45 protein-coding genes, 1 tRNA gene and 2 pseudogenes are annotated in these 57671 nt (G+C 74.5%); 22 read left to right on the forward strand and 26 right to left on the reverse strand.

Going from position 1 to position 57671, the window contains the following annotated elements; all coding sequences use genetic code 11:
• Positions 1–931, reverse strand: a pseudogene (cdgB, locus tag ACFVFR_RS25860) (diguanylate cyclase CdgB); the annotation flags it as partial.
• Positions 932–1282: 351 nt separating this feature from the next.
• Between cdgB and ACFVFR_RS25865 the strand changes: the two are divergent.
• Entirely contained in the window at positions 1283–1918 is a 636-nt protein-coding gene (locus tag ACFVFR_RS25865) for a flavin reductase family protein (RefSeq protein WP_383705826.1), read from the forward strand.
• A gap of 1715 nt (positions 1919–3633) precedes the next feature.
• On the opposite strand, the gene arfB is transcribed toward ACFVFR_RS25865, so the two are convergent.
• The gene (gene arfB / locus ACFVFR_RS25870; RefSeq protein ID WP_383705828.1) at positions 3634–4062 is read right to left on the reverse strand and encodes an alternative ribosome rescue aminoacyl-tRNA hydrolase ArfB; all 429 of its coding nucleotides are present in this window, start codon (positions 4060–4062) and stop codon (positions 3634–3636) included.
• Positions 4063–4391: 329 nt separating this feature from the next.
• Between arfB and ACFVFR_RS25875 the strand changes: the two genes are divergently transcribed.
• Entirely contained in the window at positions 4392–4967 is a 576-nt protein-coding gene (locus ACFVFR_RS25875; protein ID WP_383705830.1) for a TerD family protein, read from the forward strand.
• Positions 4968–5177: 210 nt separating this feature from the next.
• Positions 5178–6410, forward strand: coding sequence for a GNAT family N-acetyltransferase (locus tag ACFVFR_RS25880; RefSeq protein ID WP_383705832.1), 1233 nt, complete (start codon positions 5178–5180; stop codon positions 6408–6410).
• A 178-nt stretch (positions 6411–6588) separates the two neighbouring features.
• On the opposite strand, the gene ACFVFR_RS25885 is transcribed toward ACFVFR_RS25880, so the two are convergent.
• The gene (locus ACFVFR_RS25885; protein ID WP_383705834.1) at positions 6589–7473 is read right to left on the reverse strand and encodes an NAD(P)-dependent oxidoreductase; all 885 of its coding nucleotides are present in this window, start codon (positions 7471–7473) and stop codon (positions 6589–6591) included.
• A gap of 84 nt (positions 7474–7557) precedes the next feature.
• On the opposite strand from ACFVFR_RS25885, the gene ACFVFR_RS25890 reads away from it, so the two are divergent.
• The 5 genes from ACFVFR_RS25890 (at position 7558) to ACFVFR_RS25910 (ending at position 12053) form a co-directional block, all read left to right on the forward strand.
• Positions 7558–7965 (forward strand): MerR family transcriptional regulator, encoded by a 408-nt coding sequence (locus tag ACFVFR_RS25890; protein ID WP_383705836.1) that lies wholly within the window; start codon positions 7558–7560, stop codon positions 7963–7965.
• Positions 7966–8353: 388 nt separating this feature from the next.
• Positions 8354–8791 (forward strand): hypothetical protein, encoded by a 438-nt coding sequence (locus ACFVFR_RS25895; protein ID WP_383705838.1) that lies wholly within the window; start codon positions 8354–8356, stop codon positions 8789–8791.
• 432 nt (positions 8792–9223) lie between these two features.
• Positions 9224–10321: an S-(hydroxymethyl)mycothiol dehydrogenase gene (locus tag ACFVFR_RS25900; RefSeq protein ID WP_383705840.1), complete on the forward strand. Its 1098-nt coding sequence runs from the start codon at positions 9224–9226 to the stop codon at positions 10319–10321.
• A complete protein-coding gene (locus tag ACFVFR_RS25905) occupies positions 10318–10992 on the forward strand; it encodes an MBL fold metallo-hydrolase (protein WP_383705842.1) in 675 nt (224 codons plus the stop codon). The genes ACFVFR_RS25900 and ACFVFR_RS25905 overlap by 4 nt, the downstream gene beginning before the upstream one ends.
• A gap of 638 nt (positions 10993–11630) precedes the next feature.
• Positions 11631–12053 carry a hypothetical protein gene (locus tag ACFVFR_RS25910; protein ID WP_383705844.1) on the forward strand — a complete coding sequence of 141 codons (423 nt, stop codon included), beginning with the start codon at positions 11631–11633 and terminating at the stop codon, positions 12051–12053.
• Between the two features lie 607 nt (positions 12054–12660).
• Here the strand turns inward: ACFVFR_RS25910 and ACFVFR_RS25915 are convergent.
• A complete protein-coding gene (locus ACFVFR_RS25915; RefSeq protein ID WP_383705846.1) occupies positions 12661–13041 on the reverse strand; it encodes an ArsR/SmtB family transcription factor in 381 nt (126 codons plus the stop codon).
• A 198-nt stretch (positions 13042–13239) separates the two neighbouring features.
• A complete protein-coding gene (locus ACFVFR_RS25920; RefSeq protein ID WP_383705848.1) occupies positions 13240–14223 on the reverse strand; it encodes a peptidoglycan-binding protein in 984 nt (327 codons plus the stop codon).
• Between the two features lie 608 nt (positions 14224–14831).
• Between ACFVFR_RS25920 and ACFVFR_RS25925 the strand changes: the two genes are divergently transcribed.
• The gene (locus ACFVFR_RS25925) at positions 14832–15659 is read left to right on the forward strand and encodes a helix-turn-helix domain-containing protein (protein ID WP_383705850.1); all 828 of its coding nucleotides are present in this window, start codon (positions 14832–14834) and stop codon (positions 15657–15659) included.
• Between the two features lie 167 nt (positions 15660–15826).
• Entirely contained in the window at positions 15827–16885 is a 1059-nt protein-coding gene (locus ACFVFR_RS25930) for a methyltransferase (RefSeq protein ID WP_383705852.1), read from the forward strand.
• A gap of 482 nt (positions 16886–17367) precedes the next feature.
• Here ACFVFR_RS25930 and ACFVFR_RS25935 read toward each other — a convergent pair whose 3' ends face one another.
• Positions 17368–18873: an MFS transporter gene (locus ACFVFR_RS25935; protein ID WP_383705854.1), complete on the reverse strand. Its 1506-nt coding sequence runs from the start codon at positions 18871–18873 to the stop codon at positions 17368–17370.
• An 897-nt stretch (positions 18874–19770) separates the two neighbouring features.
• Between ACFVFR_RS25935 and ACFVFR_RS25940 the strand changes: the two genes are divergently transcribed.
• A complete protein-coding gene (locus ACFVFR_RS25940) occupies positions 19771–20268 on the forward strand; it encodes a hypothetical protein (protein WP_383705856.1) in 498 nt (165 codons plus the stop codon).
• A gap of 208 nt (positions 20269–20476) precedes the next feature.
• Here the strand turns inward: ACFVFR_RS25940 and ACFVFR_RS25945 are convergent, their stop codons facing one another.
• Positions 20477–21217 (reverse strand): pentapeptide repeat-containing protein, encoded by a 741-nt coding sequence (locus ACFVFR_RS25945; RefSeq protein ID WP_383705858.1) that lies wholly within the window; start codon positions 21215–21217, stop codon positions 20477–20479.
• 305 nt (positions 21218–21522) lie between these two features.
• On the opposite strand from ACFVFR_RS25945, the gene ACFVFR_RS25950 reads away from it, so the two are divergent.
• Positions 21523–22509: a zinc-binding dehydrogenase gene (locus ACFVFR_RS25950; protein ID WP_383705860.1), complete on the forward strand. Its 987-nt coding sequence runs from the start codon at positions 21523–21525 to the stop codon at positions 22507–22509.
• Positions 22510–22758: 249 nt separating this feature from the next.
• Here ACFVFR_RS25950 and ACFVFR_RS25955 read toward each other — a convergent pair.
• From ACFVFR_RS25955 to ACFVFR_RS25970, 4 genes and pseudogenes are all read right to left on the reverse strand, one after another.
• Positions 22759–23415, reverse strand: a pseudogene (locus tag ACFVFR_RS25955) (M24 family metallopeptidase); the annotation flags it as partial.
• A gap of 366 nt (positions 23416–23781) precedes the next feature.
• A complete protein-coding gene (locus ACFVFR_RS25960) occupies positions 23782–24540 on the reverse strand; it encodes an IclR family transcriptional regulator (RefSeq protein ID WP_383705862.1) in 759 nt (252 codons plus the stop codon).
• A gap of 642 nt (positions 24541–25182) precedes the next feature.
• Complete coding sequence (locus ACFVFR_RS25965; RefSeq protein WP_383705864.1) at positions 25183–26241, reverse strand: response regulator transcription factor; 1059 nt, start codon at positions 26239–26241, stop codon at positions 25183–25185.
• 196 nt (positions 26242–26437) lie between these two features.
• On the reverse strand, positions 26438–27529 hold the full coding sequence (locus tag ACFVFR_RS25970) for a hypothetical protein (protein WP_383705866.1): 1092 nt from the start codon (positions 27527–27529) through the stop codon (positions 26438–26440).
• Positions 27530–29207: 1678 nt separating this feature from the next.
• Between ACFVFR_RS25970 and crcB (ACFVFR_RS25975) the strand changes: the two genes are divergently transcribed.
• Positions 29208–29597, forward strand: a complete 390-nt coding sequence (crcB, locus tag ACFVFR_RS25975) for a fluoride efflux transporter CrcB (protein WP_383705941.1) — start codon at positions 29208–29210, stop codon at positions 29595–29597.
• A complete protein-coding gene (gene crcB / locus ACFVFR_RS25980) occupies positions 29594–29968 on the forward strand; it encodes a fluoride efflux transporter CrcB (protein ID WP_383705868.1) in 375 nt (124 codons plus the stop codon). Before crcB (ACFVFR_RS25975) ends, crcB (ACFVFR_RS25980) begins: the two co-directional genes overlap by 4 nt.
• 311 nt (positions 29969–30279) lie before the next feature.
• Here the strand turns inward: crcB (ACFVFR_RS25980) and ACFVFR_RS25985 are convergent, their stop codons facing one another.
• The gene (locus ACFVFR_RS25985; RefSeq protein ID WP_383705870.1) at positions 30280–31392 is read right to left on the reverse strand and encodes a TIGR03620 family F420-dependent LLM class oxidoreductase; all 1113 of its coding nucleotides are present in this window, start codon (positions 31390–31392) and stop codon (positions 30280–30282) included.
• A 79-nt stretch (positions 31393–31471) separates the two neighbouring features.
• Here ACFVFR_RS25985 and ACFVFR_RS25990 point away from each other — a divergent pair, with 79 nt between their 5' ends.
• Positions 31472–32107: a TetR/AcrR family transcriptional regulator gene (locus ACFVFR_RS25990; protein ID WP_383705872.1), complete on the forward strand. Its 636-nt coding sequence runs from the start codon at positions 31472–31474 to the stop codon at positions 32105–32107.
• Between the two features lie 278 nt (positions 32108–32385).
• On the opposite strand, the gene ACFVFR_RS25995 is transcribed toward ACFVFR_RS25990, so the two are convergent.
• The 3 genes from ACFVFR_RS25995 to ACFVFR_RS26005 all read right to left on the reverse strand — a co-directional run bounded on the left by ACFVFR_RS25995 (position 32386) and on the right by ACFVFR_RS26005 (position 35862).
• Entirely contained in the window at positions 32386–33294 is a 909-nt protein-coding gene (locus ACFVFR_RS25995) for a hypothetical protein (protein WP_383705874.1), read from the reverse strand.
• 697 nt (positions 33295–33991) lie between these two features.
• Positions 33992–34399 (reverse strand): RidA family protein, encoded by a 408-nt coding sequence (locus tag ACFVFR_RS26000; RefSeq protein WP_383705876.1) that lies wholly within the window; start codon positions 34397–34399, stop codon positions 33992–33994.
• 554 nt (positions 34400–34953) lie between these two features.
• Positions 34954–35862, reverse strand: a complete 909-nt coding sequence (locus tag ACFVFR_RS26005; protein WP_383705943.1) for a LysR family transcriptional regulator — start codon at positions 35860–35862, stop codon at positions 34954–34956.
• A gap of 141 nt (positions 35863–36003) precedes the next feature.
• On the opposite strand from ACFVFR_RS26005, the gene ACFVFR_RS26010 reads away from it, so the two are divergent.
• Positions 36004–37065 carry a YncE family protein gene (locus ACFVFR_RS26010; RefSeq protein ID WP_383705878.1) on the forward strand — a complete coding sequence of 354 codons (1062 nt, stop codon included), beginning with the start codon at positions 36004–36006 and terminating at the stop codon, positions 37063–37065.
• Between the two features lie 127 nt (positions 37066–37192).
• Here the strand turns inward: ACFVFR_RS26010 and ACFVFR_RS26015 are convergent, their stop codons facing one another.
• Positions 37193–37675, reverse strand: a complete 483-nt coding sequence (locus ACFVFR_RS26015; protein ID WP_383705880.1) for a hypothetical protein — start codon at positions 37673–37675, stop codon at positions 37193–37195.
• 209 nt (positions 37676–37884) lie between these two features.
• On the opposite strand from ACFVFR_RS26015, the gene ACFVFR_RS26020 reads away from it, so the two are divergent.
• Positions 37885–40299: an LPXTG cell wall anchor domain-containing protein gene (locus ACFVFR_RS26020; protein WP_383705882.1), complete on the forward strand. Its 2415-nt coding sequence runs from the start codon at positions 37885–37887 to the stop codon at positions 40297–40299.
• Between the two features lie 254 nt (positions 40300–40553).
• Here ACFVFR_RS26020 and ACFVFR_RS26025 read toward each other — a convergent pair.
• Positions 40554–40626: transfer RNA gene (locus tag ACFVFR_RS26025), tRNA-Thr, on the reverse strand.
• Between the two features lie 524 nt (positions 40627–41150).
• Here ACFVFR_RS26025 and ACFVFR_RS26030 point away from each other — a divergent pair.
• From ACFVFR_RS26030 to ACFVFR_RS26040, 3 genes are all read left to right on the forward strand, one after another.
• Positions 41151–42287 carry an ABC transporter ATP-binding protein gene (locus ACFVFR_RS26030; protein WP_383705884.1) on the forward strand — a complete coding sequence of 379 codons (1137 nt, stop codon included), beginning with the start codon at positions 41151–41153 and terminating at the stop codon, positions 42285–42287.
• A 433-nt stretch (positions 42288–42720) separates the two neighbouring features.
• Positions 42721–43137 carry a hypothetical protein gene (locus ACFVFR_RS26035; protein ID WP_383705886.1) on the forward strand — a complete coding sequence of 139 codons (417 nt, stop codon included), beginning with the start codon at positions 42721–42723 and terminating at the stop codon, positions 43135–43137.
• A gap of 101 nt (positions 43138–43238) precedes the next feature.
• On the forward strand, positions 43239–44087 hold the full coding sequence (locus tag ACFVFR_RS26040; RefSeq protein WP_383705888.1) for an NDP-sugar synthase: 849 nt from the start codon (positions 43239–43241) through the stop codon (positions 44085–44087).
• A 482-nt stretch (positions 44088–44569) separates the two neighbouring features.
• On the opposite strand, the gene ACFVFR_RS26045 is transcribed toward ACFVFR_RS26040, so the two are convergent.
• The 7 genes from ACFVFR_RS26045 to ACFVFR_RS26075 all read right to left on the reverse strand — a co-directional run bounded on the left by ACFVFR_RS26045 (position 44570) and on the right by ACFVFR_RS26075 (position 52559).
• The gene (locus tag ACFVFR_RS26045; protein WP_383705890.1) at positions 44570–46432 is read right to left on the reverse strand and encodes a DoxX family membrane protein; all 1863 of its coding nucleotides are present in this window, start codon (positions 46430–46432) and stop codon (positions 44570–44572) included.
• Positions 46433–46765: 333 nt separating this feature from the next.
• Positions 46766–47719 (reverse strand): 23S rRNA (guanosine(2251)-2'-O)-methyltransferase RlmB, encoded by a 954-nt coding sequence (rlmB, locus tag ACFVFR_RS26050; RefSeq protein WP_383705892.1) that lies wholly within the window; start codon positions 47717–47719, stop codon positions 46766–46768.
• 141 nt (positions 47720–47860) lie between these two features.
• Positions 47861–49255 (reverse strand): cysteine--tRNA ligase, encoded by a 1395-nt coding sequence (cysS, locus tag ACFVFR_RS26055; RefSeq protein ID WP_383705894.1) that lies wholly within the window; start codon positions 49253–49255, stop codon positions 47861–47863.
• 148 nt (positions 49256–49403) lie between these two features.
• The gene (locus ACFVFR_RS26060; RefSeq protein ID WP_383705896.1) at positions 49404–49808 is read right to left on the reverse strand and encodes a PPOX class F420-dependent oxidoreductase; all 405 of its coding nucleotides are present in this window, start codon (positions 49806–49808) and stop codon (positions 49404–49406) included.
• 267 nt (positions 49809–50075) lie between these two features.
• Positions 50076–50573 (reverse strand): 2-C-methyl-D-erythritol 2,4-cyclodiphosphate synthase, encoded by a 498-nt coding sequence (ispF, locus tag ACFVFR_RS26065; RefSeq protein ID WP_383705898.1) that lies wholly within the window; start codon positions 50571–50573, stop codon positions 50076–50078.
• Positions 50563–51342, reverse strand: coding sequence for a 2-C-methyl-D-erythritol 4-phosphate cytidylyltransferase (ispD, locus tag ACFVFR_RS26070; protein WP_383705900.1), 780 nt, complete (start codon positions 51340–51342; stop codon positions 50563–50565). Before ispD ends, ispF begins: the two co-directional genes overlap by 11 nt.
• A 734-nt stretch (positions 51343–52076) precedes the next feature.
• Positions 52077–52559: a CarD family transcriptional regulator gene (locus tag ACFVFR_RS26075; RefSeq protein WP_003953493.1), complete on the reverse strand. Its 483-nt coding sequence runs from the start codon at positions 52557–52559 to the stop codon at positions 52077–52079.
• Between the two features lie 748 nt (positions 52560–53307).
• On the opposite strand from ACFVFR_RS26075, the gene ACFVFR_RS26080 reads away from it, so the two are divergent.
• Positions 53308–54057: a DUF461 domain-containing protein gene (locus tag ACFVFR_RS26080; RefSeq protein ID WP_383705902.1), complete on the forward strand. Its 750-nt coding sequence runs from the start codon at positions 53308–53310 to the stop codon at positions 54055–54057.
• Positions 54058–54322: 265 nt separating this feature from the next.
• Here the strand turns inward: ACFVFR_RS26080 and ACFVFR_RS26085 are convergent, their stop codons facing one another.
• Together ACFVFR_RS26085 and ACFVFR_RS26090 are read right to left on the reverse strand one after the other, a co-directional pair.
• Positions 54323–55003 (reverse strand): response regulator transcription factor, encoded by a 681-nt coding sequence (locus tag ACFVFR_RS26085; RefSeq protein ID WP_142217884.1) that lies wholly within the window; start codon positions 55001–55003, stop codon positions 54323–54325.
• Between the two features lie 44 nt (positions 55004–55047).
• Complete coding sequence (locus ACFVFR_RS26090) at positions 55048–56346, reverse strand: sensor histidine kinase (RefSeq protein ID WP_383705905.1); 1299 nt, start codon at positions 56344–56346, stop codon at positions 55048–55050.
• A 276-nt stretch (positions 56347–56622) separates the two neighbouring features.
• Between ACFVFR_RS26090 and phoU the strand changes: the two genes are divergently transcribed.
• Complete coding sequence (gene phoU, locus ACFVFR_RS26095; protein ID WP_383705907.1) at positions 56623–57300, forward strand: phosphate signaling complex protein PhoU; 678 nt, start codon at positions 56623–56625, stop codon at positions 57298–57300.
• The last annotated feature ends 371 nt before the right edge of the window (positions 57301–57671 follow it).

The following is a 57671-nucleotide window of genomic DNA, read 5'->3' on the forward strand; positions in this document are numbered from 1 at the left end:
TGGGTACAGGTCTCGTGTGATCTGAGATGTGTATTAGAGACAGCATGTACGTCCCGTCGCGCCGGGCCAGCCGCAGCTCGGCCCGGCCGCCCTCGGCCGAGGTGCGCAGCAGGGTGCCGATGTCCTCGGGGTGGACGAGGTCGGAGAAGGAGTAGCGGCGCAGGGCGGTGGCCGAGCGGCCGAGCAGCCGACACAGCGCGTCGTTGGTGCGCAGCAGCCGCCCGTGCTGGTCGCCGCCCATCTCCGCGATGGCCATGCCGCTGGGCGCGTACTCGAACGCCTGCCGGAAGCTCTCCTCGCTGGCCCGCAGCGCCTGCTGGTCGCGCTCCAGACGCACCAGCGCGCGCTGCATGTTGGCGCGCAGTCGCGCGTTGCCGATGGCGATGGCCGAGTGGAACGCGTACATCTGGAGGGCCTCGCGGCCCCAGGCGCCGGGGCGGCGGCCGTTGCGCGGCTTGTCCACGGAGATGACGCCGAGCAGTTCGCCGTTCGGCGAGCCGGCCGCGCGCATCGGCGCGAACAGCCGGTCCATCGGGTGCCACTCGTCGGGGAACCTGGGCGCCGGCCCGGCGACGTGCCACTGCGGCACGTCGTCGTCGTCGAGCACCCAGCCCTCGGTGTACGGGATGAATCTCAGGTCGCCCCAGCGGTCGCCCATCGACAGGCGCCGCTCCCACGACGTCCGCGAGCCGACCCGGCCCGCCATGAGCGCCTCGGCTCCGGGGCTGCCGCTGACGGCGGCTACCACCAGGTCACCGTCCGGGCGGACCAGGTTGACGGCTGACAGTTCGTATCCCAGGCCCTGGATCACCCCGTCGGCGACGGTTTGCAGGGTCTCCGCCAGGCTGCGCCCGGTGTTCAGTTCTGCGACCACCTGATGCAGCTGCCGCAGGGTCGCAAGGCGGATGTACGGCTCCGACTCGGTCTCCATCGATCGCTCTCCCCCGAGACCTCGACAGCAACTCCAGAATTTCTCGTCGTCTCTCACTGCCACGGCCACTGAATCACAGCGAGCTGTCCACCCGGTACACAGGGTCAACAATTACTGCCCGTTGTGACTCATGTCACAACACATGTACGAGGTGGGATATCGCCGTTCTCCGGGCTCAGACGGGGCGCGCGATATTTGCGGAAAGCAAATCCGGAATGCGATTACGTTTACCGGCGACGGCCGTATCGAATATCGGTGCGGATTTAGCGCGCGCTCGGTCCAGGGACCTAGGGCCCACCTCGGCCGGGAGCCCGATGCGGGCGGTCGGGGCGGGGGGTTAGCGTCGGGGACGTGCTGCGAACCTCGCCCTCCTCCGCCCCGTCCGACCCGGACACCACGCCGGCCACCCCGGACGCCACCCGTGCTCCGGGCGCCCCGACCACCGCCGCCGCGGAGCCGGAACGCGGCGTCGCGCATGCTGGAGGGGTGAGTGAGGACGAGTTCCGGGCCGCGCTGGCGCGACTGGCGGCCGGTGTGGTGTTGGTGACGGCGCACGACGCGGAGGACGGGCCGCGCGGTGAGGACGTGGGCATGACGGCCACGGCCTTCCTGTCCGTCTCGCTCGACCCGCCGCTGGTGATGGTCAGCGTCCGCTCCGGTTCGCGGATGGACGACGTGCTGGAGCGGCAGCCGCTGTGGGCGGTGTCGCTGCTCGCCGAGGGCCAGCGGCAGATCGCGGGCCGGTTCGCGATGAAGGGCCGGCTCAGCGACCGGCTGCTGTTCCAGGACGTCGACCACACGCGCGGTGAGGCGTCCGGGGCGCCGCTGGTCGGCGGGTCGCTGGCGACCCTGGAGTGCCGGACGGAGCAGCGCGTCGCGGCCGGCGACCACACGCTGGTGGTGGCCCGCGTCCTGACGGCCGCCACCCCGGGGACCGAGGGCGGCCCACTCACGTACTTCCGTGGCCGGTACCGCCACCTGAGCTGAGCGCGCCCACCGGCGGGCACCCCGGACCGGACGCCCCGGACGGGCACCCGCGTCCCCTTCCCCTCGCGCGTCCCCTTCCACCTCAGCCCTCCCCCGCCCCTCCTCCCTCCCCTCTTCCCCCACTCCCCACCCCTTTCGGTAGCGCGCCGCGATCCGGACCGGTCAGGAGATCCGGGCCACGTTCTCGGCCATGCGGCATCCCTTCCGACACGAGCTGATAACCCATCAGATACCGTTGTTGGCAACGCCGTTGCGCGCCGTTCGCGGGACGCGCACGGTCGCGGGGAGGGGTGGGGATGCGAAGACCGAGACGCTCACGGGCCGCGCGACACACGGCCGTCCGGTCCGGCCCGACGGGCCGACGGCCCCCGCGCGCGGGCCGCACCGGGGCCTTCGCCCTGACCCGGCGCCGCCCGCCCGGACCCGCTGCGCGCCGGGGTGGCGACCGCGCCGCGACAGCCGTGGATCACCAGCCCGCATAACGGGGCGCGGCGCGCGATGTCCTGCTCGATTTGGCACCGGAAGGGGTGTCGTATAGCAGGCTCTCGCTGTCGCGTACCGGAGTGCGTGATATGCGCGGCGCATGTGCCGGGGTGGCGAAGGTAAGGGGTCGAGCGGGTCGCTCCGGGAGTACGTACGGCTGTTCGCATACGAGAAGCGGCGGCGCGCGGAATGGTGTGGCGATATCGCCGCGCCGGCGACCGCCGGCGCTTTGTGATCGGCCCGCGCAATCCCGGGGAAATACCGCCCCGGACACGGCGCGATTTCCCCGGGATTCGACAGCCCGCCCCTCCCACGCGACCCCCGCCGCCCCGATCGGGCGACGATCTGTTTCCGCGCCGGGGTACGACGCCGGGGCGCTGGCGGGTCGGTGGGTGACGCCCGTGCGCCCCGCCGTTCCCCGACCCCGCCACCCGGATGCCACCGGGGCTGGATACCGACGGGCCGCACGGCGATGGGGCAGGAGGCCGGAGGCCGGAGGGGCCGCACGGCGGGGGCCGGAGGCCGGGGGGGCCGGAGGCCGGGGGGCGCACGCCGGGGGGCCGGAGGCCGGTGGGAGCGGCATGCCGGGGGGCTCGCAGGGCGGGGGGACCGCACGGCGGGGGCCGGAGGCCGGTGGGAGCGGCATGCCGGTGGGCCCGCACGGCGGGGGGGACCGCAGGGCGGGCCGGAGGCCGGTGGGAGCGGCGCGCGACTACGGGGGCGCGAGCCCTGCTCGCGCGGTGACGGCGGCGGGCGCGGAGGCTGGTGAGGTGGGAGCGTGCGCGGCGGACGAGAGGGGCGAGGTGCGCGCACCGCCGCACGGCGGCTGGTGCGCCTGGAGGGTGGGGGGAACGCGGGACGGGAGCCGGCGGGGCCGGTGTGGGGCGGGCCGTGGGCGCGGGTCGGGACGCCTGGCGTGGGCGCCGGCGTGAGGTGGGCCCCTTGGCGGCGGGGGACAGCCGGCGTGGGCCCCTTGGCGGCGTGGGGCGCGACTTCTGGATGCGGGCGGAACCGCTGGCGGGGGCATCGACGTACGCGGAACCCCTGACGCGCGGGGCGGAACCCCTGGCATAAGGCGAAACCTCTGACGGGGCGGCCGGCGCGGAACCGCTGACGCGCGTAGCGGGGCCTCGGGCGGGGCGGCTGGCGCGGAGCCGCTGACGCGGGGGGGGGGCGCGGCTTGTGGCGTAAGGCGGGGCGGCCGACGTGGGCGGGCTCTCGGGGGAGGGGGACTACTGCCAGTCGCGGCCCGTACGGCCGCGCTTCGTGTCGCCGCGCTGCTTCTTCTCACGGAGCCGGCGCTCGTTGATGCCGCGCGGGATGCGGGTGGGGCGGCGGGGTTTGGGGGGCGGGGCGCTGGCCTCGGCCAGCAGGGAGGCCAGGCGGACCGCCGCGGTCTCGCGGTTGCGCCACTGGGAGCGGTGCTCCGAGGCGCGTACGGACACCACGCCGTTGACCAGGCGTCCGGCCAGCCGCTGGAGCGCGCGCTCCTGCCACACGGGAGGCAGCGCCTTCGTCGCGGCCAGGTCGAAGCGCAACTCCACCTGACTGTCGCTGGTGTTCACGTGCTGCCCGCCGGGCCCGGACGAGCGCGAGAAACGCCAGACCAACTCGGCCTCCGGCAGGCAGACCGCACCACGGATGACATAGGGCCCGGACATGCCCCCATGCTCCCTCGTTGACACGCTCCCGTCACCCGCATTTCCGCGCGCCCGCGCCGCCGCCCCCGCCCCGCGCCCCGCCGGCGACGCGAACCGGCCACCCGCCCGGCGTCCGACACCCGGGCCCCGCACCGGTCCCCCGGCCAAGGCGCGGGGCGACGCCCCCCACCCAGACAACCGGAACGATTCACTCCGTACCGCCAGCGTTTGGCAAAGAAAGTAAAGGGGGTTGGAACCCAGTGGTCCCCCGCTGGCGTTGTGAGGGGTGACGGTAGCTTCGTGGTCGTCACGAAGCCCGACATCGATCCGTATCAGGAAAGGGACACCCCATGGCTGTAAGCCTGTCCAAGGGCGGCAACGTCTCCCTCACCAAGGAGGCACCGGGCCTGACCGCCGTCACGGTCGGCCTCGGCTGGGACGTCCGCACCACCACCGGCCAGGACTTCGACCTGGACGCCAGCGCCATCGCCGTCAACCCGACCGGCAAGGTCTACTCGGACCAGCACTTCGTCTTCTTCAACAACAAGGCGACGCCGGACCAGTCGATCGTGCACACCGGTGACAACCTCACCGGCCAGGGCGAGGGCGACGACGAGCAGATCAACGTCAACCTGGCGGGCCTGCCCGCCGACGTCGAGAAGATCGTCTTCCCGGTCTCGATCTACGACGCCGAGAGCCGCAGCCAGAACTTCGGCCAGGTGCGCAACGCGTACATCCGCATCCTCAACCAGGCCGGTGGCGCCGAGATCGCCCGCTACGACCTGAGCGAGGACGCCGCCACCGAGACCGCGATGGTCTTCGGCGAGCTGTACCGCAACGGCGCCGAGTGGAAGTTCCGCGCCGTTGGCCAGGGCTACGCGTCCGGCCTCACCGGCATCGCGCAGGACTTCGGCGTCAGCGTCTGACGAACGATCGACCGGCGACGCGGCGACCACCACGGTCTCCCGGCGCCGGCCTGACGCACTCGGCGACCGCGCCGGCCCGGTAGTCCCGGGACAGCGAGCGGCCCCCTTCGACCGACGGGTCGAGGGGGGCCGCCGCGCTCTGTCCCGTCCCGGGCTCCCCACCTGCGAAAACCCGTGGCCGAACGAGCTTGGGGAAGCGATAGTTCCGGAATGAGCACGCACAGCGCCGCACGCGCACCCCGCGACCTACCGGACGGCCTCGTATTGCGCGAGGCCGGCCCCGCCGACCTGGAGCAGATCGGGGCGTTGCTGGCCGCGCGCGGGGACGCGGCCGACGCCGTCGACCACCGGCTGGTCGTGTCCGACCCCGATCTCGGCTGGCCCGCGTGCGCGGTGGTGGTGGACGGCGACCGGGTCGTGTCCACAGCGACGCTGCTGGACGAGGAGATCCGCGTCGGCGACGTACGACTGCCGGCCGGGCAGGTGGAACTGGTCGCCACCGACCGGGCGTACGAGGGGCGCGGGCTGGTGCGGGCGCTGATGGGCTGGGCTCACGAACGCTCCGCCGCCCGTGGACACGTCGTCCAGATCATGATCGGCATCCCGTACTTCTACCGGCTGTTCGGCTACGAGTACGCCGTCGACATCCCGCCCGCGCTGCCCGTGCGCACCCCGCCACCGGGCGCGGGCGAACCCGCGATCCGTCCCGCGCGCGCCACGGACCTGCCCGCGCTGGCGGCCCTCCAGGACGCGGCGCAGGGCGGGTTCGACGTGGCCGTCCCGCATCCGAGGGCGCGCTGGCGCTGGCTGCTGGAGCACGAGGCGAGCGGCCTGTGGGTGGTGGAGCGCGAGGGCGCCGTGGTGGCCGGCGGGCGCGTCACGCCGCCGGGCGACTCGGTGTTGCTGGCGGAGGCCGCCGCCGTGGACGAGGCCGCGGCGCGCGACCTGCTGCGGGGCACGGCCCTTGGGCACCCCGGGGCGCGCACGCGCGTGGTGCACCGGGCGGGCACCGTCACCGCCGACGCCTGGCGGGACCTCGTGGACCCCGCGCCGGCCGCGTCGGCCGAGCAGTACTACGTACGCGTCCCGGACCCGGCCGCGCTGCTCGACCGGCTGCGGCCGGTGCTGTGGCGGCGGCTGGCGGCGGCCGGGATCGACCGGGGCGGGCGCGACATCGTGTTGTCCACCTTCGGCGCCCACTACCGCCTTCCGGTCCTCGCCGACGGTCTGGGCGAGGTCGTCAGGGGCGGGCCGCGGCAGTCGCCCGGCCCGGGCGGCGCCGCCGTGGCCCCCGACCAGCTCCCGGCCCTGCTGTTCGGCCAGCGCGGCATGGCGGGCCTGACCACGATCCGCCCGGACGTGTACGCGGCGGACGGCGAACTGTTCCACGCGCTGTTCCCGCCACTGACGGCGGACGTGCTGAGCTACTACCTGCCGTACTGAGCCACGACGCGACCGGCGTGCGGCGTACGCGCCGACCGTGCCCCCGGCCCGCGCCACGCACCCCCGACCGCGTCACGCACCCCCGACCGCGCCACCCCACCCGCCCCACGAGCCCGCGCCGGGTCGTCGGGCCCGGGCCGGGTCCCGCCCTCCCCTGCCGGGGCGGGACCCGGGCCGCTCACGCCCGCTCGGGCCGGGTGAACTCCTCGATGAGGACGGGGTACTGCTCCTTGCCGTGGCCGGCGGCGATCGAGCGGTCGGCCATCGCCTTGATCAGCTTGGGCAGTTCGGCGTTGACGCCCACCGCCTCGCTCTCCTCGACCAGGTGGGCCATGGCCCGGACGTCGGTCTCCAGGGCGGAGAGCTCGGCCGGGTACGCGTCGTTGTCGATCTGCTCGGCGTAGCCGGGCAGCCAGTCGGCGACGCCGGCGGCGATCTTCCGGGCGAAGGGCGCGTACGTCGCGGCGTCCACGCCGGCCGTCCGCAGCAGGGCGGTGCCCTGGAGCCAGGCGTTGAGGACGCTCCACATCATCGTCAGGCCGGCCACGTCGTACAGCGACGCCAGCCCGTGGTCCGTGCCCAGGTGGGTGACGGTGCCCAGGGCCGCGAGGGCGTCCCGGTGGGCCGCGAAGTCCTCCTCGGGGCCGCTGTGCAGGATCTCCGCCTCCTCGGTGCCGATGCCCGGCGGGAGGGACATGATGGCGCCGTCCAGGTAGCGGGCGCCGTGCTGGGCGGCCCACTCGGCGCTCTCGCGGGCCTGGGCCGAGTCGCCCGAGGTGAGGTTGACCAGTGTGCGGCCGGCCAGGTCCACGCCGTCGGCGCCCAGCAGGTCGTGTACGGCCCGGTAGTCGCTGACGCACAGCACGGTCAGCGGGCTGGCGGCGACCGCGTCGGCCACCGTCGGCGCCAGGTGGGCGCCGTCGGCCACCAGGTGGTCGGCCTTGGACGCGGTGCGGTTCCACACGGTGGTGCGGTGGCCGGCCTTCAGGAACGCGCCGGCGAGCGCCTGGCCCATCAGGCCCAGGCCGATGACGGTCACGGAGGTCTGTGTTTCGTTGCTCATGGCAGCATCGTCAACGTTGATACCGGTGTGAAGGTCAAGCCGTCTCCGACCGGGGGCGGGCACGGACGAGCACGAGGGGGACCGATGCGGATCGGGGAACTGAGCCGGCGGACGGGCGTGGGCGCCCACCAGCTGCGCTACTACGAGGCGCAGGGCCTGCTGGAGGCGGAGCGCGGCGCGAACGGCTACCGCGTCTACGACGAACAGGCCGTGTTGCGGGTCCGGCAGATCCGGCATCTGCTCGGCGCGGGGCTGTCCTCCGAGGACATCGCCTACGTGTTGCCCTGCGCGGTCGGGGAGGCCCCCGAACTGCCCGGCTGCCCGGAGCTGCTGACCGCGATGCGCTCGCGGCTGCGCCGGCTGGACGACCAGATGAGCCGCCTCGCCCGCTCCCGCGACGCGCTGGCCCACTACATCGACGCGGCCGAACGCACCGGCGACGACCGCTACCCACCGATCGACGGCGGCGACCTGGAGCGGCTGTCCGCCTGAGCGAGCCCGGAATCCCGATCGCGTACGTCAGGGCCCCGACCGGTTCGTCCGGCCGGGGCCCTGCCATGCCGGGGGCCGTGCCGTGCCGTGCCGGGGGCCGTGCCGCGGCGGGGAAGAGTCGGGGTGGGGAATCGCCCGGGGCGTATCCGGTCAACCACGCTCAGCACGCGGCGAGTCGGGCACGCAGGGCGACCGGCCGCGCACGCGGACACCACGCGGCCCCCTGGTGGCGGGCGCGCGCCAGTGCGAGAGTGGCCGACGCTGGCGGTCACCCGCGTGACCGGAGCCTGGGCGACCGCCCTGACGCACGCTGCTTTTCCACGGTTTTGACCGTACGTGTCACGCATGGTCCCCATAGCTGTCCCCACCCGAGAAGGGAACACGGCAGGTGAGTCAGGAACGCGAGTGGAACCAGGGCGTGGCGGCCCTGTTGCGGCACACCGCGTGGCAGCATCCGAAGCGGTACGTGGGACCGCACGGCGACTCGTGTTACGTGGCCAGTGAGACCTCGGACAGCCTCCTGGCCAACCTCATGTACAGCATGGAGGACGGCGCGCTCGACCAGGCGGCGTCGGTGACCGAGCACGCGCGGGCGACGCTGGACGGCGCGGCCTCCGAGGACCAGCTCCGCCGCGCGCTCGGCGAACTCGTCCGCTCCTCCGAGAAGGCCCTGCGGATCGCCACCTGCCGTGGGGAACGGCTGACCGCCGACACGCCGGACGACCCACCAGGACCAGCCGACCTGACCGACCTGACCGATCCGTCCGACCCGGCCGGCCTGGCCGACCCGGCCGACGACGAGGCCGCCCCGCCCACGGCTTCCTGACGCCCCGCCACCCCGCGCCCCGCGCAACCCCGCCGGGGCGCACCCGCCCGCCCCGCGCCACCGCGGCGCCGCCGCCCAGCCCCGCCGCGCCACCGCGCCCACCTCCACCGTGGCGCCGTGCCGTGCGCCCACCCGCACCGCGTCCGCGCGCCACCCCACCACCCGCCGACCGTCGCCGGCCGGGCACGCTCGCCCCCCCCCAGGGGGCGGCTCCCACTCCCCTCAAAGGCCGGCCCCGCCCGCCCCTCGGGGGCCACGCGTGTGCCGGCCTCCGGGCCCACGTGGGGCCCGCTCGTGGGGGGAGGTCGGCTGGTCAGCGGTGGTGGGTGGGTCGCGTCGGTTGGACGGTGGGGGCGTGGCGTACCAGAGTGGAGGCGCGCGGAGCGCGGAGGTGAACCCGCGGGGCGCGAACCGTAGAGAGAGGTAGCTCGCATGGCGCAGCAGGTGCGGGGCGTGGTGGCCCCGGGCAAGGGTCAGCCGGTCCGGGTGGAGACGATCGTGGTGCCCGATCCGGGGCCGGGCGAGGCGGTCGTCCGGGTACAGGCGTGCGGCGTGTGCCACACCGACCTGCACTACCGGGAGGGCGGCATCAACGACGACTTCCCGTTCCTGCTCGGACACGAGGCGGCCGGTGTCGTGGAGTCGGTCGGCGCGGGGGTGAGCGAGGTGGCGCCCGGCGACTTCGTGATCCTCAACTGGCGCGCGGTGTGCGGCCAGTGTCGGGCGTGCAAACGAGGCCGCCCCTGGTACTGCTTCGCGACCCACAACGCCACCCAGAAGATGACGATCGCCGAGGGCCCGCTGGCCGGCCGGGAGCTGACGCCGGCGCTGGGCATCGGGGCGTTCGCGGAGAAGACGCTGGTGGCCGCCGGCCAGTGCACCAAGGTGGACCCGGCCGCGTCGCCGGCCGCCGCCGGGCTGCTCGGCTGTGGCGTGATGGCCGGCCTCGGCGCCGCCATCAACACCGGCAACGTGGGCCGGGGCGACTCCGTCGCGGTCATCGGCTGCGGCGGCGTGGGCATCGCCGCGATCGCCGGCGCCCAACTCGCCGGAGCCGCGAAGATCATCGCGGTGGACCTGGACGACCGGAAGCTGGAGCAGGCGCGCGGGCTCGGCGCCACGCACACGGTCAACGGGCGCACCGCCGACGTCGTCGAGACCGTGCGCGAGCTCACCGACGGCAACGGCGCCGACGTCGTCATCGAGGCGGTCGGCCGCCCGGAGACGTACGAGCAGGCGTTCTACGCCCGCGACCTGGCCGGCACCGTCGTCCTGGTCGGCGTGCCGACCCCGGAGATGAAGCTGGAGCTGCCGCTGCTGGACGTCTTCGGGCGTGGCGGGGCGCTCAAGTCGTCCTGGTACGGCGACTGCCTGCCCTCGCGCGACTTCCCCATGCTCATCGACCTCTACCGGCAGGGACGGCTGGACCTCGACGCGTTCGTCAGCGAGACGATCACGCTGGACGACATCGAGGAGGCGTTCGCCAAGATGCACCGCGGCGAGGTGCTGCGTTCGGTGGTGGCCCTGTGAGCGGCGACGCGCGGATCGACCACCTGGTCACCTCGGGCACGTTCTCGCTGGACGGGGGCGTGTGGGAGGTGGACAACAACGTCTGGCTGGTCGGCGACGACAGCGAGGTGTACGTCATCGACGCCGCGCACGACGCGCGGGCCATCCTGGCCGCCGTCGGTGACCGCCGGCTGCTCGGCATCCTGTGCACGCACGGCCACGACGACCACATCGACGCCGCCCCCGAGGTCGCCGACGCCACCGGCGCGCCGATCCTGCTGCACCCGGACGACGAGCCGCTGTGGCGGATGAAGCACCCCGACCGGGCGCCGGACGGCCGACTGGCGGAGGGCGACGTCCTCACCGTCGCCGGCACCGAACTGCGCGTCCTGCACACGCCCGGCCACTCGCCCGGCGCGGTCTGCCTGTACGCCCCGACGCTGACGGCCGGCGCGCCGGACGAGGGCGGCGTGCCGGGCGTGGGGACGCTCTTCTCGGGCGACACGCTGTTCCAGGGCGGCCCCGGCGCCACCGGGCGCTCGTTCTCCTCGTTCCCGACAATCGTCGACTCGATCCGCGACCGCCTGCTGACGCTGCCGCCCGAGACGGCCGTCCGCACCGGCCACGGCGACTCCACCACGATCGGCGCCGAGGCGCCGCACCTGGCGGAGTGGATCGCCCGTGGTCACTAGGCGCTGACCGCGCGGGCCAGCGGGTTCGGCAGCGACCCGGACCGCGACGGCGCGACGCCGGCCGCCCGGCCGGGGCGTACGGACGGGGGCCGTACGGTCCGGCCCGCGCGGCCGGGGCGGTGCCGAGGGTCGGGGCGGAGCCGGGGGGCCAGGGGGCGCCGGGGGCTGGACGTACGGGTGGCCGGCGGCCGGCGACTTCGGCGTACGGCCGCGTGGTCGCGCCGGTCGGACGGCTACGGCGGGCGGGTGCGTGGTCGCGGGTGGGCGCTTCGGCGCACGGACGGAGGGTCGCGGACGGGCGGGCTCCGCCTTCGGTAGTCGAGCGTTCTCGACGTACGGGCGGGTGGTCGCGGGTCGGTACGGGTGCGGCGTGCGGGTTCGTTGGAGGTGGGGGTGGCGGCCGGGGCGGGTGGGGTCTGATGGAATCGAGCCCCGGTGTGGTCGGGCCTGGTGCGCGGGGGTGGGCCGAGCACGAGGCGGACCTGTCGTTCTCGGTCGCACCCGATCCAGGGAAGAAAAATGAGAAAAAATCCGGACATACCCGAACCCTTCGCCCGGAGTGCCGCGTCCTCGCTTGTGTAGTCCCGACTCTCGCGTCCGGCCCCGGCCGGCCGCGACGACGCAAGGAGATGAGTGACATGGCAGCAAGGACGCGCCGCGCTCGCGTAACGGCGGCGACGCTGGCCCTCGGCGTGGCGGCGAGCGGCCTGGCGCTGGGGCTGAGCACCGCTTCGGCGCAGGCGACGGAGAAGACCCAGGCCGCGGCCCCGGCCAAGCCGCACGTGACGGTCGACACGCGCAGTTCGAAGCCGCTCAACATCCGGATGTACCCGAGCGAGGACGCCACGGACGTGGGCAACCTCAGCAACGGCACCGTGGTCGGCCTGGACTGTAGAGTCCGCGCCCAGCAGATCCAGGACAGCACCTACTGGTACAAGATCCGTGGCAAGGAGCAGTGGATCACAGCCGAGTTCACCAAGAACCTGACCGGCTCCCTGCCGCTCTGCAAGGACTTCTACCGCGCGCGGCAGGCCACCAGTTCGGTCAACGGCGTGGGCTAGTCACCCCGCCCAGCACAGCACTCCCGGGCCAGCACCCCTGGCCACCGCGCCCCGCCGGCCGCCGCTCCACCAGCGCGCCGACGGGGCGCTCGGCCAAGCGGCCCGTCCGGGGCGGTCCGGGCCCGCCGGATGCCGCGCGTCCCGCCGCGCGCCGGCGCCGGAAGCGGACCTGGGCCGCGTAGCGACAGGTGGGTGGTCGGGGCCACGGAGCCCTCGGCCGGCACGGCGGGAAGCGCGTGCCCGCCCATCATCCGTACGGGGATACCTGGGGCGTCAGTCGGGTCGAAGCGCGGCGGCCGGCCGCCGCGGGAGCCACGTTCCCGTCGGTCGCGCGCCTGGTCCCTCTCGTCCGGGGTGGCGCGGCCGATCACCGGCGGCACGGATCAGCGCGGTTCCCACAGAAGGCGCACACCGCGTCGGCGCACACGCGGTCGGCACGGACACGCGGCCGACCCGCCCCGACGCGGGGCACGTGGCACCTTCGTCAACACGGTTCGGACCGCGGCGAGTCCCCGCTCCGCCCTGCCGTCACCACGATCGCCAGGGGCTTTCGGCCCTGCCCGACGGCGAGACGCGGCTTGGCGGTGCGGCCGCTTCGCGGCAGGCGCTAGAAGCGGTCCGACTCCCAGGCGGCGACGAGGTCGAGGAGGCCGGGGAAGCGGGTGTTGAGGTCGGCGACGCGGACGTGGCTGCGTCGCTCCAGGCCGTACTGGCGCTGCCGGATGACGCCCGCCTCGCGCAGCGCCTTGTAGTGGTGGGTCAGCGACGACTTCGGCCGGTCGATGCCCAGCCAGGAGCAGGAGTGGTCGAACCGCTCCGACTCCAGGAGCAGCTTGCGCACGATGAACAGGCGCAAGGGGTCGCTCAGGGCGCCCAGCACGGTCTCCAGGCGCAGTTCCGCCACGGTGGGCTCGGGCAGCCGTTCGGGCAGGTCAGCGGGTTCGGGCAGCGACCTGATGGCCGGCACGACGCGCTCACTCGACGGCATGGGCCGCCTCCCCTCGCTCGACTCCCTTAGTACGACTGTGATCGTACTGCATGTCGGGTTCGAGCGGCTCGCGTCGGCGTCCACGGCCGCTCCGTACGGCCGCCGAGGCCGGCGCGGGGTCGGACCGCCCCCGTACGCGCGGCGGGTCGGGGGCGTGGAGGCGGCCGACCCGGCGCGCCGGGGGTGGGGCCGGTGGCGTCAGCCGGCGAGGGCCGTCCAGGTCTTGGGGCCCGCCTCGCCGTCCACGACCAGCCGGTTGGCGCTCTGGTAGGCGCGGACCGCGTCGCGGGTGACCTTGCCGAAGCCGGCGTCGACGGCCAGGCCCGCGCCGTGCTTGTTGAGCAGGGTCTGCAGGCCCCGCACGTGCGCGCCGGAGGCACCCTGGCGCAGCGTGTACACCAGGTGCGGCCACGTCTTCGGCCCGACCTGGCCGTCCGCCACCAGCTTGCGGGCCTTCTGGAGCTTCTTGACGGCGGCGGCCGAGACCGAGCCGTACCGCCCGTCGGCGTTGAGCTGGTGGCCGCGCTGGGTCATCAGGTGCTGGACGGCCCTGACGCCGGCACCGCCCGCGCCCGGGTCGAGGGTGGGCCAGCCGCCGCCCAGGTCCACGCCACGGGCGGCGAGGTAGCTGACGGGGTTGGTGATGGCGCCCAGGCCGCCCGCGTGGATCTCGAAGTGCAGGTGCGGGCCGGTGACGTTGCCGGTGGCGCCCATGTCGGCGATCCGCTGACCGACGGAGACCTTGGCGTTCAGGCCGACACGGAACCCGCTGAGGTGCCCGTAGTACGTGTAGCGCCCGCCGCCGTGCGCGATGACCAGGCCGTTCCCGCTGCGCCCGCCCAGCACGCCCGAGCCGCGCCGGATCACGGTGCCGGCCGCGGCGGCGTAGACGGCCGTGCCCGTGGAGTTGGTGACGTCCTGTCCGGCGTGCGGGCCGCCGGCGCGCGGGGCGCCGTAGTGGCCGCCGGCGGGGAAGTGCCCACGCGCCGGGTTGCCCCACTGGCCGTTCTTGAGCGAGGCCGCCGCATGCGCGGTCGGGGCCAGCCCCGGCGCGGCCGACAGGGCCACGACACCGAGCCCAGCCCCGGCCCCCAGCAACAGCCCCCTACGCGAGAGGCCCGCGGGGCGCGGCTCCACCGCTTCCCCGTCCCCGCCATCGACCGGACCGCACTGCTCGCACATGTCGCGTCCTCCTGGTTTTCCCGTCGGCCGCCCACGAGGCGGGCGAAGTTCCTTGGCCAAAGCCGCTGTTGAGCACGTTCTACGCGCGTCGCTTCCACGACGGCGCACGCCCACGGCGTCATGGTGGGCGTTGTCGACGAGAGCATGACAGACATCGGCCCGACGCTCCACAGGTACGGAAGTGACGAACGAGGTTCCGGCGTGGGTTCGCCTGCCGGGCCAACGGGCGCTGGTCTCCGTTCACTTGGCGGGGTGGGCGGTGCGGGCGGGGTGTGTGGGCGGGCGTTGGGGGAGTCGCCGAGGGGCGGCGGTCGAGCGGGACGGGGTTCGGCGGCGGATGCCATGGCGGCGCGCACGGTCGGGGTCGGGTCGGGGCGGGTCGGGCCGGGCCGGGCCAGGCCGGAACGGGCCAGGTCAGGTCGGGGCGGGGCGGGGCGGACCAAGTCAGGCCGGGCCGAGCCAAGTCGGGTCGGACCGGGCCAAGCCGGGTCGGGGCGGGCCAAGTCAGGCCGGACCGAGCCAAGTCGGGTCGGGTCAGGCCGGGTCAGGGCGGGCCGGGGGAACTTTCGTACAAGACAGGGCCGTCGGGGTCGGGCGACGGTAGGGGCATGCGCAGACACGAAGCGGGGCCCGCTCCCGTGGCCCACGGTGCCGAGAACGGCTGGGAGGTGGCCCGGCCCGTCGGGGGCACGGGCCTGGACGGCGTCCGGATGGCCGGGTTCCGTGACCGTATCGCCGCCGGGCTGGACCTGCGGGTACTCCCCCAGCCGGTGGTGGTCGTCGTCATCGGCCTCGGGGACAGGACGGTCACGGTGGAGAACGCGGCCGGGCACCGCCCCATGACGGGACTCGTCGCCTCGCTGTCGCCCGGCCCGGCCCGCGTCCGGGGCGAGCACGTCGAGTGTGTCGAGGTGTGCCTGTCGCCCCGGGCCGCCTACGCGCTGCTGGGCGTCTCCCCGCGCGAGCTCAACGGCTCCGTCACCGGCCTCGACGACCTGTGGGGCCCGCCCGCGCGACGCCTGCGCGAGCGGCTGACCGACACCACGACCTGGGCGGAACGCCTCGCGCTGACGGAGGAGTTCCTCACGCGGCGGGCCACGGGGGCCCCGTCGATGGCACCCGAGGTCGCCGCCGCCTGGGACACCATCGTGGCCCGTCGGGGCCGGGTACGGGTCGACGACCTGGCCGCGTCCGCCGGCTGGAGCCGCAAGCGGCTGTGGGCCAGGTTCGGCGCCCAGATCGGCCTCACCCCCAAGCGTGCCGCGATGCTGGTCCGCTTCGACCACGCCGCCCGAGCGCTCGGCGCGGGCGGGAGCGCCAGCGATGTCGCCCTGACGTGCGGATACGCCGACCAGCCCCATCTCCACCGCGACGTACTGGCCCTCGCCGGGTGCACGCCCGCCGCCCTGGCCAGTGGGGGCCCGCCCGCGAGCTGACCCGAGCGCGGGGCCCGGCTTCGCGCCCGCGCCACGGGAGTGCCGCCGCCCGCGCCCGTCTCCGCGCCCGCCCCGCGCGTACCGCCGCCCCCGAGGACCCGACCGACGAACAACACGACGGCACGAGGACCACGCACGTCCCCGTGGCACCAGGAAGGGAAGTACCCGTGACACACACCGGTCTCCGAGCACCCGAGACGGCCGACCGCGATCTGATCGTCCGGCTCGCGTTCGGCAGCATGGCCGCGCAGACACTGCGCGCGGCGATCCAACTGCGCGTGGTGGAGCGGGTGGGCGACACGCCGCGCCGGGCCGCCGACGTCGCCAGGGACGCCGGGGCCGCGCCCCAGCCCATGACGCGACTGCTGCGCGCCCTGGCCGGACTCGGCCTGCTCCACGAACACGCCCCCGGCCTCTTCTCGGTGACCCCCACGGGCGCCCTCCTCGACGACCGGCGCCCCGAGTCGCTCGCGTCGTTCGTGCGGATGTTCACCGAGCCGGCGATCGTGCGCGCCTGGGAGGACCTGGAGGGCAGTGTCCGTACCGGCGAGATCGCGTTCGACACCGTCTTCGGTACGGACTTCTTCAGCCACCTGGCCCAGCGTCCCGAGCTGAACGCGGAGTTCAACGCCGCGATGAGCCAGGCCACCTCGAAGACCGCCGCCGTGCTGCCCCGCGCCTTCGACTTCGGGCGCTTCACCACGGTCACGGACGTCGGCGGGGGCGACGGAACCCTGCTGGCCGGCGTGCTCGCCGCGTATCCGGGGCTGACGGGCGTGGTCCTCGACACGGCGGAGGGCCTGGCCGAGGCGCCGGGGACGCTGGAGCGGCACGGGCTGGCGGGCCGCTGTTCCCTGGCCGCCGGGGACTTCTTCCGCGCGATCCCCACAGGCTCGGACCTGTACCTGATGAAGAGCGTCCTGCACGACTGGACGGACGACCAGGTGGTCACGATCCTGGGCCACTGCCGCGCGGTGCTGCCGCCCGGCGGCCTCGTCCTGATCGTGGAACCCGTGCTGCCCGACGTCGTCACCGCCGACGCCGACGTCAGCGACGGCGGCATCACCTATCTGAGCGACCTCAACATGCTGGTGAACGTGGGTGGCAGGGAACGCACCCGCGAGGACTTCGAGGCGCTGTGCCACCGCGCCGGCCTGTCCCTCACCTCGGTCACCCCACTCGCCGGGGCCGCGCCCTTCTCCCTCATCGAGGCCGTGGCCGACTGAGTAGGGGCGTCGCCCGACACAGTAGGGGCGTTGGCCCGCTGACGACGGCCCGCGCGGGTCGGTCTCCCACCACGACCGCGCCCCCGCCCAACCGTGGGCGGAGGGGGCGGGGCGGTCGCGGGGAGCTGGCGTCGGGTCGGGCCTGGCGTCGGGATCGGGGGCGGGGCCGGGGCTGGCCTGGCCTCGGGGTCGGGGTCGAGGTCGGGTTCGGGCCTGGCGTCGGCGTCAGGGCTGGCGTCGGGGGCGACGCGGGCTGGATCGCAGCGGTACGCGGCACGCGCCGTAGGGCGTACGCGGTGCAGGCTTGGCCGGCACGGGCGGCGGGCCGTACGCGGCGCGAGGCCGACCCCGCACCCGGGGCGCGTCGTGCGCGCCCCGGCCCGCCCCGGGGGCGCGCCGTACGCGTGCGGGTCGGCGGCGCGAGCGGTGGCGCCCGGGGCGGAAGCCCGAGGGCCGGGGCGGAAGCCCGAGGGCCGGGGCGGTCAGTCACGGGGGCGGCGGGAGCGGGGTGGGGTGTGGAGCCGGACCGTCAGCGCGGTGGCCGTGACGGCGCAGGCCAGGGCCGCCGCCAGCGCGGGGACGTGTCCGGTCGGAGGAGCGGCGCCCGGCTCGGGGCCGGGGCCGGTCAGGGCGACGCCGAGCCCGCCCGCCACCGTGACCACCGTCTTGGTGACCCCGGACGCCGCGCCCGCGTGGCGGGGAGGGACCGCCGCCTGGGTCGCGGTCAGTGTCAGCGCGCCGGCCAGCCCCAGGGCCGCGCCGGCGGCCGTGGTGGCGCACAGGTACAGCGGGAGGGAGCCGGCGGCGGCCACCCCGCCGAGCGCCACGGCCCCGGCGGCCAGGCACCCCGCCATGACAGGCACCGCGCGCGGCACGCCCACCCGGCCCGCCACCACGCCCGCGACCGCCATCGCCGTCGCGGGCGCGAGGAACGCCAGCCCCGAGGCCCCCGCCGCCAGCCCCCACCGGCCCTGCAACGCCTGCGGCACGACGAACAGGAACACGACCGTGGCCGCGTTGGCCACGGCTCCGGACGCGGTGAGCACGACGTACCGGCCATCGCGCGTCAACGCCGGGTCCACCAGCGGGGCCGCCGCCCGTCGGCGCCGGCGCGCGAAGAGCGCCAGCGCCGCCCCGCAGGCGGCCAGTGTCGCCGCGCTCGCGCCCGAGGCCCACCCCCAGACACGCACCCGGTCGGCGAACAGTCCGAGTGCGGCGAGCGCGACCGTGGCCGCCGCCAGGCCCGGCCAGTCCCACCGTTCCCGTACGCCGCGCCCGCCGCTGACACCCCGGCCGCCGCGTACGCCCCGCCCGCCGCCTGCCGTGCGTACGGCCGCCTCCCGCACTACGCGCCCATCCCCCGCATCGCCCGTATCACCCGTATCGCCCGCCCGCCGCGCGTCGCGTGCCGCCCACAGGGCGAGCGCCGCGCACGCCGTGAGGGGCACGCTGAGCCAGAAGACGGCTCGCCATGACAGGGCCTGCGTCAGGACGCCCCCGACGAAGGGGCCGCACGCGGTGGCCACCCCGCCCAGCCCGAAGGCCCAGCCGGTCGCGCGCCCGCGCAGTGCGGGCGGGTAGACGCTGGTCAGCAGGGCGAGCCCGCACGGCATGAGACAGGCGGCGCCCACGCCCTGCGCCACCCGGGCCGCCACCAGGGTCGGCAGCCCCGTCGCCACCGCGCACCCGACCGAGGCCGCACCGAACAACGCCAGCCCGCACAGCACCATCCGCCGCAACCCCCACAGGTCCCCCAACCGCCCCGCGCCGACCATCAGCGAGCCAGCCGCCAGCAGATAGCCGCTCACCACCCACCGCGCCCCGGCCACCCCGCCGCCCCCGCCCGCCTCGGGCCGGCCTCCGGACACACCGCCCGGTACGTCCGTACGCGTCGGGTCGGGCACGAGGTCGGCGGCGATCCGGGGCAGGGCCGTGTTCAGCGCGAACGCGTCGAGCTGGACGCAGAACACCGCGAGCGCCACCGCCACCAGCACCCACCCGCGCGCCCGACGCGCGGACGCCTCCCGCCCCGTCCCCGCTGCGGCCCCGGCACTCCTCGCGCCCCGTCGCCACCCCACCGCCATCACGTCGCCCCTTCCGGTGCGCCATCCGCACCCGCACCCGCCTCCCCGCGCGCGGACGCGCGCGGGGGCACCGCTTCAGGGGGGAGGTGTGCGCCGGAATCGCGGCACCGGGGGCCGCGACGTACGCGAGAGGTGAGAGCCGGGAAAGCCGCCCGGATGAGGGGCGGGGGCGCCTGCTCGGCACGCGGCGGGAGCCCTCGTCGGCGAGGGCTACGCCCGACATACGACCGGGGCGCGGGGACGGGGCACGGGGGCGGTGGCTGGTCAGCCGGGAGCCCCGCCGCGACGACCCCGCCGGGGACCGCTCCCCGCGAGCCTACCCCGGCGCCCCCGGGAGCGGCGGTACACCTACGCCCCCGGAGCCACACCGCCGGCGCCCGCCCGCCTCTCGGGGCCGCCCCCGACACCGACCCAGATGCCCCCGACGGGGACGCCGACCCCTACGCCGGCGCCCGCACAGGCATGCCCCCGGGGGGCTGGCCCCGGCACCGGTCTCCGCACCCGCACGAGCCCCGCCCCCGACGCGGGCACAGTCACCGTCCCCAGCCCCACCGCCCCCGGCACCGCGCCAGCGGGCCAGCGGGCCCCGCCCCGGTGGGGCGCGGCCCCGCGCAGGGTCCCGGGCACTGCGCCCGGCTCAGCCCGCCCCCCTCAGCGGCCAGGTGGAAGCGGCCCCGGGAGTGCCCGGCTCGGGACGCATGACTCGGGGCACACGGCTCGGGCGCACGGCTCGGCGGTGGCGCGCGGGCGCCCCCGCTCCGTGGCGTGGCGGCGCCCCGGGGGCGTGACACCATCGGCAGCGTGATCGACCTCGGCTACTCCCTCTCCCCCCGCTTCCCCGACCCGCCGCAGACGGACTACCGGGGCGCGGACGTGTACGCGCTGCGGCACGACCTGTTCTGCGGCGACGTGTACCTGGCCGACACCGAGGCCGACCGCGAGGTGTCCACAGCCTGGGGATGGGTGCCGGTCCTCGACTTCGCGTGGGCGCTGTGCGACATCGTGGAGCAGCTCGACCGCGACCCGCGCGGCAGCCGGTCCGCGCGGCAGATCCACGCCGAACTGGACTTCACCGAGTCCAGCGACCGCATGCTCTTCGAGCGCCGCTTCGGCTGGGTGGACGTCACCGCCGACTGGGTGCCGCTTGAGGAGCCCCCGCTGACGTTCAACCACGGCGCGCTGCGGCGCGAGGCCCGCGACTTCCTCCACGACGTGGTCGCCGACCTCACCGACATGCACGAGGGCCTGGCCGACAACCCCGTCGTCTGGGACGTCCAGAGCCGCTTCCCCCGCGTCTGACCTCCCCCGCGTACGCCCCGCGCGGGCCTCCGCGCCACCAGGGCCGCTCCATGTCGCGCCCTCGCCCCGTCGTGGGAAGCGCCCGGGCCACCTCGTACGCGGACGACCTCCGCACGCTCGCCCTCGCGACGGCGTTCACCCCGGCCGCCGGGGCACGCCGCTGGCCCGGCGCCCGCCGCGTGCCGGGCCAGCTCCTCCGGGGCCGGCCTCACCCCGTCGGTTCGCCGCCCGGGCCCGCCTCCACGCGGACGCCGAGCTGGGAGGCGAAGGCGGGGGCCAGGTCGAGGAGTTGGGCGGGGCTGATGACCGCGCCGGACAGCGCGTCCAGGCCACGGGCGATGTCGAGCTCGGTCACGCCGCGCAGGTCCACGTCCTTCATGCGGGCCGCGCTGAAGTCCGCCCGGCGCAGGACACAGCCCACGAAGGAGACCCGCTCCAGGCTCGCGTCGCCGAAGTCCGCCTCGATCAGCACGCACCCCTCGAACGTGACGTCCCGCAGTCTGGCCCGGCGCAGGTTCAGGTAGTCGATCTTGCCGCCACGGACCAGGACGCGCTCCCACGAGCCACCGTGCGCCTGCGTGCCGCCCAGTCGGGCGTCGGTCAGCTCCACGTCGCGCAGCGAGGCCGAGGACAGGTCCGTGCCCACGCCCCGCACCTCGGCGATGGCGCTGTCGACGAACCGGGCGCCCGCGAGGACCGTCCCGCCGAGCGCGCAGCGCCGTATCCCGCAGTCCAGGAACCGCGCGCCGCGCGCCACCTGGCCGCTCAGGTCGAGGTCGGCGAGGTCCAGCCCGTCGTAGTCGCCCTCGGTCTCCAGCTCGCCGTCCGCGTACGCCGTCAGGGCCGGCAGCGACACCGTCGGGCGGCGCGGTGCCCGCGCCCCGCCGTCCGCCGCCCGCCGACTCCCCGCGCCCGTGCCACCGGTGCGCCCTCGCACTCGCTCCGCCACGTGTCCCGCCCTCCGCCGTTCCCGTCCCGCCGCCCGATCACGCCCCTGCCCTCCCATCGTGCACCCGGGGTCTGACAACGACCGGCCCGCGCGCCCCGCCCCCGGCCCGCACGCCGCGCCCGCCCGCCCCGACCCCCCGCCCGGTGCGGCGCGGTCCGGCCGACCGGTCGGAGCGCCGCCTGGCCGGACCTCCGGTGGGGCGGGTGGGTGAACGGGGTCGCACGGGGCTTGACTTGAACAATAGTTGAAGTTGGACGCTTGTCGCACGACGTGGCCCCGCGGGGCCCCAACCGATGGAGATCGCCATGCACGCCGTTCGTCTGCACGCCTTCGGACCGGCCGAGAACCTCACGTACGAGCGGGTCGCGGACCCCGAGCCGGGGCCGGGGCAGGTGCGGATCAAGGTGGCGGCGGCGGGGGTGCACGTCATCGACACCACGTTCCGCTCTGGCGACCCCGACACGCCGTACCCGCTCCCCGAGTTGCCGACGATCCCCGGTCGCGAGGTGGCGGGCACCGTCGACGGGCTCGGCGAGGGCGTCGACGCCTCCTGGCTCGGCCGTCGCGTGGTGGCGCACCTGGGCATGGTGCCCGGCGGGTACGCCGAACTCGCCGTGGTCGCCGCCGAGAAGCTGCACGCGCTCCCCGACGACCTGCCCTTCGACCAGGCCGTCGCCATGATCGGCACCGGTCGCACCACGGTGGGCATCCTGCTGTTCGCCGAACTCACCGCGGACGACGTGGTGTTCGTGACGGCCGCCGCCGGCGGTATCGGTTCGCTGCTGGTGCGGTACGCCAAGCACGTGGGGGCCACGGTGGTGGGCCTGGCGGGCGGGCCGGCCAAGGTCGAGCGGGTCACCGCGCTGGGCGCGGACGTGGCCCTGGACTACACCGCCGCCGGCTGGGCCGACCAGGCGCGGGCCGCCCTCGGTGGCCGCGCGGCCACCGTCGTCTTCGACGCCGTGGGCGGCGAACTCGCCCTGCCCGCCGTGGACCTGCTCGGCCCCGGCGGGCGGCACCTCGTGTACGGCTGGGCCGACGGCCCGCTCGACCTGGGCGAGGCGGAGCTGGAGCGGCGCGGCATCACCTCGCGGCAGGTCATCGGCAAGCCGCTGTTCGACCGGATCGGCGGCCCGGCGGGGATGCGCGGGCTGGAGGAGGACTCCATGAAGCTGGCCGCCACGGGCGTCCTGGTGTCGCCCACGCACCCGTTCCCGCTCGCGGAGGCGGCGGCGGCCCACCACGCGGTCGAGACCCGCGCCACGATGGGCAAGGTCGTCCTCATCCCCTGACGTGGCATGTCACCCCCGCCCCGTCCCTGTCTCCCCCGGCCCCACCCCGGACGTGGTCTCCGCTCGCGGGCGGGGGCGAGGCTGGCCGAAGTGGTCACGGCGCGCCCCCTACGCGCGGGCGGGCGCGCATCGACCGGCCCCGAGTGGTCGCGGCGCGACACCCGCTACGCGCGGGCGGGCGCGCGAGGGCGGCCGGGGGCGGGGCGGCCAGGCCCGGCCGCCGCGCCGCCCGCTCCCCGCCGTCCTCCCTCACCGTGCGAGGCTCAGCTCACGCGCGCAGTTGTTCAGGCGCCGGCCGCCGGTGTCCGTGCGCGTCGCGATGGACTCGACGCGAACGCCGAACCGGCCGCGCAGGCAGCCGCCCGGCCCGATCGAGAAGCACCTGCCCGCCACCAGCGGCAGGTGCTCGCCCCCACCAGGTACGGCGGGTCGTGGGTGGTGACGCCGATGCCGTGGCCGGTGCGGTGGATGCCGTACTCGCCGTAGCCCGCCTCGGTGATGACACGGCGGGCCACCCGGTCGATGTCCTGGCGGCCGACCCCGGGGCGGAGCGCCGCGAACGCCGCCTGCCGCGCCTCGCGGACCACGTCGCGCACCGTGTACTCCTCGGGCATCGGCTCGCCCACGTGCACGGTGCGGGTGGTGTCGGAGCCGTAGCCGTCCAGCCGGCCGCCGAGGTCCGGGACGACCATGTCGCCGTCCTCGATGACGCGCTCGCCCGGCTCGTGGCGCGGGCCGCCCCGGCTCGTGGTGCGCGCTCGCCCGGCTCGGGCCGGAGCCGACGACGGTGAAGTCCGCCTGGCTGTGGCCGTGTTCGCGCAGCGGCGCGGCCAGGTCGGCGGCGACGTCGCGCTCGCGCCGCCCGGCGAAGCGCGCCGCGTGGATCTCCTCGTACGTGGCGGCGGCGCGTGACGGCGGATCAGGACGGCCCGCCTCGCGTGCGGGCGCGCGCGGGAAGCCGGGGATCGACGTAGGGGCGGGAGGGGGGTCGGGGCATCCGTCCCCGCACGCACGCGCGCGTGCGAAAGCGCCCGCCCGCGCCGAGGACCCACGGCGGCCACCCGAGGCGTACGGCACCCGCCCGGGAGCACGGCACCCGTCCGACGCGGCCGGCACACGTCGCGCGGCCAGTCCCTGGCTCGCTCGGGGCGGGCCGGGGCGCGCGGTCGCTCCGGTCACCCGAAACGGCCGGCCAGGCCAAGGGGCCGGCCAGCCCAGACGACGGGCCGGATGGCCGGCCAGACCGGGCGGCCGGTCAGGCCGGGCGACGGGTCACTCGGGGAAGCCGCGCCCGATCCGTACGGCCGCGTCCACCAGTTCGCTCACGTGCATCCGGCCGGCGCTGCTCGGCATGCGGTTGCCGGGCCAGTACGCGGAGAGCGCGGCCACCACCCGGCCGCCCGGCCCGTACACCGGCGCCGCCACCTCGGCGCCCTCGCGCTTGCGGACGTCGATGCTCTGCGCCCAGCCCTGCCGGCGCACGCTGGAGAGGGAGGCGGCGGTGAACCGCGAGCCGCGCAGCATCTCGTGCAGCACCTCGGGCTCCTCCCAGGCGAGCAGCACCTGCGAGGTGGGCCCGGCGTTCATCGGGAAGGCCGCGCCGACGGGCACCGAGTCGTAGTGGCCCGACGCGTCGTAGGAGGGCGCCGGGGCGGCGGCCACGCAGATGCGCAGGTTGCCACGGCGACGGTAGAGGCGGGCGTTGGCACCGGTCACGTCACGCAGTTCGGCCAGGACCGGGTTGGCCACCGTCAGCAGCCGGTCCTGGCACGCCTGTACGGCCATCAACCCCAGTCGCGGCCCCAGGATGAACCGCCCGTGCTTGTCTCGGGCCAGCAGCCGCAGTCGCTCCAGCGCGAGCACCAGCCGGTGGGCCGTCGGACGCTTGAGACCGGTGTCGGCCACCAGCCTCGTTAACGAGGCGGGGCCGGCTTCCAGCACCCCCAGCAGGAGGGAGGCCTTGTCGAGGACGCCCACCCCGCTGAGCGTCTGCTCAGGGGCCAGCGCCTTCTCGGGACTAGTCATCGTCATGCGTGTGTCTCCTCATCGGACCGGCCCCGCGGTGTGCCAGGACCGTCCACAACCACGGCTTCGTTGCGGATGTCGAGCGATAACGGGCGGAGGTTCGACAGGGCTGGGGGGAGACTGCCGACCCTCTGCCACCGCTGGCGCTCCGGGAGGAGTGGCCACCGGTGGGATTCATCATCCTTAGTTGGCGCGGATTCCAATTCCCACGGACATGTCTAGCCGCCCGGAGAGAACACCCGCAATGACCACTACAGGAAGCTGCCAGCCACGCCAGGCACCCAGCAATAGTTTGTCTTTCGCGTATTCGACGCGCACTCAACCCGAACGGGGGTTCCCCGCAACCGGCCCCCGCCCCCGTCCCACAACGCCCCTTCCCCCCGTCCACCGCCGCCTCCTCCCGCGCGCGAGCCCCGCCACTCCGTACGCCGGCCACCAGGCCACCCCGTACGGCAGCGCGCACGCCCTCCCGTACGGCACCTCGCGCGCCCCTCTCCCCGACGGGGCGTACGCCGGGGCGCGCCCTTGTCCAGCGGGTCGACGTGGCGCCGTACCAGCCGAGCCGGCGGCCCCGTGGCGGTGGCCGCCCGGCGCCCCGGGTGGCCACCTCCGCTTCGGTGGGGGGCGCGCCCGCGCGGGGTGCCCCGTTCAGTGCGCCTCCGGCGTCGGGGTCAGGGCCGGTGCCGGGGCCGTGACGGGGACCGCCGTAGGCGCCGGCAGCAGGCCCAGCTCGGCGGCCCGGACGCCCGCCTGGAACCGCGAGTCGGCGCCGAGCAGGGACATCATCTCCGCGACGTACCGCCGATACGTCCGCACCGAGACCGACAGTTCGCGCGCGGCCACCTCGTCCGTGACGCCCAGCCGCAACCACTCCAGGATCTGCCGGAGCATCTCCTTGCGGCTCCGGTCGCCGGCGTCCAACCGCTCTCCGGCGGCCAGTGACTTGCGCCAGATGCCGGTGAACAACGTCCGCATCGCCTCGATCACGCCCGGGTCCCGGATGGTCGAGGCCCGACGGCCGACCGCCGCGTCCGCGCAGACCAGGGCCGCGCGGCCGTCGACCACGACGGCCGCCAGCAGCGGGATGCGGGCCACCCGGACCTCCAGCGGCACCGGCCCGCCGCAGTGCCGCTGCACGAACTGCCGGTCCAGCGCGCCCGGCGCGCACAGCAGCCGCGCCCGCACCCCGCGCCGCCCGCCGCCCGGCCCGCGCCCGCCACTTCCCGCGCCGTCCGCGCCCCAGACGGGGCCGGCGTGCGGCGGGGCGCCGGCACCCCGCCCGACGTCGGCGTTCAGCGAAGCGCGAGAACCGGCCACACCCGCCGAAGCGGAAGCCGGCCCCTCCGTATCGGCGTCGCCCGTCCCGCGCGCCTCGTCCGCGTCGGCGGGCCGGCCGGTTTGGCCCTGCGCCGCCAACCAGTCGCCCAGCGCGGAGTAGAGCACCTGCGCGTGACCCGAGTCGCCCGCCAGCACGACGTCCACGCTCTCGCGCGCCTGGCCGAACAGTTCCCTGGCCGTCGCCAGGATCTCGTTTTCCTGACTGCCGACCGTGGCCACCCACGCATTGCGGGCCTGCCGGTCCCGGTGCTTCACCACCGTGGATTCCACGAGCGCGCGGACCGCGAGCAGTTCCTGCGCTATGTCGTCCTCGGCCGTCGGATTTCCCGCGCCGGACGCGGCGTGTACGAATTCCCTCAACTCATTCACCCCCGTGAATTTTTCCCCCGTGGTTTCCGCCGCCACGAAAGGCCGGTGGCCTTTCGCGGCGGGGAGTTGGCCGCCGCGCGGCCGGACGGATCCGACCGGCGCGACGTCCCTTACCGTCGGCGACGGCCGGCGCCCGGTGTTCGCGGGTTCTCCCCGCGCCCGTCCGGCCCTCTCCACGGCTTTGGCCCGGCCCCGCTCACGCCGGGCCGAGCAGCCCGAGTTCGTAGGCCCGGACCCCCGCCTGGAAGCGGGAGTTGGCGCCCACGTCACGCATGATGGCGGCGACGTGGCGGCGGTAGGTGCGCAGCGACACCTGGATCTCGCGGGCCGCCACGTCGTCGGTGCGACCGGCGCGCAGCCGGTCCAGGATCCTGCGTACGGAGTCGGTGCGCAGCCGGTCGGCCAGCCGCAGGTGCTCGGCCATCGGCATCGCGGTGCGCCAGGCGGCGGCGAACATCAGGTCCAGGACGCGGACCGACGCCGGGTCCTCGATCACCGAGGCGTAACGCCCCGGCTGGCCGGGCCCGGCGTGGACGAAGGCCGTCTGGCCGTCCACGATCACCCCGCCCTGGAGGTCACCGGTCTCCACCCGCACCTCGTGGCCGGCCAGGCCGCGCCGCACCGCGGTGGCGATACCCGGCGCCTCCAGCGCGTCCGCCGCGCACAGGATGCGCACGGCCACGCCGCGCCCCGCCACCGCGTGGAGCTGGTCCAGCAGCGGCGCGAGCGGCTGCGCCTGGTCGGGGCAGCCGGAGACGATGACGCTCACGCTGTGCCGGGCCCGCGCGACCAGTTGGTGCACGGTGCGCCGGGCGGCGGGCCCGTCGTCGGCGACCGCCACGGAGGCGGGCTGCTCGCCGCACCGCCGGTGCAGCGTGACCGCCGACTCGATCAGCTCGCACACCTGCCGCAGCGCGTGCTCCACCGCGTCCGGGCCACCCGCGCCCTCGCGCTCGCCACGCGGGGCCCAGCGGTCGGCGCCACGGCCCGGGCCGGCCACCGCGTGGTCAACCACCACGCGGTCGGTGACCGCGCGGTCGGTCGGCGGGCCGTCGGCCCACCCCAGGCCCCGGTCCAGGTGCTCGCGCGGCCCCTGGGCCGGCCGCTGCCGCCCGCCCGTCGGGTGCGCGTAGGCCAGGCCGGCGGCCTCGTACGGATCGCGCGGGCCGCCCCCCGCGGCGGTCCGCGCGCCCGGGGCCCAGCCCCGTCCCCCGTCCAGGTGGGCGCGCTCGCTTTCCCTTACGGATCGCGCGGCGGTGACCGTCGCGGAATCCGGTCCCGAATTCACCACCGGCTGTCGCGGGGAATACCCGCCGGCCGTCGGCCGGATATCCGACGGCATATCCGTGTAGTCGGCCCGGCCCGCGTCCGGGAGTATGTTCTCGCACGCGGTTGGAGCGGCGTTCAGCACCGCGCGCGAACTTGTCAGGGGCGCCCGAACCGCACTTCCGAGCGTGCCCCTTTGCGGGTGCGCGGCGGCGGTGGGACGCGGGTGGGTGGATGGGCCCGGAGTTGGTGGGGCCAGTGAAGTCGTCTGTGGGCTCGTATCCGTGCTCTGTGACATCGTCGCCAGTTCTGCCATGACTCCCCCATGCGATGCGCGGCGCGGCGTTCCCTGTACGGAGCGAAAACGCTTCGAACACACAGGTGGATCGAATCAGTCGCGATACCCGTGAGATTCCGGATGACTGAAAATGCGATGACGGGTCAACCTTCTCGCCCGACGCCGCGTCCACCTGTGCGCCACTCGTTCTTCACCCATGAACTTCGCTCATGAGCCGGCGTGCTTTTCGTGGCTGGAATGACCCATCCACTGGGCCGCGAGATTAGTTCGCTGGCCGCGACCCAGTCAACGCACGCCAATGCGCAAAGAAAAGGCAAAGACACCGTTGTGTACCGGGTCCGTTACGGGGCTGCCCCGACGACGCAACGCGCCTGACAGCAAACTGCCGGCGCCGTCCGAAACGTGCGCCCCGCGACGCCCCACCCCCCACACGACGCACACGAGCCGCTACGTCGCGCGAACCGTCGCCCCCCGCCTGTCCGCTTGTGGACAGCGCCGCCGCCGGATTGGCAAGTGTGTGTCAGTTACGGAATCCCTCCCCACCTCCGGCCGACCCCGGCCCTCCGCCGGTGGCGCAAACTCACCCCTCCCACCACGCTCCACCCCGTTTCCGCCTCCCGTCCCACCCCGTTCCGAACCCACCCGCGAGCCCGGAACCCCACCACGCCGGCCGCTCCCCACCCCGCCTGAGCCCCCGCGTACCGAGCCGATCCAACCGCCAGACCCGGACCGGCCCGACCACGGGCCCCGCCCCACGCCCGGTCCAGCCTCGCGCCGAGCCCGACCCCACGCCGGGGCCGACCTCGCGCCGGGGACCACTCCACGTACGGGGTCGAGTCGGGGTCCGGCCCGCCCCACCCCAGGTGAGTCCGCGCGAGCCCGGGGGCGCAAGCTGGGAGCCTGGCCGGATCCGTGGTCGGGCCCGCCCCGGCCCGCGTCCGACCGCAGCCCCCGACCCGGCCCCGACCCGGCCAGGGGTCCCGCACCGCGACCCCTGGCCGGGGTGCCGCGCCCACCGCGTAGGAGACCGCTCGTGCCCGACCCCCGCCACCCGACGACGGGCGGCCCCGACCCGGACCCCCGCCCCGCCAAGGCCGGCCCGAGCCCCGGGGGCCCCCACTCCAGCGACCCCCGCCCGGGGGACCCGCATCCCGGGGACCCGCACCCCGCCACGCCGGACCCGCGCCCCGCACACCCGGCCGACCCGGGCGCGGACCCCGCGCACCCCACCCCGCGCACCCCGGACGCACACCCGCGTCCCACGCCGCCGCCAGCCGCCCCGGCCGGCTCCCCCGCCACGTCAGCGGAGAGGCCACCGAGCCCCCCGCACGGGGCCCAGGCGGCCGAGTCGGCCCCGCTCCCCCCGTTCCTCGGCCGGCCGAAGACGGGCACCCGCTGGGAGGTGGTCGCGGTGGTCGCCGCCGGCGGGGCGCTCGGGGCCAGCGCCCGTTACGGGGCCGGGCTGCTGTGGCCCACCGCGCCGCACGCCTTCCCGTGGACGACGCTGTGCGTCAACGTCGTCGGCTGCGCGCTCATCGGCGTCTTCCTCGTCGTCCTCCAGGAGGCGTGGCACGCACCGCCGCTCGTCCGACCCTTCGTGGCCACCGGCGTACTCGGCGGGTTCACCACGTTCTCGACGTACGCCGTGGACGTGGAACGCCTCACGCACGACGGGCGGATCGCCACCGCCGTCAGCTATCTGGCGCTCACCCCGCTGGCGGCGCTGGCGGCGGTCTGGGGCGCGGTGGCCGTCACCGACCGGGCACTGGCGGGACGGCGGGCCCGGGCATGACATGGCTGCTGGTCATCATCGGCGCGGCGGTGGGCGCCCCGCTGCGCTACCTGACCGACCAACAGGTGCGCGCCCGCTACCGCACGGCCATCCCCTGGGGAACGTTCCTGGTCAACGTCGTCGGAAGCCTGGTGCTCGGGCTCGTCACGGGTGCCGTCGTCGCGGGCGCCGCCGGCTCGCGCTGGCAGGCGCTGCTCGGTACGGGGCTGTGCGGGGCGCTCACCACGTACTCCACGTTCTCGTACGAGACCCTGCGGCTCACCGAGACCCACCACCGGGGCTTCGCCGCCGCCAACGTCGCCGCCACCCTGCTGGCCGGCCTCGGCGCGGCGTTCGCGGGCGCGGCCCTGGCCCGCGCCCTCTGGGGCTGACGCGCCCCGCGCACGCCGGCCCGGAGCGGGCCCACTCCCGCCCCGGGCCCGCAGCCGCCACCCAGCACCCACCACCACCCGAGGCGGCCCCACCACGCGCCCGTAACCCCCCGCGCGCCCCGAACCAGGCCCGGCGACGCGTCCGGCACCCACCCGAACCAGGCCCGGCGAGGAGCACCACCCCGCGCCCCGAACCAGGCCCGACGAGCCAGGCCCCCGCACGCGGCCCGAACCGGGTGAACGGCTCCGCCCCGCACCGTGAACCAGTCAGACCAGCCCCCCCCGCGCACCACCGCGCACGCTCCGCGCCCTCAGCCGCCGGGCCGCGCCTCCGTCCGCCGGGTGAGAGGCGCGAGGACGCGCCACTGGTCCAGTGGGAGTTCGGGCGTGCTCGCCGGCAGGGCCTGGAGGCAGACGTGGTCGGCGCCCGCCGCCAGGTGGGCGCCCACCCGCTCCGCGGCCACGTCCTCGCCGATCGCCACCAACGCGTCCACCAACCGGTCACTGCCGCCGTCGGCGAAGTCCGCCTCCGTGAAGCCGAGCCGCCGCCAACTGGCCCGGTAGGGCGCGGCCGGCAGATAGCCCGCGACGTGCTGGCGCGCCCTGTCCCGCGCCACGTCGGCGGGCAGCCCCACCACCACGGCCTGCTCCACGACCAGCGCGGGCCCGGGGCCGAGCACCGCGCGGGCCCGCGCCGTGTGCTCGGGCGTGACCAGGTAGGAGAACGCGCCGGCCGACCGGTCCCGGGCCAACTCCACAGCTCGCGGGCCGAGCGCGGCGAGCAGCCGGGGAGCGCGCGGCGCCTCGGCCGCGAAACCGTCGTCGAGCCCGGCCAGCGCGAGCACCGGGTCCACCTCGTCGAGGCGGTCGAGATGCTCGCGCAGGGCCGTCAGAGGCCGCTCGTACCGCAGGCCGAGGACGCCTTCGACCAGCCGCGCGTGCGAGGTGCCGAGCCCGAGCACGAAGCGGCCCGGGTGGGCGTCGAGCAGCGCGCGGGCCTGCGCCCGGACCGTACGCGGATGGCGCCCCCAGATCACCGCGATGCCCGTCCCCACCACGAGCGAGCGGGTGGCCCCCAGCAACGTGGCCACCTCCATGAACGGATCGCGGACCAGCCCCTCGCTGAGCCAGAGGGCGCCGTAACCCAGCTCCTCGATCTCGACCGCGGCCTCGGCGGACGCGGCCGGCGGACGCAGGTCCACGCCCGGCACCCACAGGCCCACGGCCCCCAGCGGCGGGAGGGCCGCGAGACCCGCCGAGGCGGGCGGGGCGGAGCCGGACGAGGCGGGTGAGCCGGACAGGGCGGCCGCCCCGGGCGAGTCGGGTGAGCCAGCCGAGGCGGGTGCCCCGGGCAGCGGGCCGGCCGGGGGCGGTGCGGCCGGCGGGGTGGGCGTGGTGGACGGGGGCGGCACGGTCGGCTTCATGGACGATCTCCCCAGTAGAATCCGGAGTGGCGCTCCACATCGTACCGGAGCGCCACTCCGGTACGACGAAGGGGAAGCGATGGGAGAGAGCGGCATGCCGAGCGACGCGCCGAACGGCACACCCCGCCGCAAGGACGCACGACGCAACCGGGCGCGACTGGTCGAGGCGGCGGCGGCACTCTTCGACGAGGTCGGGACGGAGGCGGCGGCGATGAACGACATCGCCCGCCGCGCCGGCGTCGGACCGGGCACGCTGTGGCGCCACTTCCCCGACAAGGAGGCGCTGACGGCCGAGGTGGTCGGCCAGAGCCTGGACGACCTGGCGAACCTGGCCACCGAACTCCTCGCCACCGCGCCCCCACCCACCACTCCAGGCGCGCCCGCACCCCCCGCCGCGCCGGCCACGGACGCGCTCGCGCGGTGGGTCACCGCGCTGGTACGCCACATCACCCGCTACCGCGGGCTCGCCACCAGCTACGCCCGCGCCTCCCACACGGCCGACGGCCCGCTCGGCGCGCGCTGCCACGCCGTCGAACGGGCCGCCGCCGAACTGCTGGACCACGCGCGCCGGCACGGCCAGGCGCGGGCCGACCTGACCGCGTCCGAACTCATCCGCCTGGCCACGGCCGTCGCCTGGGTGAACGAAACCACCGGCACCCCGGACACCACACCCCGCCTCCTCAACCTTCTCTTCGACGGCATCCGCCCACGCTGACCCCGCCACCCACCGCCACCCACCGCCGCACCCCGCAGCACCACCCGTCACCCACCACCACGCCCCGGCGGAGCCGCCGGCCACCCACCACCGCCCCGGCGGAACCACCCGCCACGAACCGCCCCAGCCGGCCCGCCCCGCGAGACCACCCGGCACCAGCACACCCCCGGCGACCCGCCAGCCCAGCGCGATCACCCCGCGGCCCGCTCCGCCCGGCGCTCCGTGGCCCACCGCGCGAAGCCGTCACCCCGTGGGTCGGCCGCCCCGCGAGGCCGCGCTCACCGGGGCGCGGCGGTGCCGCCTTGGACGAAGTCCGCGAGCGGGAAGGCCGACGCGTGGGCCGCCGGCCGCGAGACGTACAACTGCGCGTGGTAGTAGCCCTCGTCCTCCTTGCCGCGCGGATCGGCGCCGGCCGCCACCACCCCGGCGATCGCGTGCCGCCGCTCGGCCACGTCGGCGAACCGGCGCTGCACGAAGGTGCGTTCGGGGCCGGCCGTCTCCGTGATGAGGCCGAGCTTGCGCAGCGCCTCCGCGACCGGCGCGTACGACACTCCCCGCAGGACGAACGCCGCCACCCACAGCGGCCTCTCCGTCGCCTCGGCCAGCCGGGAGACCGTGCGGCTGGTGATGTAGCCGATGCCCCCGGTGACCGTGATGAGCCCGGCAGGCGCCACCGCCCGGCGCAGCGCCGGCCCCGGCGCGGAGCGCTCCAGGTCCTCGCCGAACGCCTCGTCGAGGAGCCCCACGGAGCGCGCGTACCCCACGGCCCGGCCCGCCGCGTCGAGCCCGACCGCCCGGGCGGCCTCCGGCAGCCGCCGCTCGGCGAAGAACTCCCGGTCCTCGGCGACGAGTTGGGAGGAGCTCAGGCGCGCGATCCGTGGGTCGGTGTACCGCTCGTACAGCTCGTCCAGCGTCACCTTGTGGTTGAGCAGCGCCGCGTTGATGCCGTACGAGCAGCACAGGTCCACCACGGTCGGCGGGCGCTCGGCGGGCTGGGACGTGGCCGCGTCGGCCAGGCGGCGCGCGGCCAGGAGTTGCTGAAAGACCTCTTGCGCGTGCTGGGGGATCTGGTAAGCCAGAGGCCGCAGGGTACGGAAGTACCCGCGGGGATCGGGCAGGTTGTAGATCTCATCGAAGCGGGCCTTTCCACGCAGCCCGTCGTCCGAATCCACACGCGCACCGGTCATGACACCTCGTCTCTCGCCAAGGCGGGCGTCTCCCACCCCTTTCATGGCTAGTGCCTGGGGGCGGAACGAGGGAACAGCGCCGTACGGATTCCGGCCAGGCGTGGCCGTCATTCGGACGAGGTGCGCATAACGCCGGAGGCATGTGCCCTGCGCGTCTCGGCCACCGCCACCACGCGCCACCGCCACCGTGTGCCACCAGCACCGATACCGATGGCCCCGACAGGCGTCCGACACGGCCCACACGGACGGCCCCCCTCCGTCGCCGGGCCACCGCCCAACCCACCCGGAAACGACGGGACTTCGCCCCCGGGCGCCCCGGACCGGCGATCGCCACGACGCACGGAACGCCTATGTATCAAAGGGTTTCAACCGATAAGGTGAGGGATTTCCGAGGCGCGACGGGGATTCTCCCTTGGCGCCGAGGCGAGCCCGAGCGTCCCGCGCGAGCCGACCGAGCCCCGCGCGCACCCGGCCCACCCCGGACCACCCCCGCCTCAGGCCGCCCGCAGGCCGCCCACCGAGCGCCCGCGCCCGCCCCGCGCCGGGACCAGGACACGCGCCGGCCCACGGCTCCGAGGTCGGCGGCGGTGCGCCCCACCCACGCGGCTCACCCCACTTCCGCGCCGCAGCCCATCCACCGCGGTCCGGCCCACCGACGCGGTCCGGCCCACCGAGCGGTACGGCCCACCGACGCGGTTCAGTCCACCACCGCGGCCACGGACTCGATCTCCACGAGCTGGTCGTCGTACCCGAGCACGGTGACGCCCATGAGCGTGCTCGGCACGTCGTGCGCGCCGAACCCGTCCCTGACCACCTCCCAGGCGGCCACCAGATCCGCCTGACGCCCCGAGGCCACCAGGACGCGGGTGCTGATCACGTCCGTCAGCTCCGCCCCCGCGTCCGCGAGCGCGGTCCGCAGGTTCTCCAGCGCGACGGCCGCCTGCCCCGCGTAGTCGCCCACGGCCGCCGTACTCCCGTCCGCGCGCAGCGGGCAGGCCCCGGCCAGGAAGATCAGCCGCGCCTCGACCGGGGCCGTGGCGGCGTACGCGTACTCGGCGACGTCGGACAGCGACGCGGAACGGATGAGCGTGACGGCACGGGCCACGGCGTACTCCTCGTGGGGCGACGGTGGGGCGGGCGAACCGGTCGCCCGACCGCGTGCGCGTCGCCGGCCCACGGTGCGGGCGTACGCCGGCGACCGCACGACACCCGCCCGGGGCGCCGGCCGCGAACGAGGCGGCCACCGGTGAGCGGAAGGGGCACCGGTGGGACGGCCGGGATCAGCGACCCGCGCGGCCCGAAGGGGCGGCGGACGGACGAACACCGCCACCCTGCCACGCCCGGCGAGCCCCGAGCCACCGTGTTTCCCCCCGCCCCCGACAGCACGCCAGCCCACCCCGCCGCCACCCCACGCCCCGTGGCCGAGCCGGGTCGAGCGCCGGGACGAGGACCGGGACCGACGCGCACGCCGAGGCCGCCACCCGCACGCACACCCACCCCGAGGCCGGGCCCACCCCGAGGCCAGGTCGACGCGCACGCCCACGCCGGACACAGGCGCACGCCCGCCCCCACCCCGCCACGGCCACCCACACCGAGGCCGATCCGGGGGCGTACGCCGGGGCGCGGCAGGGGCCGAGGCCCAGGCCGGCGGGCGTCGGCTCAGGTGCGGGGCGGGCCGCCCAGGACCGCGCCGGCCACCGCCCTGACGTGTGCGCGGAACCACCGGTGCGCGTGGTCGGCGGAGTTGCGCGGGTGCCAGGCCATGCCGATCTCCACCGGCGGCAGGCCCAGCGGCAGCGCGAACGTGCGCAGCCCCAGGGCGGCCATGGCCTCGGGCAGCCACTCGGCGACCGTGAGCGAGACCAGGTCGCCGCCGCTGGCCAGCATCAGGGCGCTGGTGTAGCTGGGCACCACGACGGCCACCCGCCGGCGCAGGCCCAGCCGGGCGAGTTCGGCGTCGATCGGGCCGTGTCGCTTGCCGAGCCGGGAGACCCCGATGTGGTCGGCCTCGGCGAAGCTCCGCGCGTCGATCGGACCGTCGAACAGCCGGTGGCCGGCCCGCGCGACGCCCAGCATCGGCAGCCGGGCCAGCGTGTGGGACCGGGTCTCCGGATCGAGGTGTCCGAGCACGCCCAACTCCAGATCGGCCTGGCCCTGCCGCAGCGCGGGCCCGCCCTCCAACGCCTCCGCCAGGAACACGACGTCCACCAGCGGCGCCTCGGCACGCACCCGTTCCAGCAGCGGTCCCGCCAGCCCGGTCAGCAACAGGTCGCCGGCCTGGACGGTGAACGTACGTCGCAGCCCCGCCACGTCGAACGCCGCCGACGGTCGGAACAGCGCGTCCGAGCGCCGCACCAGCGCACTCACCTCCTCGCGCAGCTCCAGCGCGCGCGGGGTGGGCACCAGCTCCTGCCCGGCCCGTACCAGCAGCGGATCGCCGGCCGCCCGGCGCAGCTTGGCGAGCATGCGGCTGGCCGCGGCGGGCGAGGTGCCCAACCGCTCGGCGGCCCGGGTCACGCTGTTCTCCTGGAGCAGCGCGTCCAGCGCCCGCAGCAGGTTCAGGTCCACCACGTACGTACCGCCCGTCCCGGGTTATTCCGCTGAGCGCAACAATGCCGTGCTCATCTTTGCATTGCCCGCGACGGGGCCGGCTGTCGAGAGTGGAGGGGCCCGCACGAGAGCGGGACATCCACCCACCGGGAGAACACCGTGCAGCAGTCCGTCCGCGCCCAGTCGGCCGGCGACGTCCTGGCCGTGGTCAGCCAGAGCGGCCCCACCGTCTCGTTCTACGACGCCGCCACCGACCGGCACCTGGACACCGTCGAGGTCCTCGCCGAGCCCCACGAGCTGTGCTTCGACCCCACCCAGCGCCTCCTGTGGTGCACGACCACCTACCGCTCGGGCTACTACCACGCCAACAGCGGCCGACGGAGCGAGCTGACCGTCATCGACGCCGACACCCACGCCGTCGTCGAGGTCATCGACCTCGCCCCCGAGCACGGCCCGCACGGCCTGGCGCTCGACACCGTGCGCGGCCGGCTCTACGTCAGCGTCGAGGGGTCGGCCGACCGCCCCGGCGGCGTCGTGGTCATCGACACCGCCACGCGCCGCCCCGTCGGACGCATCGACACCGACGCGCCCGGCCCGCACTGGTTCGTCATCGATCCCACGGGCACCGTGGGATGCGCCAGCAACAAGGAGGCGCCCTTCGTCTCCCTCGTGGACCTCGACAGCGGCACCCTCACCGCGAAGGTCGAGGTCCCCGGCAGCGAGGGCCTGTCCTTCGCCGCCGACGGCTCCAAGCTGTTCGTCGCCGCCCCCTACGCCTCGTTCAGCGGCGGCCAAGGCAGCACCGGTACACGCCCGACCCCCGGCGTCCGCGTCGTCGACCCGCGTACCGCCACCGTGACCGACACCCTCCCCACCGACCACGTCATGCTCCCCGTGCACGCCACCACCAGCGGGAAACTGCTGGTCGGCGAGGTCCGTATGGAGCACGACCCGGCCTCCACCCTCGGTCGGCACGCGCCCGGACGACTCACGGTCTTCGCGACCGACGACCACCGCCGGCTCGGAAGCGTCGAGGTCGGCCAGGCGCCCCTGACCATCACCTCGTCACCCGACGGCCGCCTCGGCTACGTCGCCTGCGCCGCGTCCTCCACCGTGGCGGTGATCGACCTGGAGACCCTGGCCCCCCTGGCCCAACTGACCGTCCCCCGGCGCGGCGAACCCGGCGCGCACGGCCTGGCCTACATCCCGCGTACCGCCTGACCCCGCCCGCCACGGGCGCGCACGGAGACCACCACGGCCCTCCCCCGCGCGCCCCACCACCCCGCCCCCGCCTCCCTGCCACCGCGGTTGACCAGTCAGGACACCAGGGAGAGCGGTCGGGCGGGCGCTAGTCGTCGAGCACGTCGCCGAGGTGGGCCTCGATCGGCTCGTCGTCGTCATCCAGGTCCCAGAACAGGGTCAGCACCAGCCCGAACGGGTCGACTCCCTGCCCCTTCCCCGCGCGGGGAGCGGCCACGGTGGGCGTGTCGATCACGCCGGGCTGCCCGGATCCGAAGAGCGCCGGCAGGGGCGCGCCGGCCACGGCGAACGGCTCGTACCGCCACCGCCGGCCACGGTGCCGCACGGCGACCTCGCCCACGTACCAGCAGGTCCCCTGGAGAAAGGGGCCCGTCCGATCCTCGTGGACCTGCCGTTCACCCTCGTAGCGGGCCCGCACCAACGCCTCCAGGGTCACCAGCGAGGCCGGGGAGAAGTCCCAGGTCCCCTCCGGCGCCCCGGTCTCCTCACACCAGCGGTCGAACCGCCGGGACCGGTCCGTCAACCAGGCGGCCAGTTCGGCCGCACCCGCGGTCGGCGATGTCTCGTCCATAGCGCGCCAGGATAGGTCAGCCGACCCGAAAGGCAATTGACGATCATCAACTCCCCTGGAATTGAAGCTCGTTGTTGTGAATGTTGAGCAACGGAGCTTTTTACCGGGCTCGTTGACGCGTTCCATGAGATGTCATGCGGCTGGCGCGTGGTACGGGGGCCCGCGCGGCCGCACCCCGCCCCACGCGCCCCCAGGATCAGGGACACGTCGTGAGAACACTCGTCCCCGTGCGCGCGCGCCGCCGCACGGCCTTGTCGGTGGCGCTGTTCGCCTCGGCCGGATTACTCGTCTCCGGCCTACCGGCACTCGCCCCACCGGCCGTCGCCGCCCCGAATCTGACCGGCAAGCGCTGCGACCAGCTCTATCTGAACCGGACGTACGGCGCCCCGGTCGCCGGATCGGGAATTCAGGGGAAGAACCAGCAGTTCAGCGTCAGCCCGGAAGGCGAGTGGTCGCCGTACTTCGCCGACAACCCCTCCCGCGCCTACGACGGCCTGAAGGCACCGACCGCGGACCAGCAGAAGCTGGCGGGGAACACCCGGGCGGATATCGACAAGTGGAAGACGAAGTACGAGCAGTCCGGAAACACCAAGTACCGGGTGCTGGAGATCTACGCCCGCTACGGACAGAACCTCGCGAAGAACAACAAGACCACGATCCGTGACTTCAGCCGCTACGTGGACGTGCGGATCGCCGGAAACGAGTTCAACCGGACCAAGGGGCACGCGTTCGCCCGGGAGATGGTCCAGAAGTTCCGCATGGTGGGCCCGGACTGGCTGTGCGAGGTCAGGGTCCCGGTGACCGACAAGAACGGCAAGCCGGTCATCGACCCGAAGACCGGCAAGCAGGCCGTGCGGATCTACGACTTCTACAACAGGGAGACCAGGGAGTTCGGGGAGTTCAAGTCCAACGGCAAGCACATTCCCAGGCAGCTGCGGTGGGATCGACACATTCTGCGCTCCCCCGACTACCCCAACCACAGCCTGCGGATGGTGATGGGCGAGAAGGTCACCAAGAACACCCGCGACACCTACCGGAAGTTCAACGCGCAGCGGCAGCGGGAGACCGGCCGGTCCAACGGGGTCACCATCCGCGAGCAGCGCTCGAACGCGGTCCCCCGGTGGAAGCCGAACCAGTACACCCGGTACCACCCGCACTTCAACCCGTCCCCGACCCGGGTGGGCACCGGTGGCCCCCTGGCGGACGCCGCCTACCGACAGGGGCAGAACCAGGCCGAGGCCAAGGCCCTGCAGAAGATGTACCAGGGGGCGAACACACGCGGCGGATTCGGCCGGCCGGGCGGGGTGGACTTCTCCACCCTGGAACTGAACTACGTGGGGCACCCCACCAAGAGCAGGGGAATCGACTACTCGTTCAGGGCCGGCTACGTACCGAACGAGGACGCCGAACCCGGCTACGGCGGCGAAAAGGCCCTCACGCTGGCCTCGGACGCGTTCTTCACCTGGCTCGCGCTCACCCCCGACCGCATGTGGGTCAATCTCAACCCGGACCAGCCTGACAAGATCATGGACAACGCGTTCGCCCACACCGACGCCGGCAGAATCCTGCTGGAAGCCGACATGGAGATGAAACGGGACTGGGCGCGGGCCATGGACCCGAACAAGTCCCCCGGCCGCGAGTTCATGAACGCCGCCCCGAAAGTCGACGGCACGCCGTGCTGGGGGTCCGGACGGAACTGGATCGTCCCGCATCCGGCGAAGGTGCGTGAACAGGACGGCGGCATCTACATTCTGGACGCGCCGCTGAAGGTCAACACCGCGCGGATGGACTTCGACACCCCGGTGCCCGGCGAGAGGTGCGACAAGAAGCTGACGAAGGAACAGCGCGAACGCGGCCTCGAACTGATGAAACAGCTGATCATCCCCACGGTCGAGAAGCAGGTCAACACCGACGCGAAGTACCGGGACCTGCGCACGGTGTACCGCTCGCGGGTCGCCGCGGAGTGGGTGCGCCAGCAGGACGCGAAGAAGGCAACCGAATTCCGGACGATCATCAACAGCAACGACCTGAAGCGGTGGCCGCTCCGCGCTCCGCACGAGAAGTGGGACAAGCGCACGGTGTGGGAACAGGCACGAAAGTCCTTCACCGAGGGCGAGTTCACCTACAAGTGGGAGAACGGCGGAACGATCTACACCTTCGTCGTGGGCGGAGTGGACTTCTCCAAAGCCCCGAAGCGGAACATCAGCCAGACCCGCTTCACCACGGAGAACCCGCGACTGGACCGGACCACGAAGACATCGGTGACATCGGAGACCGCGTACCGGAACACGGAGACCGCCTATCTGGGTGGCAGCGCCGACCAGGTCGCCCCCGGCGGCGGGGACCAGCCCGGCCCCAGCCCCACCCCGACGCCGTCCCCCACCCCCTCGGAATCCGAGACCAGCACCCCGACCCCCTCGCCGACGGACCCGGGCCAGCCGACCACACCGCCGGCCGCGCACGTCCCCGACCCGTCCACCAGGCCCAGCGACCAGGGCGGGCAGCTCCCCGACACCGGTTCCGACACCCCCATCACCCTCATCGCCGGCCTGGCTGCCGCCCTGGCGGCAGCCGGCGCCACCCTGACCTGGTGGGTACGCCGCCGCACCACCACCAGGCGCTGACCCGAGCCCCCCACCGGCCCCGCCCCCACCAGGGGGCGGGACCACGCGCGCCCACGACACCCCACACGGCGCCCCACCCCGCGCACGAAGACGGACCACGGCGCCACCGAGGACCCCGGCACCCGAACAGCGACCGGCACCGCTCGCGCGGACGGCCACCCCACCGCGAACGGCGACGGCCACCGCACTCCCGAAAACCGAACGCCCCGGACCCAACCCAGGGTCCGGGGCGTTCCGCGCTGATCAGCGCACAGAGCCGACTGTCGGGTTCGAACCGACGACCTTCGCTTTACAAGAGCGGTGCTCTACCAGCTGAGCTAAGTCGGCGCATCCCCAGCAGTGTACCCACGTGGGCGCCGTGCCCCGTCGAGAATTTCCCCCGCCCCGGAGATCCACCACTCCGCGCCCGGCCCCCGCCACACGACGTGCCCGGCGGCCCGCCCCCACTCGGCCGGCCACCCGCATCCGCCCATCACGCCGCCGGGCGGCGAGCGCCGAGCGACGGGCAGCCCGCCGAAGGCTCACCCCGCGTCAGCCCCGCCGCACCAGCAGGTGCCACCCCCGCGCCGCCAGGCCCCCCACCCGCCGGGCAGGCGCCCCCGGCGCGCGGCCCGGGCCGCCGCCCCCGGCCGGGCCCGCTCCCACCAGCCACTCTCCGCCGGCAGGCGCGGCGCGGCCCGCCGGAACTTCTCCGGCGGTGGCTACTGACACGGACGCCCTGGCCAGGTACCGTCACCGCAAGTCTGGTCAGTGGACTAGACCCCTTCCCCCGCCGTCGTCGGCGCGCGGAAGGCTCCGCTCGACCTTTACTCGGATCGTCCGGCACGTTCCTGCCGGTGAAGGGAAACACCATGGCTACGGTCACGTACGACAAGGCGACGCGCGTCTACCCGGGTTCCGACAAGCCCGCCGTCGACCAGCTGGAGATCGACATCGAGGACGGCGAGTTCCTCGTCCTCGTCGGACCCTCCGGCTGTGGCAAGTCCACCTCGCTGCGCATGCTCGCGGGGCTTGAGGACGTCAACGGCGGCGCGATCCGCATCGGCGACCGGGACGTCACCCACCTCCCGCCCAAGGACCGGGACATCGCCATGGTGTTCCAGAACTACGCGCTCTACCCGCACATGACCGTCGCCGACAACATGGGCTTCGCGCTCAAGATCGCCGGCGTCAGCAAGAGCGAGATCCGGCAGAAGGTCGAGGACGCGGCGAAGATCCTGGACCTCACCGAGTACCTGGGCCGCAAGCCCAAGGCGCTCTCCGGCGGCCAGCGCCAGCGTGTCGCGATGGGTCGGGCGATCGTGCGGGAGCCGCAGGTCTTCCTCATGGACGAGCCGCTGTCCAACCTCGACGCCAAGCTCCGCGTCCAGACCCGTACCCAGATCGCCAGCCTCCAGCGGCGCCTCGGGATCACCACCGTCTACGTCACCCACGACCAGGTCGAGGCCATGACCATGGGCGACCGGGTCGCGGTCCTCAAGGACGGCCTGCTCCAGCAGGTGGACTCGCCGCGCAACATGTACGACCGCCCGGCCAACCTCTTCGTCGCCGGCTTCATCGGCTCGCCGGCCATGAACCTGGTCGAGGTGCCGATCACCGACGGCGGCGTGAAGTTCGGCAACAGCGTCGTCCCCGTCAGCCGCGAGTTCCTCACCGCCGCGGCCGACAAGGGCGACACGACGGTCACCGTCGGCGTCCGCCCGGAGCACTTCGACATCGTCGAGCAGGGCAGCGCCGCCGCCAAGACGCTCAGCAAGCCCACCAGCGACGCCCCGGCCGGCCTCGCGGTCACGGTCAACGTGGTGGAGGAACTCGGCGCCGACGGCTACGTCTACGGCAGCGCCGAGGTCGGCGGCTCGCTCAAGGACCTGGTGGTCCGCGTGGGCGGTCGGCACGTGCCCGAGAAGGGCTCCGTGGTGCACGTCGTGCCGCGCGCCGGCGAGACCCACGTCTTCGCCACCTCCACCGGCGAGCGCCTCTCCGACTGACCCCGCCGCACCCGGGGCCCGGAACTCCGGCCCCGGGTCCCGGTCAGCCCCACCCCGCTCAGCCCGCGCTACGTACGACCGCCCCCGCCGCTCGACGGTCGGGCGCAGGCCGGCTCGTACGGAGGGCGGAGGCGTCCACGGACGGTCGGCACCGGTCGCCCCAGGTCGCTCCGACGGCGGGCCCACCGGCCCCCGTACGGGCGGATTTCCGGGCGGAGGCCGGGGGCACACCCGGGGGACGCGAGGCGTCGACAGCCGACGCGCCGCGCGTCCAGCACCCCGTGGACGCGCGGCGCGGTCGCGTGAGAATCCCGGCAGAACGGCCGTTTCGACTCGCGTGCGTCAACATCCGAATCGCATGTGGATGCCATGCCATCCCCCGACAGGGTGACTAAATGTCGCCAAATCATCACCCCTCGCTACGATCGCGGGCATGAACCAGGCCGCCCGCCGTATCGGCAGAACCCTCGCCTTCGTCCTCCCCGTCGTTCTCGTGCTCTCCGGCTCGCTGGCGGTCACCGCCGTGCCGTGGGCCGGGAAGTCCGGCGACTCGGTGCTCACCGCCTCCTCCGAGAACGCCTCCAGCCAGGCCAACCACCGTGCCCAGCACGAGGTGCTCCGCGACCAACTCCTGGCAGAGCTCCAGGAGAAGGATCCGGGCGTGGCCCTCACCCACCTCCAGGAGGCGATCACCGAACGCCCCTCGCTCGCCCGGCACTGCGCGACCATCGCCCGTTCGCTGGGCCGCGCCGCGGTCACCAAGTACGGCGGGGCCGCGCACCGCGCCCACGCCTTCTCCCGGCCCGTCTGCGACACCTCGTTCGCGTCCGGCGTCGCGCAGGCCAACTGAGGCCCGGCACCTGGTCACCCGTCGCCGCCCGGCGCCCGGTCACCGCATGAGGTTCGAGGGCTGGTCGGCGTCCGCGCCGGCCAGCACTTATCGTGCGGACCATGACCGACGATCCCCTCCGTCCCACGACCTCCGCCGGCCCCGCCACGCCCTCGGGGCGGCCGGCCTCCGGCGTACCGGCGCACGCCGCCGCGCCCGCGCGCGACCCCCGTCCCGTCGCGGACTCCGCCGCCCCCACCCAGGCCGTCATCCTCGCCGGCGGCCAGGGCTCGCGGCTGCGCCCGTACACCGATGACCGCCCCAAGCCGATGGTCGAGATCCCCGGGACCGGGACCCCGATCATCGGCCACCAACTCGCCTGGCTGGCCACCGAGGGCGTCACCGACGCCGTCGTCTCCTGCGGCCACCTCGCCGAGGTGCTCCAGGACTGGCTGGCCGGCGCCGAACTCCCGCTGCGCGTCACCACGGTCGTCGAGAACGAGCCGCTGGGCCGAGGCGGTGGCCTCAAGTACGCCGCCGCCTCGCTCCCCCACCCCGACCGCCCCTGGTACGCCACCAACGGCGACATCTGGACGCGGTTCTCGCTGCGCGAGATGGCGGGCTTCCACCACGAGCGCGACGCGGCGGCCACCCTCGCCCTGGCCCGGCCGCGCATCCCGTGGGGCGCGGTGGAGACCGACGAGTTCGGGCACGTCCTCGACTTCATCGAGGCCCCGCCGTCGCCGTACCTGATCAACGCCGGCGTCTACGTCTTCTCCGCCGACTTCACCGACCTGCTCCCCGACCGGGGCGACCACGAGCGCACCACCTTCCCCCGGCTGGCCCGCGAACGTCGGCTGGCGGGCTATCCGCTGCCGCACGGCGCGTACTGGCGGGCCATCGACACCGCGAAGGACCTCACGGAAGCCGCGAAGGAGCTGGCCACCGGCGGCCCCGCCGACCAGGGCTGAGCCCGGGGCGGAAGCCGCCGAGCGGCGGCCGGACCGGGTCCGGACAGCAACCGAACGCCGCGCCACGGGCGGCGGTCGCGCGCCGGAGGACAAGCGGGATGACGGACACGGGGGGCAGCGGGGGGCCGGGCCACACGCGCCGCCCCACGCACCCCGGGGCCCCCTACGACACCGGACCGCCCCCGCACCGCACCCGCCCCGGTCCGCCCGCGCCCCGGCCGCGAGGCCCACGTCGCCGCGAGGCGCCCGTACGCGGCGCCCAGCCGGCCGCGTACGACCGCGCCGCCCCCCGCTCCCGCACCGCGCCAACAACCGCCCCACACCCGCCCGCACGGCCGGCCATGGACGACCGCGCCCCTCCCCCCGTCCGGCATCCGCCACGTGCCACCGGCCCGCCCCCGCGCCCAACAGACAGCAGCGGCGCCCGGGGTGGACGCCGCTGCTGGGGGGCGGGGGGTGGTGGGCGCGGTGCGCCCGCGTGTTCAGCCGAGCAGGCCGCCGAGGGCTCCCGTACCCGCCGAGCCGCCGCTGGTGCCGCCGCTGCCGGTGCTGTCGTCGTCGCCGCCGAAGTCACCGTCGCTGTCGGTGTCCGGAGGCGGGGCCTGTCGCTGCTGCTGCGGCGCGGACTGCGGGGCCTCCGGTCGCACCTGCGGGGCGGTCTGCGCGCCCGAGGTCTGGCTGCTGGTCTGGCCGCCGCCCACCTGGCTCTGCGGCTGCCGCACCTGCGGCCCGCTCGGCCCCGCCGGCTGGCTGCCGGGGGCCGGCACCTGCCCGGTGGTGGCGCCCGGCGTACGCTCCGCGCTGGGCTCCGACGCGGCGGGGCTCGACGACCCCTCGGCGGCGGACGGCGAAGAGGACCGCTCGCCCTCCGGGCTGCGGGTGCCCGGCGTCGTGCTCGCCTCGGACGTGCCCGGCAGCGTCTTGCCCGGCAGGTGGTTAGTCGGCGGCTCGCTCGGACCCGGCACGCGCACGGTGTCCGAGGAACGCACCGCGCCGCCGAGCATCGAGCCGATCAGCAGCGTCAGGCCGGTGATGACGGCCGCGAGCACCGAGCCCCGGCGCAGCACGCGGCGCCGCAGGTCGCGGACCTCCACGCGCGGCCCGAGCGTGCGCCACGCCTCGCCCGCGAGCCGGGCGTCCATCGAGTAGACCGGCGCCCCGGCGATGATCAGCGGGCTCCACGCGGCGAGGTAGATGATGTCGGGCGCGTCGTACGCCGCCACCGTCCGCCAGCTCACCGTCACCAGCAGCGCGGCCGACAACAGCGCCCCGACCGACGCCGCGAGCCGCTGCCACAGCCCGAACACCGTGAGCACACCGACCACGACCTGCGAGAACGCGATGGTCAGGCCGGCGCCCACCGGGTGCTCAAGGGCGAAGTCACGCAGGGGCGAGGCCACGGCCCACGGGTGCAGCGACTGGAGCCAGATCACCATCGACCCGCGCTCGCCGCCGTCGAAGTACACCGGGTCGCAGAGCTTGCCCATGCCCGCGTAGATGGAGATGAAGCCGAGGAAGACGCGCAGCGGGAGCAGCACGACGCCCAGGTTCATCCGCCGCCCGGGGTAGTAGGCGTGGCGCACGGAGTCGGAGCCGCGGCGCTTGCGGGCCGCGCGGGCGTCGTCGTGCTCGGTGTCCGCCGCCGCGTCACCGGCGTACGCCGCGGCGCCCTGCCAGTGGCCCGCGCCCGTGACGGGGCCGATGACGGTGGTGTGCTCGCCGGTGTCGAAGCCGTCGTCGAACGCGTCGGCGTCCGGGCTGCCGTCGAACCGACCGCGCGCGTAGCGCGTGCCGCCCGGTGGGGTCTCGGAGTCGTTGTAGGGCGTGCGCGGCCCGATGACCAGGGCCTGACCGGGGGGTGGGGGTTCCTCGACGGCGACCCGCGGCAGCACCTGGGTCGCGCCCACGTCGCCGCCGGGGCCACCGGGGGCGCCGTGCGCCGGGGAGGGGCCGGCGCCGACCGCGCGGGCCGCGCGCACGGTGCTCGTGGCGCCCGTCGTCGCGGTGGCGGCCAGGCTCGCCTCGGACTGCCGTACGGCCTGCAGGAGTTGGGTCGCCGCGCCGTCACCCGGGCTGGTGCGGCCGCTCCACACCACCGGGGCTCGACGCCGGGCCGGGCGCGACCTCAGGCCGGCACCAGCCCCGGCGAGCGCGGCGAGCCGCGCCGTCTCCGCGAGCGCGCCGCTCCTGACGGGGGTCGCGAGCCGCACGCGGAAGCTCGCGTGGTTGACGATGACCTGCGCGGGGTCGCTCGGCACCTTCGCCATGTTCAGGTGCGGCTCGTCGTCATATCCCGCTGAGCGTCCCCCCGGAGGTGTGCGGGGTGTTCTGGTGTCCACGCTCATCTAACCGAGTGACCCCCGGTTAAGACACTGCCTTGACCGCCCCGAAACTGTCCGAGACCCGTCAAACCCACCCCGCTCGTCCACAAGCGCAGGCCAGCGCCGCGCCGCGGACACCGGGAGCGAGCCGAGGCCCCACCACGTCCCACTCGTACGAGCGGTCCCCTCCGTGGCCGAGCGCCCCGTCCGCACCACACCGCCCCGCCACACGCCCCGCCGGCCAGCGCCCCCGGCCGGCCGCGCCCATCACGTGGCCGACCGGCCGCGCGTACGCCCCGGGAGCCCGACCGCGCGGTGCCGGCCGCGTGGCGGCGGCGCCGCGCGGAGCCGGCCCGGTCAGCGGCGCCGGCGCGCCGCCTCGTACAGGACCACGCCCGCCGCGACACCCGCGTTCAGGGACTCCGCGCCACCCGGCATCGCGATGCGGACCCGCAGGTCACAGGTCTCGCTCACCAGACGGGACAGGCCCTTGCCCTCGCTGCCGACCACGATCACGAGCGGGCCGTCCAGCGCCTGCACGTCCGCCAGCTCGGCCTCGCCGTCGGCGGCCAGGCCGATGACCGTGATCCCGGCCTTCTGGTAGCCCTCCAGCGTGCGCGTCAGGTTGGTGGCGCGGGCGACGGGCGTACGCGCCGCCGTCCCCGCCGACGTCTTCCACGCTCCGGCCGTCATCCCGGCCGCGCGCCGCTCGGGCACGACCACGCCGTGCCCGCCGAACGCGGAGACCGAGCGGACGACCGCGCCGAGGTTGCGCGGGTCGGTGACCCCGTCGAGGGCCACGATCAGCGGGTCCTCGCCGTTGTCGAAGGCCGTGGCGGCCAGGTCCTCGGGGTGCGCGTACTCGTACGGCGGGACCTGGAGCACCAGGCCCTGATGGTTGAGCCCGCTCGTCATCCGGTCGAGCTCCGGTCGCGGCGCCTCCATCAGGTGGATGCCGCCGCGCTCGGCCGCCAGCCGCAGGGCCTCGCGCACCCGGTCGTCGCTGTCGATGAACTGCTGGACGTACAGCGCGGTCGAGGGCACGCCCTCGCGCAGCGCCTCGACGACGGAGTTGCGCCCGACGACCAGCTCGTTGGTGCCCTTGGGGCCGCCGCGTCGCGGGGCGGGCCGCTTGGCCGCCTGCCGGGCCTTGACGTTGGCCACGCGCTGCTTGACGTGCCCCTTGCGCATCTCGGCGGGCGGGGTCGGGCCCTTGCCCTCCAGGCCCCGACGCCGCTTGCCGCCGCTGCCGACCGTCGCGCCCTTCTTGTTGGACGTGCGGCGGTTCCTGCGCTGGCTGTTACCGGCCATGGGTCACCTGTCTCTTACTGCTCACTGCTCAGCCCGTACTGCTCAGCAAAAAAGTCGATGTTACGCAAAGTGTGCCGCCCGGCGTACGGGGCGGCACACCGAGCGGTTCCGATGTGCCGGTCCTCGCTGTCTTCCCGCAGCTCAGCGGGGGCCCAGCTCCCAGCGCGGCCCGGACGGAGTGTCCTCGATCACCAGTCCCGACTGCTGGAGCTGGTCGCGGATGGCGTCCGCCGTGCCGTAGTCCTTGCGGGCGCGGGCGGCCTGCCGCTGCTCCAGTACGAGGCGGACCAGCGAGTCCACCACGCCATGCAGGTCGTCGCCACGGTCGCCGTCGCCCGCCCAGTGCTCGTCCAGCGGGTCCAGGCCGAGCAGGCCGAGCATGGCCCGCACCTCGGCGAGCCGGGCGACGGCCGACTCCTTGTCGTCGGCGGTCAGCGCGGAGTTCCCCTGCCGGACCGTGGTGTGGATGATCGCCAGGGCCTGCGGGACGCCGAGGTCCTCGTCCATCGCCTCCGCGAAGGCCGGCGGCACCTCGGCGGCGGGCTCGACCGTGCCGGCCTTCTCCACCACGCGCTGGACGAAGCCCTCGATCCGCGCGAACGCGGACTCGGCCTCGCGCAGCGCCTCCTCGCTGTACTCGATCATCGACCGGTAGTGCGGGGTGCCCAGGTAGTAGCGCAGCACGATGGGGCGCCAGCGCTTGACCATCTCGGAGACCAGCACCGAGTTGCCGAGCGACTTGCTCATCTTCTCGCCGCTCATGGTCACCCAGGCGTTGTGCACCCAGTAGTCGGCGAAGCTGTCGCCGTACGCCTTGGCCTGCGCGATCTCGTTCTCGTGGTGCGGGAAGATCAGGTCGATGCCGCCGCCGTGGATGTCGAAGCGGCTGCCCAGGTACTTGTGCGCCATCGCCGAGCACTCCAGGTGCCAGCCGGGCCGGCCACGGCCCCAGGGCGTGGCCCAGCTCGGCTCGCCGGGCTTGGCCGCCTTCCACATCGCGAAGTCGCGCCCGTCGCGCTTGCCGACGCCCACGTCGGCGGCGTTCGCCAGGTTGTCCAACTCCTGGTTGGACAACCGCAGGTACTCCGGGAAGGACCGCACGTCGAAGTAGACGTTGCCGTCGACGGCGTACGCGTGGCCACGGTCGATCAGCTCGCGCATCATCTCGATCATCTCCGGGATGTGCCCGGTCGCGCGCGGCTCGTAGGTGGGCGGCAGGCAGCCGAGCGCCTCGTACGCGTCGTTGAACGCGCGCTCGTTGCGGTACCCGATGGACCACCACGGCTCGCCGCTCTGCGCGGCCTTGGAGAGGATCTTGTCGTCGATGTCGGTGACGTTGCGGATGAACGTCACGTCGTAGCCGCGGTAGCTGAACCAGCGGCGCATGATGTCGAAGTTGAGCCCCGACCTGATGTGCCCGATGTGCGGTGCGGCCTGCACGGTAGCGCCACAGAGGTAGATCGAGACACAGCCCGGCGTGAGCGGGGTGAAGTCACGGGTCTGCCGGGTGCTGGTGTCGTACAGGCGAATGGTCACGCTACAAGGGTAGTCGGAACAGGGCAGTGCCCCGCGACCCCTAGGGCCGCGGGGACACAGAAGCGTGACACTCGGGGCGCTCCGGCCGCCGCGTGACGCCCCCGCGACCTGCGGACGGCGCCGACCCGACCGGCGCGGCGGCGGGGGCTCAGATCCGGCCGACCACCTTGCGCGGGCTCACGCGGACCACGACCCGCTGCGCGTCCTCGGCGATGCGCGGGTTGAAGTCGGCGTACGTCTTGCCCGTGTACTTCAGCGACAGCTCGTCGATCAGCTCCGCGCCGCCCTCGGTGGTGACGGTGGCCGTGCCCCGGATCTCGGCGTAGGTGTACGGCGCGTCCGCCGGGTTGACCAGCACGGTCACCCGGGGGTCCGCCGCGATGTTCCTCTCCTTGCGCCGGTCGACGGTGGTGGAGATCAGCAGGTCGTCGCCGTCCCGCTTGACCCAGACCACCGAGAGCTGCGGGCTCCCGTCGGGCTGGACGGTCGCCAGGGTCACGAAGACCGGACCGTCGAGGAGACGCTTGAGGCCGTCGGAGAGTTCGGCTGACACGGTGTGTCCTTCCGGTGCGTCGGTCGCTGGACTGTGGATCACGGAGCGGGTACCTCGATCGGTACCCAACAGCCCACCCCTGTCGCGCATTCCCGCCACAGGCGTGAGTCTTACGGAGCAGTGCGGTGCGGGCGGCCCCCACGCGAGGCGGCCGGCGACGGGAGCGCCGACTCGCGTGAGTCGGCGCCCTTCGGCGCGGTGCCCCGGACCGACCGGTGACTCACGTGAGTCGGTGGTCGATCCGGCGTACGCGCCCGCGCGGGCCGGTCAGCGGCGGACGACCAGGGCCGTCGCGACGGCGGCCAGGCCGTCGCCGCGACCGGGAAAGCCCAGGCCGTCGGTGGTCGCGCCGGAGACGGAGACCGGAGCCCCGGCCGCCTCGGACAGCACCCGCTGGGCCTCCTCGCGCCGCTTGCCGATCTTCGGGCGCGGGCCGATGACCTGCACGGCCACGTTCCCGATGGTGAAGCCGGCCGCGCGCACGATACGGGCCGCCTCGGCCAGCAGGGTCAGCCCGGAGGCGCCGGACCACTCGGGGCGGCCGGTACCGAAGTGGGCCCCGAGGTCGCCGAGGCCGGCCGCCGAGAACAGGGCGTTGCACGCGGCGTGGGCGACGACGTCGGCGTCGGAGTGGCCCGCGAGCCCCGGGCCCTCCCCCTCCCAGCGCAGGCCGGCGCACCACAGCTCGCGCCCTTCCTCGAAGGCGTGGATGTCGGTGCCGACGCCCACCTGGGGCAGCACGATCTCGGGCTGGTCAGAAGCCATCGTTGGCCCTCCTGCGCGCGAGGACCGCCTCGGCCAGGACCAGGTCCAACGGCCGGGTCACCTTGAACGCCTCCTCGTGGCCGGGGACGACCACCACGCTGCGGCCGATGCGCTCGACCATGCCCGCGTCGTCGGTGGCGCCCTCGCCCTCCAGCGCGACGCGTTCGTGCGCCTCGACCAGCGTGGCCCGGTCGAAGCCCTGCGGGGTCTGGACGGCGCGCAGCCGGGCGCGCTCGGGGGTGCCGACGACCGGCTCCGGCTCGCCGCCGGCGCGCGGCTCGACCTGCTTGACGGTGTCGGCCAGCGGCAGCGCGGGGACCACCGCGGGCGCGCCCGCGCGTACGGCGGCGGCCACCGCGTCCACCACGTCCACGGGCACCAGCGGGCGCGCCGCGTCGTGGACGAGGACGGCGGTGACGTCGTCGGGCAGTGCGGCCAGGCCCAGGTGGACGGACTCCTGGCGGGTCTGTCCGCCGGGGACGACCACGACCTCGGTCTTCTCGGCGACGGTCCCGGCGAGCGGGTGGGCGTCGAGCAGGCGGCGTACCTCGGCGGCGCCGTCCGAGGGGGCGACCACGATCACGAGCGAGACGGCGCGGGAGGCGGCCAGCGCGCGCACGGCGTGGACCAGCATGGGGGTGCCGTTGAGGGCGCGCAGCGCCTTGGGCGCGCCAGGGCCCAGGCGGACACCGCGACCAGCGGCGGGAATGACGGCGGCGGTGCGCACGGGGCGCTCGTCGGTGGAGTCGGCACGGTCTGCTGCGGACATTGCGTTGGCGTTCAGGTTTGCTTCCTCGGCCGAGTTGGGTATGGCCAGAGCGTGCCGGGCGCAGCGGCCCGATCAGCCCCTTCCGTGACGACTGGTCGAGCCAGTGCCCGAGCCCGGCACACCAATCGCCGCACACGTGATGTAACCGCACACAGTGCGTCGAAGCGAAGCGCAAGAACTTGCCAGTTGCCCGCCCCCTCGCCCCGTACCGCCGCCGACCACACGGGCCCTTTCGGCCCCGGGGTGGCGGCGTATCAGCATGCGTACCGACACCTCATGCGATCAGGGATGTCCGTCACCGGGTTCGCCCCGGCGACACTCCGTCCCGTGCGCACCGCCCGCCCGTCACAACGAGCCCGCGAGGCTTCGGGTACGGCGGTCGCTGGCGCCCGCCGCCGGCGCCCGTGGCATCCGGTGGGCGTGCGGCGCGCTCCGGGGAGCGCCCGTCGCGCTGCGCGACCGGTTCGGGAGCGTCGCGGTGCGCGAGCGTGTCGAGATGTGTGGACGATGCGTGCGCGGCGGCGTGGTGCGTGAGTGCGCTCGCCTGGCGCGCTGTCGCGTGGAGGCGTCCACGCGGCGGTGGGTGTGGAGCGGCACCACAGATGCCGCAGTGCCCGCGCAGGGGCCGCGTCGTCGGGACGCGACCGCCACTCGGGCACTGCGGCAGGTGCACGTCCGTCAGAACGTTCCGGACACCGGCAACGATCCCGTGTCCTTGGGTTCGTGAAGGGTTCTCAGGACGCGAGGACCTCGTCGAGCAGGGCCTCGGCCTTGTCCTCGTTCGTGTTCTCCGCGAGAGCGAGCTCGCTGACCAGGATCTGCCGAGCCTTGGCGAGCATGCGCTTCTCACCGGCGGAAAGGCCGCGCTCACGCTCGCGACGCCACAGGTCACGCACGACCTCGGCGACCTTGATCACGTCACCGGACGCGAGCTTCTCCAGATTTGCCTTGTACCGACGAGACCAGTTCGTGGGCTCTTCCGCATACGGTGCGCGCAGCACCTCGAAGACCCGGTCCAGCCCGTCCTGGCCGACCACATCGCGTACACCGACGAACTCCGCATTGTCCGCTGGTACACGAACCGTCAAGTCGCCCTGAGCGACCTTCAGCACCAAGTAGGTCTTGTCCACGCCTTTGATCTGGCGAGTTTCGATGGCCTCGATCAGCGCGGCCCCGTGATGGGGATAGACCACGGTGTCGCCAACCTTGAACGTCATGTGACAGGTACCCCTTCCGTGGCTATCCAGAGTAACACGTGAACGCCCCGTTCTGAATGGCGTTTTCGCAGGTCAGGGCATATCTCGGGGCTTGACAACAGCAGTCGGAACGTGCTTCGAGCAGCCTTCGGAACGGGGAATTCGCAGGTGAGGGCCACTGTTCGGGCGAGGCGAAACGCGTACGTTACATCCCGCAACGCCCCCGCGCGACAGGCCGTACGTCCCGGTTTGCCGGACTCCGGGCGTGCGAGTTCCGCTACTCCGTTCGGCCCCGGGACGACCACTCCGGGACGATTCCGCGAATTGATCAGGCCACGTCGATCATCTTCGTGATCAATTCACGCGGCCGTCACCGCGCGCCTGCATTCCACGCTGAATATCGCCCGCGCGAGGCAGGCCGATATTCGGCACGGGTGTGGCGTGGCGGTGATTGTGGCGCGCGTGCCGCGCACTTGTTCAGCGACTGTTCACAGGCGTGTTCACCACGCCGCGCGTGGTCCCGGAAGGCCGGCGACCGCTCACGCGCGGCGCCCACCGCCGGGGTCCGGGCCAGGCGGGAGGGGGCGGGGGCGTGGGAGGGGGGCCGCCGGGGCGTGGGAGGCGGGTCGGGTGCGTGCTCTCGACGGCGGGTCGGTAACCTAAGCGCGCTGAGAGATCCTTTTGCGGGCAGCCACCGCCGCCCCCGCCGTCCATCCGCGACCGGGCCCACCGTTCGGCCGCCGAAGCTCGTCTAGGAGATGCCGCCGCCGTGAGCAGCAGCCTTCGACGCGGCGCCCTCGCCGCTACCGCCCTCGTGCTCTCGATCGCCCCGCTCTCCGCCTGCGCGGCCGGGAACGACTCGCAGACGATGGAGATCAACCCGGACCACGCCGCGAAGTCCGTCGGCGACATCGCGATCCAGAACGCGGTGGTGATCACCCCGCCGGAGCTGGACGACGAGGGTCCCGCCGCCGTGACCGCCAAGATCTTCAACAACGGCTCGTCCGACCAGGTCCTGACGGCCATCCGGGTCGAGGGCAAGAACACCGAGGTCAAGCTCGCGCCGGCGAAGGGCTCCGGGTCGCTGGTCGTACCCAAGGGCGGCTCGCTGGTCCTCGGCGGCAAGGGGAACGCCTCCGCCGAAATCGTCGGCGGTCACGAGGCGGCCAAGGTCGGCGACGCGCAGAAGGTCGTCTTCGACTTCAGCGAGACCGGCGACGTCGCGCTGCGCGCCCTGGTGGTCCCCGCCAAGGGCGACTACGCCAAGTGGGGCCCGAGCCCCGCGGCGACCAAGCCGGCCGAGACCACCAAGCCCACGACCAAGCCGACGGACGGCGAGTCCGGCAAGGCGTCGGACACCGAGAGCGGCAAGGCGTCCGACAAGCCCGACGAGGACACCACCAAGCCCGGTGAGCAGACGCCGACCGGCTCCGAGTCCGCCGACGCCGGCACCGGGCAGCAGGGCCAGCAGGGCGGCGAGGACGTCGCCCCGGGCGAGGAGACCCCCGCCGGCCACTGAGCCGGCCCCGCCCCGACCGCGACGGCCGGGGCCCCGTCCGGACCTGGGCGGACAACCCCGTGGGCCCGGTCGGACGCCGCGTACGACGTGGCGTCCGGCCGGGCCCGACGCGTACGACGGCACGTCGGCCACAGAGCCGGGCCGCCCCACGCGCGGTCGGGCCCGGACCACCGACGCGCACACGCCGCGAGGGCGGCCCCCTGAGTGGGGGTCGCCCTCGCGGCGTGTCGGGGCCGGCGCCGGGTGTGGCGTCGCCCGGGTGGGTCTACGGCTCGAACTTGTAGCCCAGGCCACGGACCGTGACCAGGTAGCGCGGCGCGCCCGGGTCGGGCTCGATCTTGGCGCGCAGGCGCTTGACGTGCACGTCCAGGGTCTTGGTGTCGCCCACGTAGTCGGCGCCCCAGACGCGGTCGATGAGCTGCATGCGGGTCAGCACGCGGCCGGCGTTGCGCAGCAGCATCTCCAGCAGGTCGAACTCCTTGAGCGGCAGGTCCACCTTGCCGCCGGAGACGGTGACCACGTGCCGGTCGACGTCCATCCGCACCGGGCCCGCCTCCAGGGCGGCCGGCGTGACCTCCTCGGGCTCGCCACGGCGGCGGAGCACCGCGCGGATGCGGGCGACCAGCTCGCGCGAGGAGAAGGGCTTGGTGACGTAGTCGTCGGCTCCTATTTCCAGGCCGACGACCTTGTCGATCTCGCTGTCCTTGGCGGTCACCATGATGACCGGGACGTTGGAACGCCCGCGGAGCTGGCGACAGACCTCCGTGCCGGGCAGTCCGGGCAGCATGAGGTCGAGCAGCACCAGGTCGGCGCCGTTCCGCTCGAACTCGTCCAACCCTTCGGGGCCCGTTGTCGCGATGGCGACCTCAAAACCCTCCTTGCGGAGCATGTACGACAAAGCGTCGCTGAACGATTCCTCGTCCTCGACAACGAGCACTCGGGTCACGGAAGGACCTCCGGGGCGAACTCAGGGCGCGAAGCGCCTTCCAGTTACGGGTGGTGGGCGACGGGAGGGGGTTCATTGGTGAAGGTCTCATAGGAACGGTCGGGGTCCTCGTCCTCGAGGTCGTCCGGCTCGATCAGGGAGTTGTCGCCCTTACGCCGCCCGGAGGCGGCAGCGGCCTCGGCCCGGTCGCGTACGCCACCGGCTTCCGGGAGCCGCAGGGTGAAGGTGGAGCCCTGTCCCTCAGCGCTCCACACCGTGACCTCCCCGCCGTGCGAGGCGGCCACGTGCTTGACGATGGCGAGGCCGAGACCGGTCCCGCCGGTGGCGCGCGAGCGCGCCGGGTCGACGCGGTAGAACCGCTCGAAGATCCGCTCGCGGTCCTTCTCGGAGATGCCGATGCCCTGGTCGGTCACGGCCACCTCGATGAGGTCGCCACCGGGGGCCGCGATGCGCCGGGCGGCGATGCCGACGCGGGTGCGCGCCGGGCTGTAGTTCACCGCGTTCTCCACCAGGTTGCCAAGAGCCGCGGCGAGCTGGCCCCGGTTTCCCCACACGTGCAGGTCCGCGGTGCCGCCGGCGGCCATGGTGATCTGCTTGGTCCCCGCCTGGTGCCGGCAGCGGTCGATGGCCTCGGCGACGAGCTCGTCCACGCGGACCGGCTCGGCGTCCTCCAGCGGGTCGTCGTTCTGCACCCGGGAGAGGTCGATCAGCTCCTGGACCAGGCTGGTCAGCCGGGTCGCCTCGATCTGCATGCGGCCGGCGAAGCGGGTGACGGCCTCCGGGTCGTCCGAGGCGTCCATCACCGCCTCGGACAGCAGCGACAGGGCGCCGACCGGTGTCTTGAGCTCGTGACTGACGTTGGCGACGAAGTCGCGGCGTACGGCCTCGATGCGGCGGGCCTCGGTGAGGTCCTCGACCAGGAGCAGCACGAGGCGGGAGCCGAGCGGGGCCACGCGCGCGGAGACCGCGAGGGCCTCGCCCCGGCCGGTCCCCCGACGGGGTAGATCCAGCTCCACCTGGCGTATCTCACCGTCGCGGCGAGTGTCCCGGGCCATGTGCAGCATCGGTTCGACAGCGAGCTTCCCGCCTCGCACCAGACCCAGTGCGTACGCCGCCGAACTGGCCTTGACCACCGCGTCCTCCTCGTCCAGGACGACCGCGGAGGACCGCAGTACGGAGAGCACGGTGTCGACACCAGGCGGCAGTACGGCAGCGGTGTGGAGTGAGGAGCGCGTCGGCTTCGCCTGCTCGCGCTCGCTCCAGCGGAACGCCAGCATGGCGATGACGCCGGTGCAGAGCCCGGCGATCGCTGCCACAGCGGCGATTGCCGCGTCCACGTTCATGTCTCCAGGTTAGGCGCCCGCTCGGACCGCTCCACAGCCGAATGGGGGTCGGCCCCGTGAGACGTTGCCGAGAGTTCACCATGGCGATGCGATCGGTTCACTATCGAGGCTCCGGGTCCGAATGGGTGACACCCTTCGGACCACGGGGGTTGCCGAGAGTTCACCGTTAGGTCGTGACGGGTTTACTCGGGAGGCCGGAATCGGACTCGTTTCGGCCACACCGTGGGAGCGTGGGGCTGACAGCCCTGCGGGACCCCCAGCGAGAGAAGGTAAGTGATGCGGGACGCGTACCACGAGGAGCTCGATTCGATCGGTGAGAGTCTGGTCGAGATGGCTCGCCTCGTCGGCTCGGCGATCGGCAGGGCCACCACGGCCATGCTGGACGCCGATCTCAAGCTCGCGGAGAGCGTCATCGCCGCCGACCAGAAGGTCGACGATCTCCAGCACGACCTTGAGGCGCGGGCGATAGCCCTGCTCGCCCGGCAGCAGCCGGTCGCCACGGATCTGCGGATCGTGGTCACCAGCCTGCGGATGAGCGCCGACCTGGAGCGCTCCGGCGACCTCGCGCAGCACGTCGCGAAGCTCGCCCGGCTGCGCTTCCCCGAGTCGCCCGTCCCCCGCGACCTGGCCGCCACCATCCTGGAGATGGGCCAGCTCGCCCAGCGTCTGATGGCCAAGGCCGCCGAGGTGATCATCACCAAGGACGTGGACCTGGCGCTCCAGCTGGAGCAGGACGACGACGCCATCGACATGCTGCACCGCACGCTCTTCCAGCACCTGATGGACGACCGCTGGAAGCACGGCATCGAGACGGCCGTGGACGTGACGCTCCTCGGCCGCTACTACGAGCGCTTCGGCGACCACGCGGTCTCGGTGGCCAAGCGCGTGGTCTACCTGGTCACCGGCGAGCACGCGGACGAGATCTCCCCGGTCGCGCCGGTGGACGCGGAGTAACAGCGCGCGAACCGACGCGCGGGCGCCGGCGCCACCGGGCGCCGGGCCTCACCCCCTCCCCTCCTCTCCACCGCTATCCCTGTTTCCCCTCTTCCTGCGCGCCCCAGCGGGCCCGCGCCTCCGACCGCCCAACGGGCTCGGGGCGCGGGCCCGCTGCGGTGTGGGCGCGGGGGTGGGGTGCGGGCGGCTCGCGGGCTGGGGCGCCGCCGCGCGGGTCGGCCCGGGGGGCCTGCGGAGGGGTCGGCCGACGGGGACTGGGCTGGCCGAGTGGGGTGGGGTGCGGGTGGCTCGGAGGCTGGGGCGCCGCCGCGCGGGTCGGCCCGGGGGCCTGCGGGGGGGGCAGACGACGGGGACCGAGCTGGCCAAGCGGG

The organism is Streptomyces sp. NPDC057702 (assembly GCF_042799315.1).
In the GTDB taxonomy this organism is placed as follows: domain Bacteria; phylum Actinomycetota; class Actinomycetes; order Streptomycetales; family Streptomycetaceae; genus Streptomyces.

Bases quoted from the DNA above. Each gene is read 5' to 3' on its own strand.
- ACFVFR_RS25995 (WP_383705874.1), bottom strand. From the start codon at position 33,294: ATGACCGGTGCGCGTGTGGATTCGGACGACGGGCTGCGTGGAAAGGCC.
- ACFVFR_RS25900 (WP_383705840.1), top strand. From the start codon at position 9,224: ATGGCGCAGCAGGTGCGGGGCGTGGTGGCCCCGGGCAAGGGTCAGCCG.
- ACFVFR_RS25910 (WP_383705844.1), top strand. From the start codon at position 11,631: ATGGCAGCAAGGACGCGCCGCGCTCGCGTAACGGCGGCGACGCTGGCC.
- ACFVFR_RS26090 (WP_383705905.1), bottom strand. From the start codon at position 56,346: ATGAACGTGGACGCGGCAATCGCCGCTGTGGCAGCGATCGCCGGGCTC.
- ACFVFR_RS26035 (WP_383705886.1), top strand. From the start codon at position 42,721: ATGAACCAGGCCGCCCGCCGTATCGGCAGAACCCTCGCCTTCGTCCTC.
- rlmB (WP_383705892.1), bottom strand. From the start codon at position 47,719: ATGGCCGGTAACAGCCAGCGCAGGAACCGCCGCACGTCCAACAAGAAG.
- arfB (WP_383705828.1), bottom strand. From the start codon at position 4,062: ATGTCCGGGCCCTATGTCATCCGTGGTGCGGTCTGCCTGCCGGAGGCC.
- ACFVFR_RS25920 (WP_383705848.1), bottom strand. From the start codon at position 14,223: ATGTGCGAGCAGTGCGGTCCGGTCGATGGCGGGGACGGGGAAGCGGTG.
- ACFVFR_RS25985 (WP_383705870.1), bottom strand. From the start codon at position 31,392: ATGAAGCCGACCGTGCCGCCCCCGTCCACCACGCCCACCCCGCCGGCC.
- ACFVFR_RS26040 (WP_383705888.1), top strand. From the start codon at position 43,239: ATGACCGACGATCCCCTCCGTCCCACGACCTCCGCCGGCCCCGCCACG.
- ACFVFR_RS25885 (WP_383705834.1), bottom strand. From the start codon at position 7,473: ATGAGCAACGAAACACAGACCTCCGTGACCGTCATCGGCCTGGGCCTG.
- ACFVFR_RS26075 (WP_003953493.1), bottom strand. From the start codon at position 52,559: ATGACGTTCAAGGTTGGCGACACCGTGGTCTATCCCCATCACGGGGCC.
- ACFVFR_RS25990 (WP_383705872.1), top strand. From the start codon at position 31,472: ATGGGAGAGAGCGGCATGCCGAGCGACGCGCCGAACGGCACACCCCGC.
- ACFVFR_RS25950 (WP_383705860.1), top strand. From the start codon at position 21,523: ATGCACGCCGTTCGTCTGCACGCCTTCGGACCGGCCGAGAACCTCACG.
- ispF (WP_383705898.1), bottom strand. From the start codon at position 50,573: ATGGCTTCTGACCAGCCCGAGATCGTGCTGCCCCAGGTGGGCGTCGGC.
- ACFVFR_RS25925 (WP_383705850.1), top strand. From the start codon at position 14,832: ATGCGCAGACACGAAGCGGGGCCCGCTCCCGTGGCCCACGGTGCCGAG.
- ACFVFR_RS25890 (WP_383705836.1), top strand. From the start codon at position 7,558: ATGCGGATCGGGGAACTGAGCCGGCGGACGGGCGTGGGCGCCCACCAG.
- ACFVFR_RS26015 (WP_383705880.1), bottom strand. From the start codon at position 37,675: ATGGACGAGACATCGCCGACCGCGGGTGCGGCCGAACTGGCCGCCTGG.
- ACFVFR_RS26030 (WP_383705884.1), top strand. From the start codon at position 41,151: ATGGCTACGGTCACGTACGACAAGGCGACGCGCGTCTACCCGGGTTCC.
- ACFVFR_RS25875 (WP_383705830.1), top strand. From the start codon at position 4,392: ATGGCTGTAAGCCTGTCCAAGGGCGGCAACGTCTCCCTCACCAAGGAG.
- ACFVFR_RS25880 (WP_383705832.1), top strand. From the start codon at position 5,178: ATGAGCACGCACAGCGCCGCACGCGCACCCCGCGACCTACCGGACGGC.
- ACFVFR_RS25960 (WP_383705862.1), bottom strand. From the start codon at position 24,540: ATGACGATGACTAGTCCCGAGAAGGCGCTGGCCCCTGAGCAGACGCTC.
- ispD (WP_383705900.1), bottom strand. From the start codon at position 51,342: ATGTCCGCAGCAGACCGTGCCGACTCCACCGACGAGCGCCCCGTGCGC.
- crcB (WP_383705868.1), top strand. From the start codon at position 29,594: ATGACATGGCTGCTGGTCATCATCGGCGCGGCGGTGGGCGCCCCGCTG.
- ACFVFR_RS26045 (WP_383705890.1), bottom strand. From the start codon at position 46,432: ATGAGCGTGGACACCAGAACACCCCGCACACCTCCGGGGGGACGCTCA.
- phoU (WP_383705907.1), top strand. From the start codon at position 56,623: ATGCGGGACGCGTACCACGAGGAGCTCGATTCGATCGGTGAGAGTCTG.
- ACFVFR_RS25915 (WP_383705846.1), bottom strand. From the start codon at position 13,041: ATGCCGTCGAGTGAGCGCGTCGTGCCGGCCATCAGGTCGCTGCCCGAA.